The sequence below is a fragment of the Shewanella aestuarii genome, assembly GCF_014647215.1.
GTDB lineage: Bacteria > Pseudomonadota > Gammaproteobacteria > Enterobacterales > Shewanellaceae > Shewanella > Shewanella aestuarii.
The window spans coordinates 173015-230685 of the sequence record NZ_BMOT01000007.1; the positions used below are offsets into that span (position 1 = coordinate 173015).

Sequence of the window (57671 nt, forward strand, 5' to 3'; positions counted from 1 at the left end):
TATAGCCGCTAGATAATAATTGATCTTGGTATTGTCCCGCTACCGTAAAAGGTGCTGAATTGGTTTCAAAAGCCAATGGTTTGTTTTTCATTACCGCAACTGTGCTAGGCATACCGAAGGTTAATGGATGAGATGAGTCTAAAGCGAGATTAACAATAGCACCGCCAATATGCTGTTTAGCTTTAAACGCGGCCTGATCGCTAAAGCGTAAACCATCACTGTTAAACAGTTTATGGTAATAACGTTCTGTTTGTACTTCCTGACTCAACACATTACGTTTATTCAGCCAAGTTAATGCCGCTTTTTGAGCGATAATCACGCCACCATTTTGTACAAACTGTCCCAGTTTGCGGGCGCTAGTATCATTCATGCTGCTAAAGTTACCTTCAGTCATAAATACGTGGGTATAACGACTTAAATCAAGACTATTGATACGCTCTGCATTTACCAAGCTGACGGGGACAGAAAGTTTTTTATCTAAGTAATACCAGATTTCTCCGACTTCAAAAGCATCACTGCCATAGCCGCTAATGATCATCGGAACCACAGGTTTAATGGTGGTAAAATCGTCAGAACCTAAATCGATGCCGGTAAAATTAGCTGAACTTGCGGTAGCGATAACGTCTACCTGCCATTTTGTTGCCGCTTCCCAGGTCAATTGTCTCACTTCGGCTATGCTTTTTCCGGTTTGCTTTACAGGGATTTGTAAGCTGCCAGCGACAAATTTTTGCTTAATTGTCTGCTGGTTTTGTGTTTGCTTAAGACTAAATTCTTGATTAGAAAACTTAACCTGCACACCTTTTGTCAGTAGCTGATTAACAAAACCGCTGGCGGGTGATTGCTGCCAATTGATCAGTAACGCCACACTGTTTTGCGGCCATGGCGGCGTTGCGCTGTTATGCAAATTAAGCTGATGATATTGCATAGGGTGAGTCGTTAGCACATCCACATCAGGAGTGACATTTGGCACCACATTTAAGGCTAAAGCCGATTCAATATCCCAGGTAGAAATATCGTAAAAAGTCGGATCTTTAAAATCGGTTCGTTTATCAAATAGTGCGTTTAATAATGCTTGTTGAGGTTGATTATCGGCAACAAAAATACTGTCGATAGGGCGGTATTCTTGTCCAGAGTGGAATAATGACTTGGTTAAGTAATTAAATTGAATTTGATGTTGGTTGAATAAATGAATCAATTCATCGCGGCGCGCGGTATCGTTTAATGCGCGAATTAAGCGGCCTTTGCTGCGTATTTGCTCTTTGGGTTGTTTGTCGCTAAAGAACTCGGTTTGGTAATTGATAAGCGCTTGTTTAAGTGCCAATGCACCCTGGACGCTGGAAATAGAAGTGGCAAAATGATTCGCAATAGCGGTTTGAAAAGTCACTACGCCATTAGCAGAGGCTTGCGCTTGCCCACGGGCGCTAGCTTGTTCAAACAATACGCCGACCGAGCCATTGATGTCCGGATAAGTTGAGCCTTTACCATAGAAAAAATCATCAAATAATTGACCACTGAAATACACTTGTTTGGCTTCATCTAAGGCTTTGCGGTGAAAATCTGCGAGTCTTTCGGTGAGTTCATGATTCGCTATAGGGGTTAATGGGTAGATGCGATCGATCACTCCAGGTTGAAAAAAGTAAGATTGGCTATGCCACATTTCGTGAAAGTCGCCAACATAGTGAGGTTGCCATTTGTGGAAAAATGCTACACGGCCTTGCGACGCTTTATGACGTAAAAATAACCAATCACGGTTTAAATCCGCAAAATAATGATTACCTCTACCCGTTGGCCAATCTTGCCAATGCTCACGATGGTTTTCATCACTGACGTTGGTTTGGCCTTTATGGTTGTTTGCCCAGGTAGCAAAACGGTCAAATCCATCGGGATTTTGGCTTGGGGTGATTAGCACTACAGCCTGCTCTAAAAGCTGCTTTACCCAAGGCTCTTGGCTTGCGGCTAAGTAATAGCTAAACGCGATGGCGGCATGGGCACCGCTCGCTTCGTCACCATGAATTGAATATGCCAGCCAAATGACCAGAGGCCCTTGTTGGGGACTACCTTGTTTTACAGTACTGCGTTGTTGCAGGATCTGGGCTAAATTACGCTGATTTTTATCTGAAGTAATCACAGCGGTCAGTTGTTCTCGGGCTTCATGACTAAAACCTGCGCTATCTAAAGAGACTCTTGGGCTTTGGTTCGCTAAGGTGTTGAGGTAGAAATTGATTTGATCATGACGTAAATGCCACTCACCAAGCGGATATCCTAAAAATGCAGCAGGAGAGGTGACACTCTTATCTAATTGAACGTTGCTCATTGCCAAATCAAGTTGAGATGGCGCGGGCTGCGCACCCAGCGGAGCGCTCAAAAGTAAGCCGGTGAGAAGTAAGCAAAAGAAGCGCATAAAAGTCATGGTAATCAACATCAATAAATCAAGCCTGAATGGCATAACCTTAATGCCAAATGGCGATTAGTGCCATTAAAAGGGTGTGATTTATCGCATTTTTTCGATAACAAACCACTATGAGGGCTACAAACAAAATGCAACACAGAGTATCATAGCGCTAATTCTTACTAATTTACTCAGGTATACCCTGACGGAGCAGGTTTTATGATTACCATTTCCGAAGCAGCTCAGGCGCATTTCGTTAAATTGTTAGCTGATCAAGCCGAAGGCACTCATATTCGTGTGTTTGTTATCAGCCCTGGTACCGCGCAAGCAGAGTGTGGCGTATCTTATTGCCCACCAGATGCGGTAGAAGATGATGACATGGAATTACCTTTTAATGGTTTCAAGGCAATGGTTGATGAGAAAAGTGTGCCTTTTCTACAAGAAGCCAGCATTGATTATGTTTCTGATCAAATGGGTTCGCAGTTAACCTTAAAAGCGCCAAATGCCAAAATGCGCAAAGTTGCTGATGATGCGCCATTAACCGAGCGTATTGAATATGTTATTCAATCTGAAATTAACCCGCAGCTTGCCAGCCATGGTGGCAACATTATGTTGGTTGAAATTTCGGCTGAAGGTGTTGCCGTACTGCAATTTGGTGGTGGTTGTAATGGTTGCTCACAAGTTGATATCACTTTAAAGGATGGTATCGAGAAGCAACTACTTGATATGTTCCCTGGTGAGTTAACTGGTGTACGTGACGTTACCGATCACCAACATGGCGAGCATTCTTACGCATAATTGTGCCAGTTTGCTTAATGAAAACGCGCCTTTAGGGCGCGTTTTTCGTTTACACAAGGTTGATGTTACAGTATCAATATTGAGCCTAAATAAGGGAAATAGCATTGTTTAGTATAAGTAAAAAACAGGACGGATTTACACTAATAGAGCTAGTTGTGGTGGTGATAGTGTTAGCTATTTTGGCTGTAATCGCATCACAAAAATACCTCGACATTAAGCGTGATGCTGCCATTAGTGACGTTAAAGCAACCGCTGCGGCTTATCAACAGAGTTTAACCTTTGTCCATACTCGTTGGCAGATACTTGGCAATAAGCGAGCGATGAATGATTTACCGGGTTTTGGTAATAACGATCTCGATATCAACTCCTTTGGTTATCCGCTAGGGATTGATAAAGGCAATCCTATGGGCCAACCTAAAAATATTGGTCAAGGCCAACAGGGATGTGTTGATTTATGGAACGGGTTGTTAGTCAATCCACCTTCGGTGGCGATTGCCAATAGCAATAATGACAGTGATTATGAATCATATCGCCATCAAGCTGACGTGAACCCTGATGGTCAAACTCAATGCAGTTATGTGTTGCGAACCTTAGGCGACAGTGGCAATCGAAATCAGGCTGAAATAAAAATTGTTTATGACTCTGTTGCTGGCACAGCACAAGCTGTCATTAAAAATTAAATCATTTTCAGTAAAAATAGCGGCCACTTGACCGCTGTTTTATGGCTGTACCACTGAGTACTAGCGAGTAGCCGTTTTCGATTTAAAGGTTCTTCTATAAAAAGTAACCGTACTGAATAATAAAATAAATATCGCCACAATTGAGATTGAGGTAATTAATACCACATAGCTTAGGGGCATATTTAGTGCATCATGGAGGGGCCTAACAAAACTGGCTATTCTTCCTGATAATGCACGGTCACTGTGCTTTAACGCTGATTGTATTTCACCTGTGTTGTAGTTAATGGTGATATTGTCTGCCTGTCTTAGCCACACATCGCTGTGGCTATCAAAGCGAATGCTATAGATCAAATCTGTGGGTTGGATGTTTTCGTCTGTCGAGATCCTAGGCTTATTAACCGACACCAGTATGGCCTGTGGCCATAAATTTTGTGCAGTTTCGAGTTGGCTGAGCCAGTCATTTGGCCTAGCGCTTGAGTAGTTTACGGTTTCTTCTGTTTGGTGTTGTAAATAGTCGGTCCAAAGTCCTTTATAGGTAATCAAAAAGCCACTAATACATAAGATAAATAATGGTACAGAGATAAATAAACCTAATTGAATATGGCTTTTTAGCAAACTGCTTGAGCGCGTATCAGTTGGAATACTGTGCTTTAATCTAAAAGCTTTACGTACTCGCCACCATAAGTATATGCCGACTAATGTAATTAAGCCGCCAGCCAAAGAGGCCCATGCGTTGGTATATTTACCCACATCGTCCAATAAAAAATTGCGGTGCAACCAAAACATCGTGCTGTAGAGTGCGATATTATGGTTAGCATGTATCGCTAGCTCATTCAGTTGAGTGTCTAATACGATAGATTTACCACGTGTGGCCGCTTCAATATATGGGCTGTATTCAGTTGGAAAACGCACTGAGCTCATTTGTGGGTAGCGTTCAAATATGCTGTGCAATATGTGTGCTTTTTCAGCTGTATTGAGTGCGACAAAGGTTTGTCCGTGATCCTCAATACGTTTAAGTATGTCCATGCCACCCAGATAGACCCCAGTTGTCAGCACAATAAGCATGGTAATGCTGATAAAAAAACCTACCCAGTTATGAAACCATTTTAAAGCCGGTACTACTTTCATGTTTTACTTTCTCAAAGTGTTAAAGTGCGCTGGTTGCTCAACGCATGATATTGCTCAACAAAAAGGCAATATTGGTATACATTAATGTCATTTCGAGAATGATAATCAATATCATTTTGTTCATCAATTAAAGAAGTGTAAAGATGGCAATAAAGGTGAGTAGTTTGGCAGTGAATATCTTGATAAGGGTGCTAATAAGGATATGACATTAGTGCGTTAGCTTGGTTTTTCAAACAAAGCTTTAAGCCTGAATTAATAAGGTGCTACTAATATTGCTTGGCGCTGAGCGGGTTCACCAGTTAGTTATTTTCCGAGTGTTTTCGTTGGCAAACCGGGGAGCTGTCAGTGGGCAATAGATAATTAAGCTATTAAACAACTATATAAAGCTATTTCAGATGCCGTACGCCTCTCTGGTAAGTATTTTGCTAATTTAGCACTAACTCATTCACTTTTAATATTTGCGCGTCATGCTTTTCACATCTACGCTTATACTTCGCTGCTGTTTTAAACAGCGTGTGCAGTATTGTTGGCTAGGTCATCACAGATAAAATGGTGATGACATAAAAAGTGTCAATTAATACCGCAGTTTAATATTGAATGGATTTCTCTACCTTAATCAAGCATCACGGATGAACTTAAAGGTTATTAAATGAAACTTAAACAAAAACTCTTGTTGGCATTTTTGTCAATCGGCTTGATCCCAGCATGTATTATCAGCATCAGCGTACTATTTATCAGCAGTCAAACATTAACCCAGCAAGCTTTTAACCAGCTAGATTCAATTAAGTACATCAAAAAAGAACAAATAGAGTCTTACTTTGCTGAACGGCAAGGGGATTTAAATTTACTGCAATATACCCTTTCTAAGCGTTTAAATTTTAATAATGAGAGGGATCTTAGTGATAGCGCTGAATTGCAACATGATTATTTCGAACATTTTGTATCGGCATATCAATATTACGATTTATTTGTTATTAGTCCTACGGGCAATATTTTATATACGGTTGCTAAAGAATCTGATTATCAAACTAATTTAAATAACGGCACTTATAGAGACTCTAACTTGGGTGAGTTATTTCGGCACACTATGAGTCAACAGAGTTACCAACTCACCGATTTTGCTCCCTACGCGCCCAGTAACCATGAACCTGCCGCCTTTATCGCGCAGCCAATTATTGAAGATAATCAAGTGAAAGCCGTGATTGCGTTACAGCTTTCCCTTGAGTCAATAAACGAAATCATGCAGTTACGTGCAGGTATGGGGGATACTGGTGAAAGTTATCTTGTGGGGCCTGATTTACGGATGCGTTCAGACTCCTTTCTTGATCCTACAGGGCATTCAGTGAAAGCCAGTTTTAGTGGTAATGTCAAAAATAATGGCGTGGACACGGCGGCAGCCCATGCTGCTTTGAAAGGTATATCAGACACGCAAATCATCACTGATTACAATGGCAATCCGGTACTGTCCTCGTACGCTCAAATTAAAATAAATGACTTGTACTGGGCTTTATTGGTTGAAATCGATGAGGCGGAAGCTATGGCCGCGGTACATCATTTACGTTGGATTATTTTACTTATTTCAGTGGTTGCTGTGATTGGTATTTTGATGACTACATATGTGATCACTCAATCAATTTTACGTCCTTTAGGCGGCGAGCCCAAGACGATGCAAGTGATCACCGAGCGCATTGCTAGTGGTGATCTTACAGTTAACTTTGAATCTAACGTTAAGTTAATTGGTGTATATGGCGCCATGCGGACTATGTCGACTTATTTAAAACAAATTATCGGCAGTATCGTTGATGCCACATCCCAATTATCCGCTACAGCAGAGCAAACTAGCTCAACTAGCCATCAATCAAATATCAGTTTACAAGAGCAACAAGCAAATATTCATAATGTGTCGGTAGCCATGCAGGAAATGGCAACTACGATTGCCGATGTGGCTATGAATGCTAGAAACGTAGCGGATTCAACCAGTCATGTATCGGACATTTCAGAGGCCGCCACTACCAGTATCCAGCAAACTATTACCGTTATTGCATCCTTAAGTGATGAAGTCTCTAGGGCCACAAATGTGGTTCAAGAAATTGCTAATCAAAGTCAAAGTATTGGATCTGTGTTAGAGGTGATTCGTTCGATAGCCGAACAAACCAATTTACTGGCGTTAAATGCCGCTATTGAAGCCGCCAGAGCCGGAGAGCAAGGCCGTGGTTTTGCGGTAGTCGCCGATGAAGTTCGACAATTGGCGTCGAAAACCCAGAACTCGACTGCCGATATTGAGTTGATGATCCAAACCCTGCAAACCAAAACTAATCATGCGGTCACAGTGATGCAACACAGTGCAGAACATGCTTTAGATACGGTAGATAAAGCTCGCCATACTCAAAATTCATTTAAAGAAACGACTACGGAAATTGAACGAATCGCCTTAAATGCGCAGCAAATTGCTGCCGCAGCCGTGCAGCAAGCCGATGCTGCCGAAGAAATAAATCAATGCTTAGTGACCATTAATGATGTCGGCAGACAAAATGCCGAAGGGGCACAGCAAATTTCAGAGGCCAGTGCCGATTTAAGTCATTTAGTCAGACAGTTAAATGGCATTACGTTGAAGTTTAAACTGCAATAATATTCACACTCCACACTCTTCTCATAGAGGGGTGTAGAACCCTAATTATTCAGGCTCACGCTGGTAATGGTTAAGGAGTAGGGTAGTTTGCACATATCAATTTATTGGCTATTTTTTGTGTTTATGACTTCTGAAATAACGCGTTTTCGATTAACTTTAAGGCCATCCATTGTGATATTTGGCCAAGCATAAAAATGTCGTGGGCGCTTAAAACTAGCCAGTTGTTGGATCACCAATTGGGTTAGTTGATGTTCAATATTTACGGGTAGCTCTGCCTGTTTATATTCAATAATGGCCGCAGGCAATAATCCAAATATGTTATCGGCAAGGCCAAAGACTAAGGCTTTACTGACCAAAGGATGTTTCAGTAATACGGATTCAATTTCTTCTGGTTGGATATTCTCGCCGCCACAAATAAACATATTATCAACACGGCCGAGTAATATGAGTTGGCCTTTTTCATTGAATTGACCGCGATCCTGTGTACAAAACCAACCTTGATCATCTATGGGTAAATCCAACTGATATTGTTGCTGAGCATTGATATTCAAATAGCCTTGAAACAAACATTCGCCTTTTACCCAGATAACATCATCAACTAACTTTAATTGTCGATTAGGCAAAGGACGACCAAGATGATGCTGCAAGTTGGCTTTTGCTGTGGTGATTTGCGAACTCATTTCTGTCATGCCATAGCTTGTGTAAGTGTTCACCTTTTTTTGAGCCAGCGCCTCAATTAATCCAGCTTCAATCACACCACCACCAAGTAATAAGGCTTTTAAAGCGCTTAATGCCTGTGGCGCTTGCTGTAGAATTTGTAGCGCTTGTGTTGGCACCATAGACACATGGGTAATTGCTTCATCTTTAAGTTGTTGAGCTAATGTCATCTGGTTTGATTTGATCACAATAGCTGCCGCGGCAAGCGCACAACGATTAACTATGGCCAGCCCGCCAATATGAAACAAGGGTAAGGATAATAACCAACGGTCGTTATGTTGCAGTGGGATATAGCGGCTTGAGCCCTGAGCACTGGCAATATGATTGATTAAGGCATGCACGGCCGCTTTGGGTGTGCCGCTTGAGCCTGATGTCAAAATGATATTAACCGGTTTGTGCGGGTTTACTTTTTGCGCGGCACAAACCCGCTGACTTTTGTCGAGTTGACGATTAGCTGTTACCTTGTGCGCTAAATCAATTAATCCAGGGCGGAACTCTCGCGACACAATTTCACTAGGTTGCCAAATAAAATGGATTTGAAAACGCTTAATAAGTTGCTCAATTTGGCTATCGGAAAAGCGGCCATTGATGGGAAAAAATATGGCACCAATTTCAACGCATGCCCAGTAAAGAGTCATGATGGCAAAGGTTTGCTGGGCTAAGTTGTGATTTGAGGTTGTCGTGGCGCTAACAGATGTTGGGATCACCGCCGCAATAATAACACCTGGCGTAACCCCTTGTTGTTGCAAGTTTTCTGACAGCGCAGAAATTTGTGCCGCCCAGCTTGCGTAAGTTATCAACTTACCTTCAAGTAACACCGCGGTATTATTGGGTGATTGCAGTGCAGTTTGTTGCACTGGTGATAACATCATAATGCTGCCTAGTCTTTAATCAGTTTGAGCTTATTAAGGGTTAACTGGCCATTTTCATCTAACAAACGCTGGCTAAATGCACTTAAGGTATCAAGCCCAGGAGGGTTATCTGGGGTGAGTGCTTGGCTGATAAACGCTAGATCAGTAATGCCTACATCTGATTCCAAACTTGAGCTTAAAATACAACGCACGCCTTGATGATCGGCAAGGCTGACAATTTCTTGCATCTTAGTTAATGAACCAAGCAGCATAGGTTTTAAAATGAATGCACCGATACCTGGTTGGTTTTGTAAGAGTTTTTCGAAGTCTAAATCAGCGGTGAGCAAAAATTCATCGAGGGCGTATTTAATCCCAATTTGCTTATATAATTCAATGTTATCGCTAGGTTGGAGACAGGGCTCTTCAACGTACTCAATTTGTTTTTTAGGTAAGCAGGCTAAAAAGTCGACCGCTTGATTGAGGGTAAACCCACGATTGGCATCTAGTCTTAGGGTTAAACTTGGTTTACGCGCCAACACTTGATGTACAAAAGCGATTTCGCTGTCCATATCTGTTTGGGCTACTTTGATTTTTACACTGTGAATATTGGCTAAATCGGCCAATTTATTATCAATCGCTGTGGCAGATAAGCCATGGTAAAGCAGGGGGATATTAGCCTGTGTTTTTACTCTAGCTGGAAATTGTTGTAGGCATTTGGCAAGCAACACACTTAGACCAAATTGAACCGACGGGTAAGCACTGTTAGCGACCGCGGAATTGAGTTCATTCACTTCCTCGCCAATTAATGTGCTCTGTAATTGAGTGAGCTCAACCATAACCTGTTCAATGGTTTCATGGCTAAATCCTTGCAATGGCAAGCCTTCAATATCAATACCTGCTAAGGGTGATATTTCAGCAAAAGCCTGTTGGCCGTTATCTAAAACCACATTCACAATAAAGCCAACACGATGATCAATCCGCTGCTTAGCAACGGGTAATGGCGTATTTAAATCAATTTGATATTGGTAAAGTTCAAGCGATGTGATGTTAGGCATAGGGCACTCTTATTGTATGGGGTCATCGCGAAGTATTGATAGTAACGTATTACTGAAAATATATGGCTGCATTGAATGAATATTGTGACCAACGCCTGTAATGATGACTAACTTTAGCAAAGAGGCAGAGTGAAGCGCTTGCTGCCAATCTTTGGCTAACTGCTGAAATTTGTTATCTTGTTCACCTGTGATGAACACACTTTGACACGATAGTTTATTTAGCACATTGCGACAGTCGTGCTGCAAGCTTAACGAAGTGGCCCGATAGCATGCGTGCAAGTTTTTTGGATGATTACTAAAGCGTTTGCTGATTAAAAATTGCCGTTGCGAATGACTGAGATCGCTAAAAACCGTTTGTTGATACCATAGTTGCAAAAATTGCTCAAAAGGCTGACTGAGCAACTTATCAGCCCAGTTGTTATCATTAATCGCCCTTTGATATTTTTCATCATCACTAAGTAAGCCCGGGTGAGCAGACTCTAAGGTTAAACTTAATAATGCTTGTGGCTGTATGCTGGCAATATGCAGCGCAATACGACCACCTAATGAGTAACCCACCAGGTGAAACCTGCTATAGCCTAAATTATTAACCGTTTGAATAATATGCTCAGCAGCGCTGAATAAACCTGGATGAGGCAAAACCAATGCGTTATCGCCATGACCGGGTAAGTCGATACAGATGCAATGAAAATATTGGCTCATTGTGGCCATCATTGGCTGCCAATCTTCTTTTGCTCCCATAAAACCATGCAATAACACCATGGCCGGTAATTGAGGATCACCGTATTGATTTACCCATGTCATCAGTGTTGCTTCACCCATTGGCTAATTTGGGCAATTTGATCGCTTGCTTGATTGGAGCTGACATTCACTTCAATTACACTGGCACAATCAAATTCAAAGGCTTCGGTATAGGCTTCAATAAAAGATTCTAAATCATCGGCTTGACGGTAAGCTAAACCGAACATGGCCGCACCATAACCAAATTCAAAACCGTGAGATAAGCGGTAAAAATCTTGGCGCAATTGCTCGCTTGGCACAGGTAATAGATTGAATATATTGCCACCGTCGTTATTTAAAATAACCAATACATAGGTTGAGGTGATTTGCTTTAACAGCGCCAACGAATTTAAATCATGTAAGCATGAAATATCGCCAATGATCATGGTCATTTTTTGTTGTTTATCTAGTGCAATACCAGCGCTGGTAGCAATCAGTCCATCAATGCCCGATGCGCCACGATTGGTATATATATACGGCAACGCGGGGCCAATAGGAGCATACATATCGTACAAGCGGATAGGTAAGCTGTTGCCGATAAATAATACTTGTTCAGCGCTTTGTCGCTGCGCAATCCAGCGAATAACCTGTGCTTCACCAAATTGAGTTTGATCGATTTGCTGGCTAAATAATTCAGCTAAGGTTTCGTTGTGATTGATTAACTCAAGCCCCCAATTGGCACTTGATGAGCGTGGCCAGCTCAGTTTGCAAAATGCGCTGACACTGGTTTGCCAAATTTGTTTACTTTGATGGCTGGGATCTAATCGACTTGAGTGAGGTAATACTTGCCAATAGCTATGCCAAGCTTGATTTGCTAAATAGCTGATTAACCGTTTCGAAATAAAGCGTCCACCAAATACCAACACGCGTTCGGCTTGTTCTAAAAGCTTAGTGGCTTTTGGGTTAAGCAGCAGTTGGTCAACATTACCAATGACACCTGAATGTTGTCTTAACTGTGATTGCGCATCTGTCACAATCGGCCATGCGAGCTTTTGGGCTATTTCTACGATTAATTCTGGGTTGTCAGCAGGCGACAAGGTTCCCACCACAATGATGCCTTTGCCATGGGCGAAACGCTTCAAGGAGTCTTCACTCGGCAGTAAAGCGCCCATGCTTTGCTGATACTGACTAAAAGGTTTGTTATGAGTTAACCATTGGGTGAGTGGTTTTAAATATTGCTGTATGACCACAGAAGCATTTTTTGCTTGCCTAGTTAAGGCGCTTAGCTCACTGGGGTAAAACGGTTCACGGTACATGCAGTTGATATGAATTGGCTGACTATGTTGGCTAACCGCTTGATCTAACGTGGTGAGTAATGCGCTTGCTGGAAATGCTAGATCAGGTGTGGGTAAATTCACCTGTGCGGCATAATTGGCAAAAATGGCAGGTTGGATAATGGCCTGATTGGCACCGCACTCAATTAATTCACTTGGGCGATCCCCAGATAGCACAATAAGAGGAACATGGGTTAGCCATGCTTCAACAATCGCAGGATACAAATTAGCGACCGCAGTGCCAGAGGTGGTAATGATCGCTACCGGTGTATTACTGGATTTGGCTAAACCCAGTGCCATAAATCCTAAACCGCGCTCATCAAAATGAATGTGCCTGCGGATCGTATGCTGCGACGCTGCGGCTAAGGTTAATGGCGTTGAGCGCGAACCCGGTGCCATGCAGACGTGTTTAACCCCCAAACGGCTAAGTTCTTCGAGGATTATTTGCCCCCATAAAAGATTTAAATCGGCACTGGGCTGAGGTTGCATATTAAGAATTACCTGCAAAAAAAAGTCTGTTTAAGTGTAACCGTTCACAATCGCTATATCTAAGATTTCGTACTCAATTGTAAATGATGCCTTAAATATTTCATCAAAAACACTTAGTAAAAATCAGTAGGTTATATTTTTGTTGTGCTAATGTTATATATATGATTTATATAAAGCGAGATACCTAAACAATGTCAAACCCTTATATAAGAATATTCGCCATTAGGGCGGCTAAATCACGGTATTAATGAACTAAGTCCTGAGCGCATTAGAGAGCCGTTGCTATCTTTCTAACCTGCTTAAGATACACTATTAACTCACCCGAAAAAGTGAGTCAGTAAATCCATTTATACATAAGTGGAACATAATCTGAACTCATCCCTTATTAAAAGAGGATATGGGTGGATCACAAGGAGAACACATATGCAGTCTGCGGCGTTATTAAAAAGAGTTGATGAGCTTCCTCGTTTACCTAAAGCTATCAGTGAATTACTCGAAGCGGTTAATAATGAAAATAGTTCGGTCAAAAGTATTTCATCGAAGGTCGCTCAAGACACCTTGATCAGTGCTCGTGTATTACGTTTAGCTAACTCAGCTCATTTTGGACGAAGCCGTGAAGTCGGCTCAATTGATGAGGCGGTTATTCGATTAGGAATGCAAACCCTACGAACCCTAGTGATCGCATCGGCCGTGGTTGGCGCGATCCCGAAAGTTGAAGGTGTTGATTTAGCTGACTTTTGGGGAACGACTTTCGAAATATCTTTATATGCGCAAGAGTTAGCAAAACGTTGTAATGTTCCTGCTGATGAAGCTTTCACCTGCGGTATTTTACATAATATTGGCGATTTACTCATTGCTACCGTTGAACCCAGTTTAGCGGCACAAATTCGTGCTGCGGCCGAGCAAGGTGGCGATACCCAAGATCTTGAAATGAAACTATTAGGGTTTGATTCACCTTCAGTGGGCGCGTTACTGGCCAAAAACTGGAAGTTTACTCCAACTTTGGTGGCTGGGATTGAATATCAACGCAACCCTAAAACCGCTGAACCGCAATCAAAATTAGCGATTTTGATGTATTTATCTCACCACATTTATACTCACTGGGATGATGAGCGTGGTGAAGAGCCATTTACGGCCTGGCTAGCTGGATTGATTAACAATGCCGGAATCATCAAAATGGATATGTCGGGTTTAACCGATAAGCTAGTAGAATTGCGCGGTAAAGGCATAGAAATAGGCAAACAATTAGCCTAGTAAACTAGAGCTTGTTGATTTTTGCAGGTTGGATTTTATTCGAGTTAAACGTGTAAATTGAGGCGAATGCGTAGATGCTTAGTTATCTGAGCCACTCCTCATTCACCAAGATGCATTCAACAAAGAGTAAAATGTTTTTAGCCGAACTCCTTAGGTATCGTTTGTTGGCCATGTTTACAGCGTTATCGACTTATTATGTAGAATAACTGCACTACAAAGACTCTGTTTTGTAAGGATTTATAACGATATAAAGTAAAAATAAGTTTGCAAGATTAACAGGCCCGATAGTTAGTAAAAGCCAGTCACAATAAGATGACTGGCTTTTTTGTGTTAATTAATCCGAGTTAAGGTTATTAATCCATTCGCTCATGACGACATGGGTTTTGATTTTGATGATGTCGGTTTGTGCATCAATATATTCACGAATTTCATGTAAGCGCTTCATTGAGTCGGCATGAACGTAAACCAATAAATCCATGTCACCTGTAATGCCTTGGCAGGTGATCACTTCAGGAATACTCTGAAATACATGCACTACATCGGCGCAGCGAGGGCATTTATGTTGTATTTCAAAATAGGCAGAGACTCCTTGTTTTTGTGATTCGCTTAATAATACTTGGTAACCACGGATCACTCCTGAGGTTTCCAGCTTTTTTATTCGCTCAGTAACGGCACTGCGTGACAAACTGACTCTATCTGCGATAGTCGAAATACTTTGGCGGGCATCTTGGCGCAACTCATTTATAATGGCTTTATCAAATTTATCCATAACCACTCCGTCATTTCGTTGGTCTTTTGTCTTCTAGGCGTCATATTGTTGGTTTAATACCGCATTTAGGCGCTTATCGCCGACAAATTGATACTCGATTTGAATTTATAATAACCTAAAAATAGCCTAGTAGAATAACAAATGAATCAAATAGCAGGAACAATAGGACGCTGGCAAGGAGCCGGGTTAATGGCCACCACTTTGTTGGGTACAGGAGTATTTATTTTACCGCAAATGACCATCGCGGTGGCGGACTCAGGGGCATTACTTGGGTGGCTGATACTTACCTTGGCAATTATTCCGGTGGCACTGGTATTTGGGTTATTAGCCAGCCGGTTTCCCCATGCAGCAGGGCCTGCTTATTTTGTCGAAAAAGCCTTTGGCCGAACCGCAGGCAGAACCATAGGGCTAATCTTTTTGTTAGTTATCCCCATTGGCGCGCCAGCCGCTATTCTTATGACCTTCCAATTTATGGATGCGTTAGTGCCACTTAAAGGAGGCTGGCAACTGGTGGCTGAGTTATTTGTAGTGTTAGTTTTATTGGGGTTAAACATTCGCGGTATTCAGGTGTCTGCCAAATTGCAATTTGGTTTAACCTTAGCCATTGTGAGTGTGGTGGCAATATTGTTTGCTGCAAGTGGCTTGAATTCAGAGCAGCTTGAATCATTTAATCAGGCCAGTCATCCGCAAGTTAGCACCGTCATGTTGGCTATGGGTATCGGATTTTGGAGTTTTTTAGGTATTGAGGCCATGACCCATCTTGCCAGCGATTTTCGTCGTCCCGATAAAGACATGCTGCCAGCCATTTTGATGGGCACTGTGCTGGTGGGGGTGATTTACTTAGCCTGTACATTTTTATTGTTGATGGTGCCAGCAGATAAAAGCGGCGTAGCAATGATCAGCGCATTTGATTATTTACTCAGTGAAAGCTTTTTACACGGGTATGGTGCAAACATTATTGGTGTACTCGGTATTGCTAGTGGACTGGCTACCGTAAACGTCTATGCCGGAAGTGCAGCAAGGCTGCTGTGGAGCTTTAGCAAAGAAGGTATTTTACCTAAATATTTTGTGGTGTTGAATCGCCATGGTGTGCCATTTAGAGCCTTATTTACCATCTTAGGGACGATGGCCTTGGTTATTGTCGCCACTTTTTATTCTCAGCATGATTTAGAAGAACTGATTGCCTGGAGCAACGGGGTATTTGTGATTATCTACCTATTAGCCATGTTGTCGGCGGTGAAGTTGTTAAGTAAACGCTATTTACCGTTAATCATTGCCAGTTGTGTATTTTGTGTTGGGATAGGAGTCGCGCTTGCTGACAATATGTTGTACGCGATATTGTTAGTGGCAATCATAGCCCCCTTTATGTGGTGGCAAAAAACACACTTGCAGCGTAAGCATGCCACTATAGCGACACCTGAGTAATCTGTACTTTTGGGTGCGACTGTGAAAATGGCGTATTTTAATGTGCTTGCTGTGTTTGAGGGGCAACTCATTTACAGGGTAAAATGCCGGCAGCGTGATGTGAGCTTATCTTTGTTCCATCGCGATATTACGCATTTGAATCAGCTCGCTGTGCTTGAGGTAAAGTAAATCAGCACAGCGACGAATAATTTGATCTTCATAGCGTGATAGCTCACCGTCAGCATAAGCTAAACGCCACATGGCAAGTAGCAATTGCTGCTTTTCTTCGAGACTAAATTGTTGGTTAATTTCAGCGGTAAATTCAAATAAAGAGGTGGCATTGCCTCTGATTAAAGTGGCTTGTTTAATCAGATCTTGTGCTTCTTCGATACTGATATCTAACGTGTTTTTTAACATGTCTGGTAACAGTGAAACTTCAGATTCATTTAGGGTTTCGTCGGCATACACTACTTCAAGTAATAGGGTTGCCGCCGCTAAACTTAATTGGTGTGCTTTATCCTCAGGGCTTATTGCATGAGTACGTGCCTGAATAAATTGTTTGAGCTTTGCAATCATAATGACTCCTCGTTGAACACTTATCCTAGCAAAGACAATAATGCCGAGCACTGTGCTCGGCATTAATTAATGTTTAGGTTGACCACTTTAACCCTGTGGCAGGAGTGTAATTTACAATAAAGAGCCTAAACCTTTCATCAATAAATCCACTGAACCGTCACCCGATTGCTGTTGTAAATACTGCTTAGCAATATCGACCATAGGGGCGACATATTCTCTTGAAATACCCAATTTTTCAAAAGAGTCATATACCATAGCAGCTCCTTGGAATGACGAGCCTAAATCACCAGCTTTAGACAGTAACCCTGACATACCAGAATCGCTACCTAGTGCTGGTGCAGCACCTAATATCGAATCGATACCTGGAATGCTTTTACTTAAGGCGCTAAAGTCGCTATCACCTAAGTTGGATTGGGCTAAGCCAAGTAAAGACCCTAATCCACCTGCGGCTTGTTGCTCATTTAACCCTAACTGAGACATAACATTGCCAACTAATGCATTGTCAGCTAAACCTGTTGCTACTTTAGCTTGGGTTGCAACTGGTGCCACTTCACTCTTAGTCACATTGTCTAACCAGCCTGCACTAGCTGGCGTTGTCAATAAAACGGCCGATAATACTGAGTTAGCAATAATAAAACGCTTCATATAATCCATCCTTTGGTAAATATTGTGCTTTAATTGCCGTCATCTTAACGTTTTTTGGTGATTTACGACATATGCAGATTTTGTATTGTGCAAAATCAGTCATTTTTGGGTATCCTTAGCCCCATATACATCCTAAGTTGATTTTTGGAATCTCATTTATGTCACTTTCAGCTACTTTGACTGAAGCTTATTATTTTTTTCGTAATCATATTAGCCAGCTCGCGGCGATGACCTTGCCGTTGTTGTTGGTGCAGGTGATGATCCAGCTTTGGCTGGGAAATGAAATGATCCAAGCTGATGTTGAGAATCCGCAATTCGGCGGGATCCATGCCGCTGCAATGATGGCGCTATTATTACTATTTTCTACGTTAATCGCTGCGCTTACTGTGTATCTTGAAGTCCGCTCTCGGGGTCATGATGTCACCACCGCAATGGTGTTTAAGCAAAGTATCCAGTTTGTGCCGCCATTATTATTAGCAGGCGTGTTTTCGGGCTTAGCGATTTTAACCCCAGTGATGCTATTTGCTGTTTTTGGGCCAATGTGGTTAGTGGGGCTAGTGATCAGTTTTTACCTATTTGCCCGCTTGGCTTATGTGAATTTTATGGTGATTGTTGAGCAGCTCACGCCTTTAGAAGCCATCAAAGCCAGCTTTGTATTTACTGGGCCAATTACAACTAAAACCATTGCGATTTTAATGCTATATATTCCATTATCTTTAGTGGGTGGCACCTTGTCACAAATAGCAGCGCAAGTAGGGTTCCCGCTGCAGTTAATCACAGATACCTTATTTGCATTTTTAGGCTTATTTATTAACGTTGCATTATTTCGCTTATATATGGTTAACCGTAAAACGGATACCCCGCAAAGCGATGACACTCACACAGAGGTGTAATTTACCCCCTCAACTTGGGTTAGCGAATAAACCAGATTGATGCAGCAAGCATTCATGTGGGTACAATCAATCTTGCACGCCACACTGATAACAAGGCGAGTTCATTTGCGATAGCAGTCTATTGCTATGAATTCAGGAGAGTTAGCGGCGAAAAGGAGTGTTTGATATGGGTTTATTATCCCTCGTTGAGGTGATTCAGTTTACAGGGGTGAGTATTGATAACTGATATTGAGTTAGTTAACCAATTCTCCACCAAGCTGGGTGAGGATTATGCCAGCGCCAAGAGCTATGTCCGTGACATACCAACTCAGGCGTTGGTATTTGTGCGAAGTTTTACCCACAAACTGGCAATACTCATTGCCGAACAACACCATCTAGAGTTCAGTAGCCCAAACCTATACGACCGGATTGAGCAATTAAATCAACGGCGTTTGCTAGACGTAACAGCTATTCGAGCTATGCATAAGTTGCGTAGCGACGGTAATCGTGGTGCGCACCCTGAAAAATATCATCTAACTCAAACTCAGCTAGTGGCTTTGGCAGAGAAGTCGATTAAGCAAATTCTTAACTTAGTCGCACAGCTTTATCCAGTACTACATTCCGCTCAAGTACTCGCTTACCAATTTGTCGCATTCGATTCGCTCGCGGGCAGAGATCTATGCTATCGGGCGATGATGCAAAATGATCACCATGCGCAGTATTTAGTGGCCATGTCATTAAAGGCACAAGCGCTTATGGCACAAGAGCAAGCCAGTGCCACGGCATTAGATGCTAAAACCGCCTCTGCGCTTGCAACGACTCAGGATGAAGTACAGCGCTTATTTGCTCAGGCTGCTTACTGGTTTGCTCAAGCTGCACCCTTTGAAGATGTGGCCTTGTATGAGCATGGCGTTAGTTTGTTGCATGGCTATGCCGAAAGTGGCCAAGTAAAGCAGGGTGAGTTGCTCATAGCGCAAGCGGCCAAAGCGGGTATAACAGAGGCGCAAGCGTTATTGGGTTATTTTTATTTGGTGGGTAGCACTGTGTTTGCTGTTGATGTTGAACAAGCCAAAGTATTACTTCAGCAGGCAGCTGAAGCAGAAAATATCGAGGCAATGTCTAATCTTGGTGTGCTGTTTTATCAAGAAAATGACCATCAGCAAGCGTTAGCCTGGATGAGCAAAGCGGCGGAATCGGGTTATCCACAATCTCAATACCATTTGGCATTATTATTGGCAGAAGGCGCAAATGCCGACTCTGAACAAAGCCGTTTATGGATGCAAGAAGCCGCAAGTCAGGGACAGCTTGATGCCATGTTGCATTGTGCTACCGAAATTCTTCACAATGATGATGCTCAGAGCATCGAGCTTGAACTGGCAGAACGTTATTTACATGATGTGATTAAGTATGGTCATAACGTTACCGCGATGATTGAGTTGAGTGTGGCTTTAGCTGACGGAATGCTTAGCCGAATCGACGTGGTGCAATCCGCATACTTATTGCAGCAAGCCAAACATTTTGGCAATGATATTCAGCAACAAGTGATTGAGCCATTGTGGCAATCACTATTGATGCAGATTGACAGTGTTATTGCGTTGAATCCCAGCAAAGAAGAGTTGGTCAGTTTACAACAGGCTAGACAATTTCTTGAATAAACCGTGTATCGGTTCAAGCCCGTTCATTTATATTTGCCGCTATTTTTAGCCTTAGATTGTCTATTTTTAAAGCCATTGATACGTGAGTGTATGCATTATATTCATGTAAGCTATTTTGATGATTTACACGCCTTTACATGATAATGATTCTTATTTAGAATTCGCGCACTCTTAATAGATGCCGGAAAGAGTAACGTAAGTTACTTTAGGTTAAATATGATGCATGAAGACAGTTTAAACCCTAAATGTTTAATTGATTTAATTGAGCGAAAACGATTTGGTGTTGAGTATCAGCCAATTATTGATTGCAGAAACAATGACATTTTTGCTTATGAGGCACTAGCGCGTTTTTACAATGCCGATAACACGACCATTAGACCAGATTTGGTTTATGCCTCTTTACACAGCAGCCCATTAAGTTTGTTCCAAGTGGAATACCAACAAAAAAGACTACAATTATCTTATGCCGTTAACGGCTCAAATCTTTTTGTGAACTTAGATCAAGACTCGTACTTTTCGAGTGGGGTGATTGATGAAAACAATCCTTTTTTGAAGCTATTTAAAGAGTGTCATAAAGCCGAGATTATTGTCGAGTTGATTGAGAATTCAGAAATTAATGATGCGATAATGAGTTTGGCGATGATTAAAAACTTATCTAAAAACAAAATACTTACCGCTATTGATGATGTGTGTAATCCGCAATCTATGATATCGACATCCGTTATCCAGTTAGTTAAATACATCAAACTTGATAAATACGTATTACAAAATCGGGCCAATGAAAATTTTATGTTATTGGTTAAATCGATTATCAATTATGCCCACAATGCAGATAAACAAGTTATTTTAGAAGGTGTTGAAACTGAGGATGACTTAGCGTTGGCACATAAACTTGGCATCGATTTTGTGCAGGGTTTTTACTATAAAAAACAATTTAAAATGGTGAAGTAATATACCGTGCGTAAAGTGTGATGCGAAGTCATGCAGATGTTGATGGTTTTATTATGATTTTTAACTAAATCACCCGCGATTTAAGACGGATGTCGATGACCCATGTTGGGTCATCTGCAAAACGGGTTGTGAATTATCTTCTACTGGCCACATTTGGGCGAAAAAGAACGCCGAGTCAGTCTTACTAACGGCAATTTTGATTAAACAATATAATGTTTTAGTTCACTTGCTCATCGGCATTATGTTCAAAGGTACGCCCTTGTGGATGAGCGTTTTTAGGTTGTTTAAACATGTTGGCATAAGGTGCGGGTTTTTCACGTTGAACATCGGCATAGCCTCGGTATATGTCACCCTGATTACGTTGCGATGATGCGTAGGCTTGTTTCATTTTCGGGGATAAAAATGTACGACCTAACACCTGAAAAGTAATGAAACTGAGTAAGCCTAACAAGAGCAAAAAAGGCAGCAATATCAACGCTAGCACAACGATACTGATAAGTGCGAGCAGTACAATAATAGGATTCATGGTTGCGAATCTATGTTTTAAATGCGCTGAATTAAATGACGAGTTGAATCTCATAATGGCTCCTAAATGCGATTAGCCTAAACAGTTTCTCTATGATTTACAGCAAGTGTGCAGCAATAAGACATAATATGTCACGTTAAATGTGGTTAATGTGCTGAGCGCATTAAGGCTTTAGGAATACTATTAGAAATCATTTCTCTGACCCATTTATGTCCAGGTTCTTGATTATTACGCTCATGCCAAAGTAACACGTAAGCCATAGGCATAAACTCAAATGGCAGCGGAATTTGCACTAACGAATAGAGATTTTGTGCATGATGAGCAAAGCTGGATGGCAAAGTAAAAATCAGATCTGTGTGGGCACAGATACTTGCCGCGCCGTAAAAGTCAGGCACAGTCGTCGATATTTGGCGATGATGGTTGGTGGTTGCCAAGTGATAATCTAATGCCCACCAATCGTTACCTTCACAGCGCACTTGAACATGACTTAGGGCTAAATAGGCTTCTTTATTCCAATCACCACGGCTGATGGCGTGTAAAATCGGGTGGTTTTGGCGTACTAGGCAAACTTGTTTATCGTTGAATAAGGTTTGGTATTCAAGGCCATCAGCAAGATCATCTGCTTTAAATTGTGACTGCGGGTGTACATCGCGGCCCGCGATACCAAAATCAATTTGTCCATGTTGTAAATCGTAAATCGACTTTTCATTCCAGCCATAAGAGTCTAACTTTAATTTAGGCGCTTGTTGCAGCAGTGGCCCAATAAAATACGGGATCAGGGTTTCATAGGCACTTTCTACCATGGCTAAGGCAAAATGACGTTGGCTAGTGGCGGGCTCAAAACTCGGGGGCTGGGTAAGTTGATACAGATTTTGTAATGCTTGTGGTAACACCTTTCCTAATGCTAATGCATGCGCTGTAGGCTTTAATCCGTGAGCCGTGCGTTGAAACAGTGGGTCGTCTAAAGTGTCACGAAGACGGTTTAAACTTTTGCTTAAAGCGGACTGACTTAGGTGTAAACGATTGGCAGCACGCGTCACGCTTTGTTCTTCAAGTAAAACTTGCAGTGTCACTAACAGATTTAAATCGATTCTTGCAAGGTTGTCTAAATTCATTACAGATATTCCTTTGGGGAAATTCATTGTGGAGTTTATATCATTTCTTGTCATACCTCTAATGCGATAAAATTTCACCATACCCAAATCGGTATCCATAGCTTAAACATGAGTGAGAAGTCTGATGCAACGTAATTTATTGCCACTATTAATGTTAATGGTGTTGTTAAGCCCACTGGCCATTGATATTTATTTACCTTCCATGCCGACCATGGCGTTAGAGTACGGCGTATCAGACAGCCAGGTGCAATCCACCTTAGTTTTATTCTTATTTGCTATGGGATTAGGGCAAATTCTGATTGGTCCACTAGCGGATCGTTTTGGGCGCAGACCCATCGCCTTGTTTGGTATTGTGCTGTATGGCATTAGCAGTTTACTAGGTGCTTATGCTGTTGAGTTTGAATGGCTACAGTTTGCCAGAGTCTTTCAAGGATTAGCGGCGTGTTCTACTTCGATTGTGGTATTCAGCGCGGTTCGCGATTGTTATAACAGCAAGCAAAGTGTATCTATGTATAGCTATCTTAATGGGGCGATTTGCGTGGTACCTGCCCTTGCACCTACACTTGGTGGCTTACTCGCATTGCAATTTGGTTGGCGATCTACCTTTATCTTTATGGCGCTATACGCCATCGTGGTGTTGTTTTTAGTTGGCTTTAAGTTCCCTGAAACACGTCCATTGAATACCGATATCTCTGGCAAACTTTACCGTTGGGGACGATATAAGCCGGTACTGAGCGATGGCCATTTTATGTTTTATGCCTCAACATGCATGGTAGCCATGGCTTCAATTCTTTGTTATGTATCCTATTCTCCGGTATGGCTTATTGGTCGTTTGGGGATGTCTGAACTAACCTTTAGCGCCTTATTTGGATTAAACGCGGCTGTTAATATTGCAGCATGCTTTGCAGCACCTGTGTTAGTTAGACGTATTGGCAATCGCGCTGGCGTACTAGTGGCACTTAACCTTATGATTGCAGCGGCAGCCCTTGAAGTGGTGATGCAATTAGTTGGGCCACAAACAGGATTAGCTGCGGGATTTGCGTTTATGCTACCAATGATGTTGCTCTGCGTAGGCTTTGCAATTTTGTTAGGCCCTGCTACGAGTATGGCCTTGTCAGGTTTTGGTGAGCGGGCAGGTACGGCAACAGCGATGTTAGGTTGTATTCAAATGAGCGGCGCATCAATCTTGACTGCGTTAATTCAATTAACGGATATTTCAGCACCGTTTGCCATCGCACTATTAATGGGCGGTATGTCTAGCATTTTACTTGCAGTAATGGGAATGCAACGCTTTAACCATTGGCATCAAGAGCAGCATGCATAAGTTTTAAATGAAAACGCGCATTATTAATAATGCGCGTTATTGAGAAGCTACTTACAATTAAAATCGAGCGTTGATCGCAACACCCAAGCTAGTTTCTGAGTCACTATCAACAAACACTTGTTGTGCCACAAATTTAGCAGAGAAAATATCAGAAAAGTGCCAATAGTATTGAGTATTGATATTGCTGATATTTTGATTGTCGTTATATCTGCCTTCATTCTGAGAATATTCATTATCATAGTAATAATCCTCCTTTGATTGAAGATAACTCGTTGCAACCCCAACCGACCAAGCGTTATTAATGTACCAATCAGCTTCTACACCCAATGTTAATGTGGAGTTATCCACAATAACATGCGTATCAAACGGGTCTGGTTGTAGGTCTCCGTCAAGCGTATATCCGGAGGCGTAACGATTATTAGCGGTTATCTGGTAATTAATCCCAGCCGTTAAAAAAGCCCAGAAGTGGATTCAAATGGAAGAAAATGCTCGTAGCTGAGGCTATATAAATCGAAATCTCGGCTTTGCTGCTCGTCTACCTCAAAGTAGCAGCCTTTTAAATATTGAGATTCACTTTGTGAGGATGTGGTATATCCTAAAGTTAACTTTGAACTTTCGGAGAAATAATAACCGGTATTGATATGATAGGTATCAATATCATCGAATAAGTTTAAAAATGATGTTTCATTAGCAATTTTTAAATATTCAGCACCAATAAACCACTTTGAATCGAAAACATATTCTCCAGATAACGCATAGAGGTCTTGATATTCTGTCGTTGCATATCGCGCTGAAATAATCGCGCCTTGGTTCAAGAATGCCGCTAATTGATAAGGCCTTTCGGTTTGTTCTACTGCGGTAAAATAATAGCTGTATTTTGCATTGACTAGTCCATCACTATCCTCGGAAGAGTCCATAAAACCAATTTCGGCTTCATGATGAAATGGTAAGTTTTCTGCAGCAAAAGTGGAAAATGATAAAAATGAGGCCAATAAAGCGAGTGAAACCTTTGAAAGTGTCATTGATCGTCCTTGAAGTGTTAAAATGTCTGACGCGAGAGCATAAAGTTCTTTTAACAAAGGTGCAACAGTAGTATGGCTCGATCTTACTGTATTTATTGTACATATCCTATTTCTGCTTGTTTGTGCCATGCAGTTAGCCCAATTCAAATTAGTACTGAAGTGATTGTGATGCAACACCATTCAGAAGTACATCATGCTAAAAATACCGTCAGGCTAATGCAGTTGGTTATCCCTGAAATCAAAGTGGTAGTGGGTGAAAGTCAAACTGATTTTAGTCAGTTAAAAGCCTATTTAGACACACAATCAAAACCTATTTATGTAGTGTACCCGAGTGACAACAGCGTATCTGTTAGTCAAGCGAACCCCGCGAACAACGCTATCATTATTTTAATCGATGGTACCTGGCGTAAAGCGTATAAAATTTTGCAATCAAACCCGTGGTTACTTGAATATACCGCGCTACATTTAGATGTTGAACACGCATCCAATTACATTATTCGTAAAGCCAAACGCCCAGATAGTTTATCCACCCTCGAGGCCACGGCGCTATTATTATCAGCAATGGATTCTGCAGTAGACACCACACCTTTATTTGCAGCATTTGATGCAATGGTGCAACATAGATTGAGCGCCATGCCCGAAGGCATCAAAGCCCGTTATCAATTGCATAACAAGGAAGTAAAATGAAATACACTCTGTTAAGTCTCTGTCTTGCACTCGCATCACCGTCAATGGTGTTTGCCAGCGATACCATTACATCTATTGACCCTGAAAAACCGCGTAAAAAGTTGTCCTTAGAAAAACAGGCCGAACAAGGGCGCATTGACTCCAAAAAATTAGAGCAAACTCAACTTGATAAAGCGCGTGCTGCCGCAAAAGAAACCGCTGAGCGTGAGCAAGATGTGTTATCACATCAAGAGTCCGGAGAGTGGCAAGACGAGCAGCGAGATAAAGCAAAAGCGCAATTTGATGAGCGTGCTGAGCGTGAGAATAAGTATCTAAAACAAGCTCAAGAAGCCGCCGCTAAAGAAAGACAGATTAGCGAAGAAAAGTAGCCTGATTGATTTTTTAAGAGTCCGTTAACATGAATGACACTTTATCCGATGCACCTAGTCATTGCCCGCTTTGTCATCATGATCAGTTGGCCTTTTTTCATCAAGATAAAAGGCGTGCTTATTTTCAGTGCCAGCAATGTCAGCTTGTCACTGTACCAGCGGCATTTTATCTTGATGAAGTTGCAGAAAAAGCGTTTTATGATTTGCACGATAATACCGTGGCAGATGAAGGCTATCAGCGCTTTTTATCGCGTACACTCACTCCGGTATTAGATGCCATTCAGCCTGATGCTAAAGGACTTGATTTTGGCTGCGGAGAAGGTGCGGTATTGAGCAAAATGGCCGCTAAACAAGGTGTGTCAGTTAATAATTACGACTTATTTTATTTCCCTGAGCAGGGACAGCTTCAGCAGCAATATGATTTTGTTACTATGACAGAGGTGCTGGAGCACATTGCCGATGCTCAGCAGGTGTTTAAGCAGCTACAAGGTTTGTTAAAACCTTCTGGTTTATTAGCAATAATGACTAAACGTGTTCGTGACCATGCGGGTTTTATTAATTGGCATTATAAGCATGACCCTACACATATTAATTTCTACAGCGAGGCTACCTTTGAGTGGATCGCGCAAGCCTACCAATGGCAATTAGAGATCATCGATAACGATGTGGTGTTTTTTAGGGTCCCTTAAATCACATACATTAACTAGCGCGTTTTAAACCGAGAGCCTTAAACCTCAGCTAGGGATAGTGGTTTCAATCTTGAAAATAAAGATTTGCAAATAAATCGATACAATTGTTTTTCTCTCGCCATGTCAAAAAAATTAACAATTTTGCAAAATAAAGGTAAGTTAGCCAGTATTGCTGCTCATGCAATAAAGAACGCTGGGCGCCATTGCTGAAACCATCATTGACTCTGGTTACCCTGTTAGGGTGAAGTATCCCGAATTAGTTGCCCAAATGAGTCCTTTAATTGAAGTGCTTGTCGGCCCTTATATGTTAATTGGGCCTGGCACTTGGTGCAGCACAATAGTTATTAGATAGCTCAAAGGAGCGAGATATGAAACGTACGTTAAGCGCATTAATGTTACTGGCAGGATTGCTAAGTACATCGAATGCAAATGCAACAACAGCCAAAGATATTAATAGTTTTACGCTTGATAATGGCATGAAAATTATGGTGTTAGAGGATGGGTCAATTCCTAATGCCAACATGTACTTATTCTGGAAGGTAGGCTCGCGCAACGAAGTCCCTGGCATAACCGGTATTTCGCATTTTTTTGAACACATGATGTTCAATGGCTCAAAAAAGTTTGGTCCAAAAATGTTTGACCGCACAATGGAAGCTGCTGGCGGGGCGAACAATGCCTACACCACAGAAGATATGACAGTGTATACCGATTGGTTTCCAGCTAACGCATTAGAAACGATTTTTGATTTAGAAGCTGACCGCATCGCATATTTAGATATTAACGCTGAAATGGTTGAAAGTGAGCGTGGCGTGGTGCAATCAGAGCGCACAACGGGCTTAGAAAACTCAAATTGGCGTACGATTCAAGAAGCGTTAAAAGGTGTGGCATTTTCAGCCCACCCATACAGCTGGTCAGTGATCGGTTATGAATCTGATATCGCAGCATGGTCATTAGAAGACTTACAGCAATATCATAAAACCTATTATGCTCCGAATAATGCAGTGGTTGTGATTGTTGGTGATGTGAAATTAGCTGAAGTTAAAAAGTTAGCTAACCAATATTTTGCACCTATCCCCGCCCAAACACCGCCTAAAGCTGTGCGCACCTTAGAGCCAGTACAGCAGGGCGAGCGTAGGGTATTTGTGAAAAAAGAGTCTGCTAGCACCCCGAATGTGATGCTGGCCTACCATATTCCAGCGACTAGCCATGCTGATTACTATGCACTGGATTTATTAAGTTCTATTTTAAGTCAAGGTAATAGCTCTCGCTTTTATCAAGGTTTAGTTGATAAACAAATTGCTACCGCTGCTGAAACATATATGCCAATGTCGTTCGACCCTAACTTGTTTTACATTTTAGGTGTTGCGAATTCGGGTGTTGAAGCCAACACGCTTGAATTAGCATTACTTGAACAAATTAACTTAATTGCCAGTCAAGGTGTGACGGCAGAAGAGTTAGAAAAAGTGAAAAACATCAAATTAATTAATTTTTATCGCGACATGGAAACCATTAATGGCAAAGCCAATACGCTAGGGACTTATGAGATGTATTTTGGTAGTTTCGAAAAGTTGTTTGATGCGCCTGAGCGCTATAACACAGTCACTCCTGCGGATATCCAACGGGTGGCACAAACCTATTTAATTCGAGCTAATCGTACAGTAGGGGTGTTAGCTGCCACAGAGGAGAGCGACAAATGAGACTAATAAAACAATCCATTAAATTGTCGCTATCGGCTTTAGCTATTGCCAGTGCCTTGTCGTTAACTGGGTGCGCAACCACGGTTAAAAACACTGCGGTTACTGTCGTCGAAACGGGCAGTTTTAGCTTGCCACAATACCAAACCGTTAGCTTATCTAATGGCCTTAAGGTGAATTTAATGGTGCAAAAAGAAGTGCCGTTAATTACTTTAAGCGCCGTGGTGCGAGCAGGGGCGGTTAATGACACCACCTCAGGCTTGGCTAGCATAACGGCTCAGGGTTTAATGCTAGGTGCTGGTGGCCAATCTAAGGCGGAAATTGAACAAACGCTTGATTTTATGGGGGCAAGTTTGAATACTGCCGCTGATCAAGAAGGCAGTTATATTAATGCCAGTTTTATGACAAAAGATATCGATAAAGTACTGCCTATCTTCAGTCATGTGGTAATGGCTCCTGATTTCGATACGACTGAATTTGCCAAACTACAGCAACGTGAAATAATGGGGTTGTCGCAGCAAAAAGAAAGTCCTCGAGCTGTTATTGGACGTTACTTTAACAAATTGGTATTTGGTGAGCATCCTTATGCCAACCCAAGTTCAGGTAACAGCGAATCCATTGCTACGTTAACAATTGAACAGTTGCGCGCTTTCCATAAGGGGTACTACCAGCCAAGTAATATGACCATCAGTGTCGTAGGAGATTTTGACCCACAGCAAATACAAGCTAAGTTAGAACAGACTTTTGGCGCGTGGCAAAATACTGAAGTCGTTGCTCAGGCTGATTTAAGCCAAGGTTTGCCACAAATGAGCCAAAGCAAAGTGCTTTTAGTGGATAAATCCGATGCGATTGAAACCACCTTTGTGATTGGCGGTATGGGGATCAGTTATGATAATCCTGATTATGTAGGTTTAACTGTGGTGAATACCATTTTAGGCGGCCGCTTTACCTCGTGGTTGAATGATGAGCTAAGGGTTAATGCGGGTTTAACCTATGGAGCACGTTCAGGGTTTGTGCCTTATTCAAAAGCCGGCGTTTTCCAAATCAGCACATTTACTAAGGCGGAAACCACTAAAGAGGCAATGGACTTAGCGTTAAAAACCTATTCTAGACTTTGGCAAACGGGCATAGACCAAGCGACGCTAGACTCAGCAAAAGCTTATGTCAAAGGACAATTTCCACCCAAGTTTGAAACGGCCAGTCAACTGGCAGGGTTAATGTCAGATATGTACCTATATGGTTTTGATGATAATTTCATTAATCAATTCCAAGCTAAAGTTGATGGCTTAACCTTAGAGGAAACACAACGTTTGGTGAAGCAGTACTTCCCACAACAGCATTTACAGTATGTGTTGATTGGTAATGCCAGCAAAATTGCCGATATTGCCAAACAGTATGGCGAAGTGACTCAGGTTGATATTAAAGACAGTGGTTTTGGTCAGTAATTATCATTGACGCGGAAAAAGACCCACTAATCAGTGGGTCTTTTGTTTTATAGCGTGTATATTTTTAAATAGCATTTTTTAAAGAGTTTGATTAAATGGCGAAAATATCCGCAGATGTTTCATTGATAGAAAATTCCAGTGACGAAATAAATGCACGCTCATCCCTTTACCCGCCGACCACAACCACGGATGCAGACACGCCTTGGTGTCATGTTCAAGAAACCATGAATCTGTTGATTTTGGCCATGGCGCAAATTGAATTAGGTTTAGAGGATGGCGATCAAAAAGTGGCAAGTTTAGGTGATCTCTTTACTGATATGGCGACTCATCAGCAGCAAGTTAATCAATATCTAGCTGCACAAAAAGATACTCCGCAAGCCATTACTGAGCACGGTCTGCAATTGGCTGCAAAGGTGAATCAAGGTGTGATGGCTTTTCAATTTTACGACAGGCTATCACAACGTTTACAGCATGTTGTAAACGGTTTGGGATTAACCAAAGAAGTACTAGGCGACCAACATGCTAGGCATACCCGTGCGGCTTGGCAGCAGGTCAATCAACAAATAAAAAATGGTTATTCATTAGAGGAAGAGCGTGCACTGTTTGATTGTATTCTGCAAGGAGGCACGCTGGCACAGGCTTTAGATCTTTATCAACAGCACAAGAAAAAGCCTCAAGAAGATGACATTGAATTGTTTTAAACTCAGTTGGTGGGTCATCATTACTCTCTTAGGTGCTTCGCCGATATCGGCATTTGCGACCAAGGTATCGCTAGATGCTATTTGTCCTAGTTTAAGTGGTGAGTGGCAAGGTAGTGCCGCTAACCCTAATGGGGCATCAAAACGAGTGACTAGCTCCATTATGTGTTCTGCTGATGGGCGCAATATGTATATTAGTGTTAGCCAAGGTGCGCGGTTTGTGAATAGCGAAACCTGGTGGTTTCGTCAGCGCGGCAGTGATATTGAATTAGTGTATTCTGATGGTATCAATGCGGATATTTATCAAACGTTAACTTTATATCAGCAAGCGGGTGGATTTGCCTTTTTAGGTGCAGGCGAGATTAAGCAGCGACCCGCATTGATCCGCCTTTCATTTGACGCTCAATCAGTAGATGCCCAAACTCAGTGGTTATGGCAGCAAAGTGCCCATTTTTTGGATGATGATAGTGATCATTATCAGGTAGTAAGAGGCATCAGTTTGATGCCCGTAGAGTGAGCATTGCTATTTGACTCAGTCATTCGCTTTATTAAGCAAAAAGTGCTCTGCTTAAGTGATCCTTTTAAATGAAAAACTTAGGTAGGACTATATGGTTAGCCCCAAATATACCAAGCAAAACATAACCAGCTTAAACCCAACAAACAAATCAACCCCCACGCTAGCGGGGTCATCTGGGATGATTCATTAAACTCTAACTCTAACTCGGGTTCATCATGCTGAGCTCGTTGTTTTTGTTTAACTTGTTGTTTACGTGCTTTATCGCTTTGTCTGGCCTTAGCCTTTTGCTGCTTTTTGTATTCAGCAATACCTTTTTCAATGCCACTGGCAATCAGCTTAGTTTGCTCTTTAGTCTGCCCCTCTTTTTGGGTCGACTTGGCAATCATCACCGCTTGTTGCTGAGTTTCGCTTGAAATGGGTTGCTTCATTGAGCACCCACAAAATCAAGTTGTCGCCAAGCTTCATAGCTAATAATGGCAACAGAATTTGATAAGTTAAGACTGCGACTGTTAGCTGTCATAGGTATACGCAGCCTTTGTTCTAAAGGGGTAGCGTTAATAATATCCATAGGTAAGCCACGGGTTTCAGGGCCAAATAACAGCACATCATCTTCGGCGAAAGCGATTTGGGTATGTGGACGACTGCCCTTGGTGGTGCAAGCCATGATACGTTTTCCCGCCATAGCAACCAGAAAATCATCATAATTCTTATGGCGTGTCACGCGAGCTAAATCCGCATAATCTAAACCCGCACGTCGCAATTTTTTTTCTTCTAAATCAAAACCAAGAGGCTCGATAAGGTGTAAATGTGAACCATTATTGGCACATAAACGAATAATGTTTCCCGTGTTTGGGGCGATTTCTGGCTCGTAAAGGGCGATATGAAACATGCTGACCTACCTCAAAAAATAACGGTGCATTATAGCTGAACTTGTCACAAGCTCCATGATTAACTGTGTTTATTCATGGCGAGTATCAAGATTTTGGCATCAATGCGTTTAGATCTGATAAAGGGCGGTACCCTTGACGCTTTAATTGTGCCAGCACAAAGTTGCTGTCTTTACATTGTTTATTTACCCAAACCCCGATAGGAAAACGCCTAAATACCAGAGCAGAATCTTGAATTAATGCCGTTGGAAAGCCTATTTTTTCAGTAGCATAGTAAATGGCATTCATGTCACCATAAACATAGTCGACGCGGTTTTTTAGTAAAAGGTTAACTCCTTGCTCTAAGGTGTCGACTAACAAAAGTGTGGCACCCGCATCGACAAATTCTTTGACCACCCCTTTAGGCATTTGCATTCGTAATTGAGCGACAACTTTGCCAGATAATTCATTACCTAGGAAAACCTCAGGTTCGGCTAATCGAAACAGCTTAAGTTCAATTGTTTCTTTAAATAGTGGCACCAAGACATGATCTTTATTCGGTGAAATTGGTGGAAAAAAACTTAAACACCATTGACCTTTATCTACCCGATTATGGGCTCTTGCTGGCGACAAAAACTGCGCATTAATACTGACAGGGGAGTGTGTGAAGGCTTGGGCTAATTTGTCATATGCTATGCCGTATTCGGGCTCTTTTTCTGTAAGGTATGGCGGATATTCAAGAGCAATAACACTAATCGATTGGGCATAGGAACACGGCGCAAAAAAAAGAGCGGCAAAAAGATATAGAAGGATATGATTAGAAAAGTTCTGAACAGCCTGAGAATGCATGAATATCCTTATTCGTTAAATGCGCTGAGTTTTATCGGGGTGGACGCAATAATGATAGCAGTTTTTGCCCTGTAGTAGAGATTATAATGTATTTTGGTGTCATGGTGCTTAGAAGGTATTAAGCGGTAAAACTATTTTAATCAGCAAGCCATGTGGTGAGGTGTTTACTGCTTTAATACTGCCTTGGTGTATATGAATAGCCGCTTGAGTAATGGCTAATCCTAATCCCCATCCACCGCTATCTCTGTCGCGGGCATCATCAGGTCGATAAAAGGGTCTAAAAATCGCGTTAAGCTCTTTTTCATCTATCCCTTTACCGTCATCCTGAATTTCAATTATTACCTGTGTACCTTGCAGTACTGCGGTTATGCTGACGTGTTTATTGGCGTAGCGAATGGCATTACGTAATACGTTTTCGATGGCGCGGCACAAAGGTTTTGGGTAGTGCTCAAAGGCAAGGTGGTCATCGATAGCAATATGCAGCAGCTTGTGTTGCTGTTCAGCTTCAAACTCAGCATCATCTAACACTTGGCTGAGGGTTTCATTCAGCTCGGTGTGGATCCGAACTTCGCTAGCATTGAGTGTGACCCTTGAAAGCGTTAACAGCTCACCAATTAAGTCATCTAATTGGGTGGCTTCATATTCAATACGAGATAATTCTGTGGTGTCCTGACCTTTTTTACGCGCCAAGGCCAGTGACAGTTTTAAGCGGGTTAGCGGGGTTCTTAGCTCGTGAGAGATATCACCCATCAGCCTTTGTTGGTTTTGCATCATGGTTTCAATTGAGTCTGCCATACTGTTAAAGGCTTGAGCCAACTGGCCAATTTCATCGCTTCGGCTGATGGTCGATTTATCTGCACGATGCGATAAATCCCCTTTAGCAAGCGCATTCGCACTGTGTTTTAAGCTATTCAGAGGTTTGCTGAGATGCCAGGCAAGTAGCCCGCATAACAAGCCGGAGAATAAAATCGCGATAGTGGCGGTGAGTAATTTGTTTTCCGAAAAATACAAAAACCAAGGCCGAGGATGGTTGGCGGGTATTCTGCCATACACCTGAAAGGTTTGTTGATTAGCGCTGAAAGATAACGGCCCAAATATTAGCTCATTTCTAAACTGGTGACTCATTGGTTGTTTGGCATCTTCTGCCATCAATAAAAATTGTCTTAATGAACGGGGGACTTTACGACTATTAATCACTTGGCCATCGCTATTGGTTACATAAATGCGTAATGGTCTGTCGCGCTTTGAATACTGTCGTTGAAGTTGATTTAGCCTGTTTGAGTTAAGAATATCGGGTGACAGCTGAATATCTTCGACTACTTTATGCAGAGCTTGCTGTAATCGAGCATCTAATGGTGCACGGTCATGGCTTTGCAGCAACATGGGCAGCATTAACACTAATGCAATAGTAAGAGAGCTGCATAGCCAGAAGCCAATCAGTAACTTAAAAAATAATCTATTTAATGGGGCAGTAGTTCGCATTAGGGGATCCAAATGTAACCTCTGCCTCGCAACGTTTTTACCCGAGCGCGGCCATCGGTTCGTTCGGGCAGCTTTTTGCGCAAGTTAGATAAATGCATATCTAAGCTGCGGTCAAATGGCATCAATTTTTTACCTAATACATTTTCGCTTAACGTCTCTTTGGTGACTAACTCTCCCGCACTGGAGATCAGATTAAGCAACAGGCTAAATTCAGTGGAGGTTAAGATGATTAATTGATCGTTGCAAAAGGCTTCTTGTCGAGTAGGGTCTAGGCATAAATCACCCAGTGTGACGGAGTTACTCGCTGCTTGCTCTTGTCCGCTAGCGTTTGAACGGCGCAGAATAGCCCGAATTCGCGCGATTAATTCACGATCATTGAAGGGCTTTGGTAGGTAATCATCAGCGCCAATTTCTAAGCCGATAACTCGGTCAATTTCATCACCGCGAGCGGTTAACATTAGTACGGGGGTTTGCTTACGTTTACGTATGCCTTTTAAAACTTCAAACCCACCCAGTTTGGGCAGCATGACATCTAATAAGATAAGGTCGCAGTCAGAGTCTAATGCTAACGCTAACCCCGCTTGACCATCATAAGCTTGGCTGACGACAAAACCTTCCATTTCTAGAAGTTGAGTTAATAATTCTGATAATCCGACATCATCATCAATAAGTAAAATTCGATTCATTTCAGCCCTCAATATGCATATAAACACTTTAGCTTAAGGCGGGCTGAGATGACATCATCATTGCACAGTTTTACATTAGTCGGTTATTTGAGTTTTAACACTTGAGCCAATTTAACGATAACAAAGGTTAAGATAATTGAACCGATAATTAGCCCTATAGACAACACGGGGTTTTGCAGTGACATAGGATCAATGACTAGCATTCCGCCAAGACCTAGCATCATGATCCCTGACATCAGCTTAAGCTTTTCACCTTCTTTTTCAGTGAGTTTACGCTTACCTAACGTCATAGAAAATACGATAACAATCGTTGCTAACGGAATAACATACACGACGTTATACGCAACGAGGTACAGGTAGCGCTCCATCACATCTAAGTTCGAAATTGATAGCACTGAGGTATAAATCATAGGGAAACCCGCAGTACACAATAATTCATAGGCATTGGCTAAAATGGCTAGGATGGATGAACCGATAATCATAGTGGGTAATGAACTGGCCTTAGATAATTTACCCATGCGTTTAATCAGGCTACCTCGGTTTTCGACCGACATGGATAAACTGACATCACCTCGGCCAAAAAAGTAGTCTTTAATATTTACCGTGGCAGCCACTAATGCCAGTATGCCTGCGCAGGTAATAATGATGCCGCCATCACCGCCGCCAAGCAGTTGGAATAAGTTGAGCCATGCGCTCATGAAAATGAAGTAAATAAAGCCTGAGAAGAACACAAAAATCCCCCCGACCAATAACATACGTTTTTTACTGCCGGCATTAACCATAATGCTGAGTAAGAAAAGTAATACGAAAAATGCACAAGGGTTAAAAGCGTCGACACCCGCTAGCACAATCGTTAACAAGGGGAGTGACATTTTTTCAGGATGCACCGCGCCGATTAACGGAATATCCACGGGTTGCACATGAGGTTCCGCTACCTGTGTGGTGTTGCTGTCGCCAGGGTATTGTGACATTCCACAGGTGCTTGCTGCACCATCATCTGCACTGCTGGTTTCGGCGCAGGTGCCAAATAGTGGCTCATCTTCAGGGGTATTTAGGGTGAGAAAGTCTGCAAGTGTATTGCCTATGTCAGGCTGTCCGCCTTGTTTTTTATAGCAATCTATTAGTCGCTCAACAATGTATTGCCCTGTCACTTGGTGGCTGTTGTAGCCAATGATGGCTTCGCCGCAAACGGCAAAGTAGGGTACGGATTTTGGCTCACTGCCAGTCAGTTTACCCATTTCCATGAGTTTATCGACATTCCCTGGCTTACTTATGAGGTAATCTTCTACCGCTATCCAATCAAATCGCTCCCCTAAAGCGTCTATAAAGGGGTGGGCTTTTCGGCAATGTGGGCAGGTTTCTGACCAGAAAAAATGTAGCTTGATAATCGTTTGGTCAGCTTGTTGAGTCATCCAAATCGAATCGTTTTGAGATGACGCCTGTGCCGCAGGTGAGGTAAAGGCTGCTGAAAATAATAAGATGGCTAACAATGCCCAAGTGCGCGTGAAAGTAAGATTCATGATAGACCTTAATAAGAAATACAATCTTTAGCTAATTTTATGCTTAAGGCGTTGCTATGTAAGTATCAGGTTGTCGTTACGTTAACTTGCTCTCATTAAATCACAACATTTACAGTATTTTGTTAGCTTGATCACTGACTCATTTTAACGGCTTTACATAGCTTTACGCTACTAGCACCCTCATTGACATTGCGATCGGTAAACTAGGTTCCATGTTGTGAACTTTGCCAACATTCAATTAGGCTTAATTAATAAGTCATCATCAACGAGGTAATAGCTATGAAAACATGTCTTCCTATTAAAGCGGCTCTTGTTGCACTGATTGCAAGTTCGGCTCTATTAACAGGCCAGCTTTATGCTCAATCAGCCGAAGAGCCAGCAGGCAGCGCTCAGGTTGAGCGACCAGCAGCAGGTAAATATTCCCATGGTCACGCAAGAAGTGGCATGCATAAAATGCTACGTAAGTTAGAGCTTACTGAGGCACAAAAAGCGGATGTAAAAGCGATTGTTGAAAAATACAAAACACAAGGTTCAGATAAGCCGTCGGCAGAAGCGAGAGCGGCTCATAAAGCTGAGATGTTGAGTTTAATCACCCATGCTAATTTTGATGAAACCAAGGCACAAGAGCTCATTGCTACCAAGCAAGAGTATAAGGCTGTTCAAATGCTACAGCATTTGAAAATGCAAAATGAAATCTACCAGTTATTGACCCCTGAACAACAAACTAAGTTTACTCAACGCCTAGAAAAACAGGGTAAAAAGCGTTAACTGTTATTCGCAGCATTTCGATGGCAACCGTTAAGTTAATTATTAACTTAACGGTTTGTCGCTTTCATCACACTTTCACCGCGTGATCTTGTTAAAAAAGGTAAACATTGTCGAAGCCATGCCCAGATAATTGCTATGATAAAGCCAAATAACCATTAATGATTGGGTGAATTCGGAAATGAAAACCAACCAAAATTATGATTTTTGGGTCAAACTAGCGAGTAGAGCCTCAGTGGCCGTTGCGTTAGGCTTAATCGTCATAAAGATGATTGCGTGGTTATACTCAGGTTCGGCAAGTATGTTGGCTTCGCTGACAGACTCATTCGCTGACGCGATGGCATCTATCATCAACTTCATTGCCATTCGCTATGCAATTGTCCCAGCTGATAAAGACCATCGATATGGTCATGGTAAAGCTGAGCCATTGGCATCGTTAGCACAATCTGGTTTTATTTTAGGTTCAGCTTGTATATTGCTGTTCTATGGTGGTGAAAAGCTAATAAACCCCGTACCTGTTACCCATGCAACCTTAGGTGTTGTGGTATCGATTATTGCAATTATTGTGACTCTGGGATTAGTTTTACTGCAGAGAAAAGCCCTAGAGCAAACCAGCAGTTCGGTTGTTGAAGCGGACTCATTGCATTATAAATCTGACTTGTTTTTAAACTCGGCAGTATTACTGGCATTGGTGTTAGCCAACTATGGCTGGTGGTGGGCCGATGGTTTGTTTGCCGTGCTGATTGCACTCTTTATTGGTCAACAGGCCATAGATTTAGGCTACCGTTCAATACAAAGTTTACTCGATAGAGAGCTTGATCCCGAAACCCGAGATCAAATTAAAACCTTAGCCTTAGCGGATAGCCATGTAAAAGGCATTCACGATTTACGTACGCGTCAGTCAGGGAAAACCATTTTTATTCAATTGCATTTAGAGTTAGACGGCAGTCAACCTCTGTTTGATGCCCATCGAATTGCCGATGCGACAGGTTTACGGATTCAAAATGCTTTTGAAGAAGCTGAGGTGATTATCCACCAAGATCCGGTTTAGGTGACACCAACTGCAGAGAAGCCTAGAGCCAATTCTAGGCTTCATTCTATGTTATCTAAGCTAACCTCAACTCGGACTAAGCTACTCCATTGATAACTCTTTGAGTTTACGTGTTAGCGTATTACGCCCCCAACCTAAACGTTTTGCCGCTTCTTGCTTATGACCTTGAGTATGCTTTAATGCGGTTTCAAGTAATATGCGTTCAAAAGCGGGCTGTATTTCGGTCAATAAATCATTTTCGCCGGCAGCGAGTTTTTCATCTATCCAACTTTTCAACGCAGACTGCCAATCACCATGGGCTACTTGATTTTGATGGTTTGATACCGGATCTTTGAGTAATTCCGGCGGTAAATCCTGCGGCAAAATTTCCTGGCCCGATGCCATGACGGTTAACCAACGGCAGGTGTTTTCTAGCTGACGTACGTTACCTGGCCAAGGCAATTGAGACAATTTAGCCGCAGTATCTTTGGTTAATATTTTGGGTTCAACACCAATTTCTTTGGCTGCTGAGTTGAGGAAGTGAGTGGCTAATTGAGGTATATCCTCACGGCGTTGTGATAACGGGGGTAAGTGCACTCGTATCACATTGAGACGATGGAATAAGTCTTCGCGAAAAGTCCCTTTTTGAACCAGTAATTCAAGATTTTGGTGGGTTGCAGCAATAATTCGCACATCCACTTGTACCGCTTGATGTCCGCCTACGCGATAAAATTGGCCATCAGACAATACCCGCAATAATCGAGTTTGCACATCAATCGGCATATCGCCAATTTCATCTAAAAATAATGTGCCGCCGTTGGCTTGCTCAAAACGCCCCTGGCGCACATTTGCTGCCCCTGTAAACGCGCCTTTTTCATGGCCAAAAAGTTCCGATTCAATCAAGTCTTTAGGGATCGCCGCCATGTTAAGTGCAATAAATGATTTATCTTTACGTGGGCTGTGTTTGTGCAGTGCGCCAGCGACTAATTCTTTACCCGTTCCAGATTGTCCATTAATTAATACACTAATAGATGAACGTGACAGACGTCCAATGGCACGAAACACCTCTTGCATCGAAGGGGCTTCGCCAATAATTTCAGGGGTTTTCACGGCGGTTTCAGCCGGAGTAGAAGGTACTTGCTCAGTTGCATGGGTGAGTGCGCGCTCTACTAACGCTATGGCTTCATCAATATCAAAAGGCTTTGGCAGGTACTCAAAAGCCCCTGCCTGATAAGCACTCACGGCACTGTCTAAATCCGAATGAGCCGTCATAATAATCACCGGTATATGCGGATAATGTAGCTGTAAACGGTCTAGGAGAGTGAGTCCATCCGTGCCCGGCATGCGGATATCAGACACTATGACTTGTGGCTGTGAATGTTCTAATGCTTGCCATAATGACTCGGCAGCCGCAAAGCTTGCACTGCTAAGTTTGGCGCCGGATAACGCTTTTTCTAGCACCCAGCGAATAGAGCTATCATCATCTAAAACCCATACTTGTTCGCTTATTGTCATCTTGCTACCTCGTTCTGCCTTTAGGTCTAAAATTATTGTAATGGCAGCGTAATGATAAATTCGGTATGGCCAGGCGCAGAGACACAGTCTATGCGGCCGCCATGAAGTCTTGCAATGTTGTGAGCTATTGATAAACCAAGGCCCGAGCCGTCTTCTCTACCTGTGACCATTGGGTAAAATAAGGTATCCATTAGTTCGGGTGGTATACCAGGGCCGTTATCGATAATTGATAAGGCCAAAACTAGTCGATATCTCTGGGTGCCTATGGTCACTTGGTGTTGTGTACGGGTCTTGATCAGAATTTCGCCACCACTATTGTCGAGTGCCTGAATGGCATTTTGAACTATGTTGAGGACAGCTTGTTGAAGTTGATCTGGATCCATCTGAATGTCGGGGATAGAAGGATCATAATCACGCTTTAACTTGATGTTTTCAGGCAATGCCATTTCAACGAGTTTTAATACTTTTTGTACCACCTGATGGATATTATGCTCGGTGTGCTGCGTTGGGCGTTGTGGGCCTAATAATCGGTCAACCAAGCTACGTAAACGGTCGGCTTGCTCAATAATTAAATGGGTGAATTCTTTTAATTCAGGAGAGTGAAGCTCTCTTGATAACAGTTGCGCAGCACCTCTTAAGCCCCCGAGTGGATTTTTAATCTCGTGGGCTAAATTGCGAACTAAATATTGGGCTGCTTGTTGTTGTGCATCCATATTAAGTTGCTGGTGGATACGACGTTGCTGATCGACTTGGCGTAGCTCTAAAATGCTTAGGTTTTGCTCATTTTCAATAGGAATTAACGTGAGATCTATCGTGTGATGTTGGCCATCTAAGGTGATCAACGCTGCGGTGTTAACAGTAATACCTTGGTTTGACGAGACGGCATCGCGCAAAATATGTTCATCAACACCCAAAAATTGGTATAAATCCGGTAAACGCAATTCAAGAAGTTTATGGTTAGCGACAGCCAATAGTTGTTCAGCCGCAGCGTTTGCAAAACGAGGCTTTAGGTTAGTGTCGATGACTAACACAGCGGTGACTAAATGATTTAGTAGGTTATTGGTGTCCATTTGCCGTCCTGGGTATTGGGTTGCACTATTATGGTGCACCAATATGGTGCATGCTGCAAGCCAGTTTCATCAAGCAAATGTTTCGGTTGGTAAAGAGGTGGTTAAATTAATACATTGTTTTTAATGAAATTAATAATTAACCCCCTCGCGGGGTAGGCCGTGTTACCAAAGTTGCTTGATGAAGATAGATGGTTCTAGGAGAACTAGATGCAAGGACTTTGCCGTTTTGATCCAATGCTTTCACTACAATGGCATGTTCACCACGATAAATGCCTTCAAGGCTAAAGGTGGTTGATGTTTGAGGTTGAGCTTTTATTTCACCATCAATGAATAATGCCAACAGCATGCCGCGTAATAGTTTAGGCGCGACACTTACAGTAACATCGAATTTGCCTTCATTACTGCGAATGGTTTCTTCATGGGTAGGCGAGACAATCGTGATTGTGGTGTTAACCGCGGTATCAAGCTCTGATTCTTTGGGGGAGTTAAGTTTGGTTTCGCGAAGCGCAATGGTATTTTGGGTATTTTGCTTCACTTCTACAAGCTCAGCATTCTGCTGAGGCTCATCGGCATAATGAACCTTGCCATTTTCATCAACCCATCGATAAACCGCAGCGCTGCTGCATAAGCTAATACTGAGTAGGCCGAATAATAATATAAGTCGCATCTTGATCCCTTTCTCACCGAGTGACAACTGCTATAGTAGACTTTTTTGAATCAAAAACTAGCATAGTTTATTTAGGCTAATTTACCCAAATACCCAACCGATATTGGATTAACTCTATTTCAGCATCATGACATGGTATTAGCTTACTCTTTGTCGCTAATCATTTAAGACAATACGGCCAAAAATAAGTGAGTATGGTATTAGCGGTTTTGAATTAACAAGCCGCCTTAAGATGAAAACTCAATTCATTTAAGTGAGCTTACTTTCTTAGCGTTGTGATTTTTTATTGAGATAATGACACTCTGCTAGTGCGAGAAATAATGCGTTGCGGGGTCAGCCTGAGGAAATGCTTTCGATGAGAGTGTAATAGCCCTGAAATGACCTTCAAGGCTTAGTCTGGCATGAAGAATGTAGCAATTAAAGTCCGATTGTTTATCAATAATGGCTTACAGGTAACTACAACAATATTCCGCTACCGCACTGGTACGAATGCTAAAACTCACGCCTGCAGCTAATTTAAAATGAGCGCCGGCTGGATAGTTAGCCCATTCAGATGCATTAGGGAGTAGCACGTCAAAATCACCTGAAGTCACTTTCATTATTTCTGCTTGAGACGTTGAAAATGTATATTCCCCCGGCAATACCACGCCTAAGGTTTGTTTTGAACCATCGGCAAAAAATACCACTCGACTAGTTACTTTACCATCAAAATACACGTTTGCTTGCAGCGCCACATTGACATTTTCTAACATATTCACCCACTCCATAAAATAAGTTGGTGTGAATTTATATCTATTTATTGTGAATATCTAGTTATTTTTTAATGTGGTGATTCTTAATTGAAAACAAGCAGACACAAAAAAGCCCAGAATAATCTGGGCTTTTAATTCAACTCAAATAAGCTGACTGATTACGCACCAGCGCGGTTATGGCGCTTACGTTCGTTTTCAGTTAAGTGTCTCTTACGAACACGGATGTTCTTAGGCGTTACTTCTACTAATTCGTCATCATCGATGAACTCAAGCGCTTGCTCTAAAGTCATGTTGATTGGCGGAGTTAGTACTTGTGCTTCATCAGTACCAGAAGCACGCATGTTAGTAAGCTGCTTACCTTTCAAACAGTTAACTGTTAGATCGTTTGAGCGAGCGTGAATACCAACAACTTGACCTTCATACACTTCAGCTGCGTGGCCAATAAACAAACGACCACGGTCTTGTAAACCGAATAGTGCGAATGTTAGTGCTTTACCCGTTGCGTTTGAAATCAATACACCGTTAGCACGTTGACCAATGTCACCGCCTTTATGAGGGGCATAGTGATCAAATGAATGATAAATCAAACCAGTACCAGACGTGGCGGTTAAGAATTCAGTTTGGAAACCGATTAAGCCACGGCTTGGGATAATAAAGTCGATACGTACACGACCCTTACCGTCAAGTTGCATGTCTTTCATTTCAGCTTTACGGGTACCTAATTTTTCAATTACAGTGCCTTGGTGCTCTTCTTCAACGTCAACCGTTACGGTTTCGAATGGCTCACATAATTCACCATCAATCGTCTTAAGAATAACTTCTGGGCGTGATACGGCTAACTCGTAACCTTCACGACGCATGTTTTCAATCAGGATTGATAAGTGTAATTCACCACGGCCAGAAACACGGAAACGGTCTGGACTGTCAGTTTCTTCAACACGTAATGCAACGTTATGAACCAATTCTTGTTGTAAACGCTCAAGAATATTACGTGAAGTAACATACTTACCTTCTTTACCCGCGAACGGAGAAGTGTTTACTTGGAAAGTCATGGTTAATGTAGGTTCATCAACAGATAACGGTGGTAATGCTTCAACTTCAGTTACGGCACAAACCGTATCAGAAATTTTTAGCTCGCCAAGACCGGTAATTGCAACGATGTCACCAGCGTTAGCAATTTCAACTTCAGTACGGTCTAGACCCATGTAACCTAATACTTGGCCCATTTTACCGTTACGTTTCTTACCGTCAGCGCCGATCACAGTAACCTGTTGACCAGTTTTTACGCTACCACGCTTGATACGACCAACACCGATTACACCCACGTATGAGTTATAATCAAGTTGTGAAATTTGCATCTGGAAAGCACCTTCAGCGTCAGCGTCAGGGAAAGATACTTTTTCAACGATTGTTTGGAACAAAGGCGTCATGTCTTCGCTTGTATCTTCAGGATCTAAGGTTGCGAAACCATTTAATGCTGAAGCGTAAACGATAGGGAAGTCTAACTGCTCGTCAGTTGCACCTAAGTTGTCGAATAAATCGAAAACTTGGTCAATAACCCAATCAGGACGTGCACCAGGACGGTCAATCTTGTTGATCACAACGATTGGCTTAAGACCTTGAGCAAATGCTTTTTTAGTTACGAAGCGAGTTTGTGGCATTGGGCCATCAACTGCATCTACTAGTAATAAAACTGAGTCAACCATAGACAGAACACGTTCAACTTCACCACCGAAATCGGCGTGACCTGGTGTGTCTACGATGTTAATACGGTAGTCGTTCCACTTGATGGCAGTGTTTTTTGCCAGAATGGTGATCCCACGTTCTTTTTCAAGATCGTTTGAATCCATCACCCGCTCAGTAGCTTCTCCTCGAGATGCAAGGGTTCCTGACTGCGCCAGCAACTTGTCTACCAGGGTTGTTTTGCCATGGTCAACGTGTGCAATAATGGCGATGTTACGTAAATTCTCTAGCACGGATAAAACCTCTATACCATCAAACAAAAAAGGGATTATTTACAGTTGCTATTAAGTATAGCCACCATAAAAAAGCGTGCCATTCTACTCCAGCAAGGCCTCAGTAGATAGGATTTTTTTTGAACACCACGTATTTTCACACGTTTGGACAGATATATGTCGACTGAACTGGCTTAAAAGGTTGTTGTGATGACTCGATGACTGATAAACATTAAGAACACAGTTTTCTGAATTAGGTTGGGTAAATTGTTATCTCAGTACACTTTTTGTTGATGAGTCTCTATATACTCGGCATGTTCATTTACGGTGCAGCCCAGCTTAACTGTTGCACCAAATTAGTGCTTTTGTGGATCTTTTTGGTGCAATTTGATGGTCACTTTATAATGCTAAAAAATCAAATTCATATAATTCAATGTGTTATATATTTGGCATAAAAATAGCTTAGTAAGTGACATCATGTGAACATCACTGTTTTACATTGGTTTAACTAAGTAAAGTGTACTTGGTAAACAGTTAGATTAAATTAAGAAGGGAATACCCTTGACCCTACCGGAGGCTTGAGAATGTCAGTTGAATCAGTATTAAAGCAACTTGAAGAATTAGAAGTTAAGTTTGTTGACTTACGTTTTACCGATACTAAAGGTAAAGAGCAGCACGTATCTATTCCAACTCATCAAGTTGACGCGGATTTTTTTGAAGACGGCAAAATGTTTGACGGTTCTTCTATTGCAGGCTGGAAAGGCATTAACGAATCAGACATGGTATTAATGCCTGATGCATCAACTTTCTTACTTGATCCTTTCACAGAAGAAACAACTGCGCTTATCCGTTGTGATATTTTAGAGCCAGGCACTATGACTGGTTATGACCGTGACCCACGTTCTATCGCTAAAAAAGCTGAAGAATATTTAAAGTCTACCGGTATTGCTGACACGGTTCTTATTGGTCCTGAGCCAGAGTTCTTCTTATTTGACGACGTACGTTTTGGTACTGACATGTCAGGTTGTTTCGTGAAAATTGATGCTAAAGAAGCTGCATGGAACTCTGCAAAAAGTTATGAAGAAGGTAACACGGGTCACCGTCCAATGGTGAAAGGCGGTTACTTCCCAGTAGCACCTGTTGACTCTTCACAAGATCTACGTAGCGCTATGTGTTTAGTACTTGAAGAAATGGGTCAAGTTGTTGAAGCGCATCACCATGAAGTGGCTACAGCGGGTCAAAACGAAATTGCTACACGTTTTAACACCTTGACTAAGAAAGCGGATGAAATCCAAATTCTAAAGTATGTTGTTCACAACATGGCACACGCTTATGGCAAAACAGCCACCTTTATGCCTAAGCCAATCGTGGGTGACAACGGTAGTGGTATGCATGTGCATCAGTCATTATCTAAAGATGGTGTAAACTTATTTGCTGGTGACAAGTATGCAGGCTTAAGTGACATCGCACTTTATTATATTGGCGGTATCATCAAGCACGCTCGTGCATTGAATGCTTTCACTAACCCAAGCACTAACTCTTACAAGCGTTTAGTGCCACACTTTGAAGCGCCAGTTATGTTAGCTTATTCAGCGCGTAACCGTAGTGCATCAATCCGTATTCCTGTAGTGCCAAGCCCTAAAGGTCGTCGTATTGAAGCGCGTTTCCCAGATCCACATGCAAACCCATATTTAGGTTTTGCGGCATTGTTAATGGCTGGTCTTGACGGTATCCAAAACAAGATCCACCCTGGTGATGCAATGGACAAAGACTTGTATGACCTACCAGCTGAAGAAGCGGCAGAGATCCCACAAGTTGCAACGTCTTTAGAGAATGCACTTGAAAACTTACAAGCTGACCATGAGTTCTTAACTAAAGGCGGCGTATTCAGTGAAGACTTTATTCAGTCTTATATCAAACTGAAAACAGCTGAAGCTGAGCGTGTAGCACGTACAACTCATCCATTAGAGTTCGAAATGTACTACAGCTTATAATCTTATCAGCTAATTTTTTAGCGAATAAGTAAAACAAACCCTGCTAACGCAGGGTTTTTTATTTGTCATTTTTACAATTAGTTACAAGCTAATGTGCCAATAAATTAACTCTCCTTGCTTTAATTTGTTAATTTTTCAGCTTACTGCTGTACCATAAATAATGCTTTATATAACGACTTAGTTGTTGATAATTATAGTTAATTATAAGTTGTCTACTCTTGTGCTTTTTATTCAGTTAACAGCGCTTTAAAAACCCCGGTGTTTTTCGCACGCTTTGTGAGCCAGTTATCGGTATTTAAGCGGCAGATATGATGCGAGATTTATAAGTTGACGGTTGCAATAAGGCTTTTTATCCGTAAACTTGCTGCGCATAAATGTCGAGCTTTTACTCTATAAAGGTGTGTTTGTTGCATTAAATCGACATAAAAACAACGAATAAGAGAATATAATGAAAAAAACAATACTTACTTTGGCTATATCAGCAATCGTCTTTGGAACCACTTCACAAACTCAAGCCGCTGGTTTTCAATTAGCAGAATTTTCATCGACCGGTTTAGGCCGCGCATTCGCAGGTGAAGCTGCTATGGCTGATAATGCTTCTGCACAGTCCCGTAACCCAGCTATGCTGAGCTATTTAGAAGGCCGTCAGCTTTCTGCAGGTGGTGTGTATGTCATGCCAAATATTGATGTAACAGGTGATATTGCCATCGATTCGCCTTTGTTTGGTGGACAATCATTGCATGTTCCTGCCAGTGCTCATGATGTTGCCGGTGACGCTTTTATTCCTAACTTTTACTATTCTAATCAATTAAACTCGCAATGGACTTGGGGATTAACCGTTAACTCTAATTACGGATTAGCGACTGAAATTGAACCCACCCATGCCGCAGCCATTTTCGGTAGTAAAACAGCCATCACTACAGTGGAGTTTAACCCTAACCTAGCGTACAAAGTGGATGATACATTCAGTGTCGGTGCTGGTTTACGTGTGGTTTATGGTGAAGGCGAAATTGGTGCAACAACCCCTGCTTGGGTTGGTGCGATTAAAGCCAATCCTGCATTACCTGCCCAAATTGCTGGTCGTTTACCTGATCCTGGCACAAGCCTTAAATCAATGAAAGGTGATGATATTAGTGTGGGGTGGAAAGCAGGTGCTAGCTGGCAGATAAACCCTGATCATCGTTTAGGCTTGGCTTATCATAGTGGTGTTGAATTAGAGCTAGACGGTCATGCTTCTGGTTTGCTTTATGATGGTGGCCAAAATGTGTCAATTGAAGGCTATTTACCTATTGAGCTGCCTGCTTTTGCTGAGTTAGCTTCGCATCATCAGTTGACTGATAAATTTGCCATGCATGCCAGCGTAAATTGGACTCAATGGAGTGTATTTGATCAGTTAGTGGCTTACTTTCCTGGCGAGCAAAAACCGATTGGCGATATCGAATCTGATTTAGTTAAAAATGAAAACTTTAAAGATAATTGGCGCTATGCAGTTGGCGGCACGTATTCATTAACTCATGATTGGACGTTAAGAGCTGGTTTGGCATTAGACCAAACCGCGGTAGAAGATGAATACCGTACAACAACTATTCCAGATACCGACCGTTTATGGTTTAGTATGGGAGCGGGTTATCAAGCGACTAAAAATCTTAGCCTAGACTTTGCCGTCACCTATATCAAAATGTATGGTGATGCGCCTATCAGCGAAGAGCAAGATTTAGCAGGCTTAGCAGTAGTCACCTTTAATGGCGAAGCCACAGGTAACGTTTTGCTTGCTGGCGTGCAATTGAGCTATAAAATGTAAGTTTAGTGCTTGTCATTCTTCATCAGCCTCGCATAGCGGGGCTTTTTTATATTGACTATATTTAAGGACAGTAATGGCTAAATTGATGTGGGTCGTGTTGATTTTGGGATTCAGCTTTGCAGCTGATGCTAATGAGAAATCACAAGTGGTGACGCAATTTGTAGAGGCATTTAATGAGCGCGATCCCGAGTTAATGGGGCAAATGGTCACAAAAGAAGCCTATTGGTTTGATGTTACCCGCGCGGGAATGACCAGCCAAACAACCTCTAGGGATGAGCTTGTTAAATCAATGAAAGGTTATTTCGCTGATGCAAATAGAGCACATTCTCGGGTAATCAAGTCTGTTACCTCTGGTGATTTTGTCAGTACAGTAGAGCAGGTTTCTTGGCAACAAGAGGGGGAGTGGTTGTCCCGTTGCAGTATTGGGGTGTACCTTTTTGAAAATCAAAAAATTGCCGCTGTGTGGTATTATAAAGCCCATCAATGTGACCTAAATAATTAAATTTGTTTGGTTTTTAAAAATTAATCATCTTCAAGCTTTAGGTGTTCTCATTTTACGTTAACCTAAACTTAGGCTTTCCTCCGATAAAGAGAGTGTCATATGACAGCGAATAAATACATTGTTGCTTTAGATCAGGGAACCACGAGTTCAAGAGCGATTGTGTTCAATCATAAGGCTGACATAGTGGCAATTTCGCAACGGGAATTTCGACAACATTATCCCCATGCGGGTTGGGTTGAGCATGATCCGATGGAAATTTGGTCCTCGCAAAGCTCTTCATTAGTTGAGGTGTTAACACGAGCAGGCATTAATCGTCATGAAGTGGCCGCTATTGGCATTACTAATCAGCGTGAAACAACCATTGTTTGGAACAAGCATACCGGGAAGCCTATTTATAATGCGATTGTGTGGCAATGCCGACGCAGTCAGGGAATTTGCCAACAGTTAAAAGCACAAAATATTGAAACCCTGATCCGGCAAAAAACCGGTTTAGTGCTGGACCCGTATTTTTCAGCCTCAAAGATTCAATGGATCTTAGACAATGTTGCGGGCGCGCGCGAGCAGGCTGATGCCGGAGAGCTTTTATTTGGCACAGTAGATACCTGGTTAGTATGGAAACTTACCCAAGGTAAAGTGCATGTTACTGAACCAACCAATGCGTCGCGTACCATGTTATTTAATATCCATACTCAGCAGTGGGATGACGACTTACTCAAATTGTTCAATATTCCGCGGCAAATGTTACCTGAAGTGAAATCTTCCTGCGAAGTTTACGGTTATACCGAGCTTGCCGGCGGGCTAGGCATTCCGGTTGCGGGCATGGCCGGTGATCAGCAGTCCGCTTTATTTGGTCAACTGTGTCTGCAGCCTGGCATGGTAAAAAATACTTACGGGACTGGCTGCTTTTTACTGATGAATACCGGTGATAAAGCCGTTGAGTCAACCCACGGTTTGTTAACCACAGTGGCGATTGGTGACAAGGGACAAGCATGTTATGCCCTTGAAGGTTCGGTGTTTATGGGCGGTGCTATTATTCAATGGTTACGGGATGAGTTAGGCATAATTCAAGATGCCTATGATACTCAATATTATGCTAATAAAGTGAGCGATACTAATGGTGTTTATGTGGTTCCTGCCTTTGTAGGACTTGGAGCGCCTTATTGGGATGCCGATGCTAGAGGAGCCATTGTTGGTTTAACCCGTGGTGCAAATCGAAACCATATTATTCGCGCTGCATTAGAATCCATTGCCTATCAATCTCGTGATTTACTTGATGCGATGAGTAAAGATTCAGGTGTCGCATTAACCCAAATTCGTGTCGATGGCGGAGCAGTGGCAAATGACTTCTTAATGCAATTTCAAGCGGATATAACTGATGTGCATGTGTTAAGGCCTAAAGTGAGTGAGACGACAGCAATGGGCGCGGCGTTTCTGGCTGGATTGGCCGTCGGGGTATGGAAGTCAACACAGGAGTTACAATCCATTTTAGCTACAGATCGCATTTTTACTGCCACTATGGATAACGATTTACGACAAACCTTGTATCAAGGTTGGCTTAAAGCCGTTAAACAAGTTAGTACCCAATAATGCCGTTAACGCCAAGCTTAAGCTTCAACATCAATGTGCTTAATGGGCACTTTTAACTCTTTCAGAGGCGCTTCATCATCGGTGATGTATTCATGAGGCTCATCTTCCCTGATGGGATCCACTTTATTTTCGGCTATCGAGTTGTGTTTACCTCGTGTTGGGGGCAACTGAGACTGGGGGGCTTCATGGCTGTCAGCGGCAATTTCACTGGTAACATCCACACGGTCAACAATACGTTTACGATTACTGATTAAACGAACCGGTGTGGCAAGCATGCTATAAATGCTATCTAAATTCATCAGATACTCCTTTCATTATCATCGCTCAGATCCTTTAGCGAGCAAATTGTAATTGTTATCTTTATATCGGCCAGTGTCGATTAAAAATTAGTCGAGTGGTTTTTTTGCCCGTTTATTATCAGTTAATGGGTCACCACCAAGGATTCATTCATACTAAAGCGCTATTTTTTGCCAGTTTAAAGATTAAGTTTCATTAAAGAAAACGGCTAAAAATAAAACTAATTGCGATTAAATTGTGATCTATAGCCGCCAAGAACTGCTGTATGTGATTGTTTCTTTCTCCCACCTAAGATCAAAATTGCTGAAATAACCGCCTATATGTGTCTGGTTTTGCTCATTAACTCTGTTATTTCTGTATATTTTTGCGCTTTCTATTTGATATTTTTTCGTTGATTGAGAATTCCCTGCTAACCCGCTTGGCGTCTGGATTTAATATATGTTCACATCCCTTGACAACCCTTGTGTTGTATCCCTAAACTTAGCATTTGTGGGAAAAAGTGGATCATTGTGGATCAAATTAAAAAAACAAGGACTTTATAAACGTGTTTCGAGGCGCAAGTGCAATCAATATGGACGCAAAAGGACGGATCGCTATGCCAGCGAGATTCCGTGATGCGTTACGTAATGGGCACGATGGCACTCTCATTCTTACCGTTGATATCAATTCTCCTTGTTTATTGATTTATCCGTTACATGAGTGGGAGCTCATGGAAACTAAGTTGCTGCTGTTATCAGATATTGATCCCACAGAGCGTTCGCTTAAGCGCAAACTATTGGGCTATGCCCAAGAGTGTGAGCTTGACAGCCATGGCCGCATCGTTGTGCCGCCAATACTCAGAAGTTTTGCCAATTTGGAAAAGAAAACCATGTTGGTAGGCTTATTAAATAAATTTGAATTATGGGAAGAAGGTGCTTGGCAGCTGCAAATGGAGCAAAACCATGAGCTGATCAGCAACCAGAATTTAGCCAATCATGAAAGATTGAGCCACTTCACCCTGTAATGGAATAAAAAGAAGACCCTAATGAGTCAAGAGTTTGCCCACTTAAGCGTGTTATTAAAAGAGACCGTAGATGGTCTTAATATCGATCCAAATGGCATCTATATTGATGGCACATTTGGCCGCGGTGGACATTCACGCCATGTGCTTAGCCACCTAGGCCCTGAGGGACGCTTAATTGCCATAGATAGAGACCCGCAAGCGATAGCAGCGGCAAAACAATTTGCTGATGATCCACGCTTTCAAATTGTTCACGGTGGTTTTGGCCAGTTAGCGGATTATGTAGAAGAATTAGGGCTAGTTGGCAAGATTAATGGGGTGTTGTTGGATTTAGGTGTTTCTTCACCGCAACTTGATGATGCCGATAGAGGTTTTAGTTTTTTGCGCGATGGCCCATTAGACATGCGTATGGACAATAGCCAAGGCGAAACCGCAGCACAATGGTTAGCAAGAGCAGAAATAGAAGATATGGCATGGGTGTTCAAAACCTATGGTGAAGAAAAAAATTCTCGTCATATTGCTCGCTGCATCGCCGCAGATAGAGATGAAAACCCCTTTTTACGCACTAAAGATTTAGCGGATTTGATTGCCCGAATTACCAAAAACAAAGAACGTAACAAGCATCCAGCAACACGGGTATTTCAAGCGATACGTATTTATATCAATAGTGAGCTGGAGCAAATTGATCAAGCATTAGAAGGCGCGTTAAAAGTCCTTGCGCCTGAAGGTCGTTTATCGGTGATTAGCTTCCATTCATTAGAAGATCGCATGGTAAAACGCTTTATTCGTCGCAATAGCCAGGGCGAAAGCGTGCCGCATGGCTTACCTATTACCGAAGCTGAAATTAATAAATCGCGTAAGCTGAAGTCAATGGGCAAGGCAATGAAGCCATCGGATGAAGAGATTGAACAAAACCCTCGCTCACGCAGCTCAGTGCTGCGTGTTGCAGAGCGCTTAGCGTACTGAGGTTAGCATTGTGAATCAGTCTGCACTGAATCTGCCTCGGCTTGTTTTGCAAGATATCTGGCACCACAAATGGGTGGTGTTGTTAAGCATTGTGGTGATGATTAATGCGGTAGCTGTGGTGTACACCAGCCATGTTAGCCGTAAATTAACCTCGCAATGGGATCAGCTTTTACAGCAGCAAGACCATTTAGATATTGAATGGCGCAATTTATTGTTAGAAGAACAGTCGCAGTCGGAACATAGCCGCGTGACCCGAATAGCGACTAAAGATTTGAATATGTCCAGACCGCTTCCTAAAGAGGAAGTGGTGATTAGGGCCAATTGAGCATAGGGAATATGTCAAGACAAGCCAAGCGTAAGCAAAATCCCGAACTGATCCCATGGCGTTTATACGTTGTGGTGGGATTTGTCTTGCTGTTATTTGTCAGTTTGATTGCTCGCGCAGCCTATATACAAATTATTGAACCAGATAAGTTACGCCATGAAAGTGATATGCGTACCTTACGTACTACAAGTAATCAGGTGCAGCGTGGCCTGATTACCGATCGCAATGGTGATATGTTAGCCGTGAGTGTGCCTGTTCGTGCTGTCTGGGCAGATCCTAAACATGCTCATGATCAAAAAGCGTTCGTTGATATGCGTCGTTGGCAAGCGTTAGCCGATGTGTTGCAAGAACCCGTTGATAAGCTGGTGAACAAAGTAAAACGCGATCCTAAAAAGCGATTTGTCTACTTAAAACGCCAAGTTACTCCTGCGGTTGCTGATTATATTGAGCAATTAAAAATTGGTGGCATATACCTTAAATCAGAATCTCGTCGTTATTATCCAGCGGGTGAAATTGCCGCTCAGTTGATTGGTATTACCAATATTGATGACGTGGGTATTGAAGGCATTGAAAATACTTACAATACCTGGCTTACAGGTACGCCATCAAAACAAAAAGTGAGAAAGTCGCGCGACGGCAGTGTAGTTGAACGTTTAGACATAGTACAAGAGGGTGAAAGCTCTAACGATATTGTGTTGAGTATCGATCAACGCATCCAGCAATTGGCCTACCGGGAACTTAAACGTGCTACCGAAACCTTTCAGGCCACCTCAGGCTCGGTTGTGGTTATTGATGTGCTAACTGGCGAAGTACTGGCGATGGCGAACACGCCCTCATACAATCCTAATGCGCGCGATAATTTACAATCACATCGTATGCGAAATCGTGCATTAACTGACACCTTTGAACCCGGTTCTACGGTAAAACCCTTTGTGGTCGCGGCGGCATTAGAGGCCGGAACCGTAAAGTCTGATGAACTGATCCCAACATCACCAGGCTGGATGCGGATTGGTGGTCGTCAGGTGCGTGATTCAAATAATTACGGCGACATGTCGCTGGCAAAAATTCTGGTTAAATCATCAAACGTAGGTATCAGTAAACTGGCTTTATCTATGCCCGTTCAGCAATTGCTTGGTACCTATCAATCAATGGGGTTAGGCAATTATTCAGGTATTAATTTAACCGGTGAAAGTGCTGGTTTAATTCACGACCGCCGTCGCTGGTCTGACTTTGAACGCGCCACATTATCGTTTGGTTATGGCTTCACCGCAACGCCGCTTCAATTGGCACGCATGTATGCCACGTTAGGCAGTGGTGGCGTGTTGTATCCTGTATCGATTTTAAAGTTAAAAGAAGCGCCTAAAGGGCAACAGGTTTTATCAGAACAAGTGGCTAATGATGTCATGCAGATGCTGGTTGGGGTAACTGAAGCGGGTGGTACTGCCACGAAAGCACACATTGATGGTTATCCTATAGCAGGTAAAACCGGTACCAGCCGTAAGGCAGTTGCTGGGGGCTATGGCGATGATTACGTAGCGATTTTTGCTGGTGTTGCCCCTGTACATAATCCAAGGTTAGCTATTTCAGTCGTGATTAATGAGCCTAAAGGCGATAAGTACTATGGTGGCGATGTGGCCGGTCCTGCTTTTGCAAAAGTGATGTCGGGTGCGTTACAAATGTTAAACGTTGAGCCTATTTCAAAACGTGAGGCCATACAGATGGCGTCTGCGCCAAGGAGCGCAGAATGATGTTACTAAAAGATTTACTTGCGCCCTGGTTTTATTATGCCGGGGCTGAAACGATTTGTGGTTTAACGCTTGATAGTCGCTTGACTGCAACGGGTAAAGTGTTTGTGGCTTTGCCTGGGCATAAAGTGGATGGCCGAGAATATATTGCGGCTGCGATTGAAAAAGGCGCAACGGCTGTGCTGGCTCACACCGACTTCCCTGAAAAACATGAAAAGGTCGATTGGGTTGGTGCAGTTCCAGTGATCCACTTTTGCCAACTGAGCAGACAGCTTTCTGCAGTAGCGGCACAATATTACGCAGTCTCAAACAAGCTTAACGTGATTGGCGTGACTGGTACTAACGGTAAAACGTCAGTCAGCCAGATTATTGCCCAGTTGGTGACGTTATTGGGGCAAAAAGCTGCAGTCATGGGCACGCTAGGTAATGGTTTATGGGGTGAGCTGATAGACAGTGGTAACACTACCGCTGATGCCATCACCGTCATGCAACAATTGTCAGCATTTGAACAGCAAGGCGCAACAGTCTGTGCAATGGAAGTATCAAGTCATGGTTTAGTGCAAGGCCGCATTGAAGCCGTACCTTTTAATACTGCTGTGTTCACTAATTTAAGCCGAGACCACCTTGATTATCACGGTGATATGGCTTCCTATGCTGCGGCTAAAAAACGTTTATTTAAATTTGCCTCGTTAAAAAATGGCATTATTAATCTTGATGATACCGTTGGTGCAAATTGGCTTGATGAATTTACCACTACCCCTGCGCCAGCCAAAGCTCAGTTGTTTTCTTTTAGTGTCGCGAACACACAAGCAGACTTTTATTGCCAAAATACGCAATTTGATGATCAAGGGGTAAGCGCTACCTTGATATATCCAGCCAACAATGGCTCAGAAAAGCTAAGGGCTAATCTGGTTTCGCCATTATTAGGGGAATTTAATTTATCCAATGTGCTAGCAGCAATATCTGCCTTATCGTTACAAGGCATAGATATGGCTGAAATTCTTCGGGTTCTTCCTCAAATTAAACCCGTAGCAGGACGCATGGAGCGTTTTTCTGGTCATAATAAAGCAACCTTAGTGGTTGATTACGCACATACGCCAGATGCAATCGAACAAGCATTGAAAGCACTACGAGTACATTGCCATGGACAATTATGGTGTGTATTTGGTTGTGGTGGCGACCGAGATAAAGGCAAGCGCCCTCTGATGGCACAAGCCGCCGAAGCCTTTGCTGACCGTGTCATGGTCACCAGTGATAATGCTCGAAGTGAAGACCCACAAGCCATTATTGATGATGTCTTAGCTGGACTGTCTTTGCCAGAACAAGCCCTGTCAAATATCGACCGGATCAGCGCAATCAAGCAAGTTGTAGCGCAAGCAAAACCGCACGATATTATTTTATTGGCGGGTAAAGGTCATGAAACCTATCAAGAAGTGGCAGGAAAAAGATTGGATTACGATGAACGCGCATTGGCCAAGCAGTTAATGGAGGCCTCAGTATGATTTCACTTTCATTAGATCAAATCGCACAGGCTATACATGGTCAGTTGATTGGCAACAATATCACCATCAATGCAGTGAGTACTGACAGCCGTAAATTTGATAACGACAGCCTGTTTATTGCCTTAAAAGGTGAGCGGTTTGACGCCCATCAATTTGCAAATAAAGCGATTGAAAATGGCGCTAAAGCCCTTTTAGTATCAACACAATTGCCATTTAACGTACCACAGATTGTGGTTGGCGACACCCATGACGCACTAGGCCAATTAGGCCAGTTTGTGCGTCAACAAGTGGCCCCAATAGCCGTTGCTCTGACGGGTTCTAATGGCAAAACCAGTGTGAAAGAAATGGTTGCCACTATATTGTCGCAACAATTTCAGGTGCTATTTACCGCGGGCAATTTTAATAATGATATTGGTGTGCCACTGACATTATTACGTTTGTCTTCGGGCGACCAATACGGTGTGTTTGAGCTTGGTGCAAACCATAAAGGTGAGATTGATTACACTAGCGCGCTTGTGCAGCCTCAAGTGGCATTAGTAAATAACATTGGCAGTGCACACCTTGAAGGCTTTGGTTCTGTTGAAGGTATTGCTGAGGCAAAATCAGAGATCTTCAATCATCTTAAACAAGATGGTGTGGCGGTGATTAATGCCGATGATGCCTTTGCTGAGTTTATGTCGACAAAAGCCGCTGGATTTAAACAGCTACATTTTTCGCGCGTTCAGGGTGTAAAAGCGGATATCCGTGCAACCGATTTAAAAGCCGATACTCATGGATGTTATGAATTTAATCTTGAATATTTAACTCAATCAATTGTGGTGCATTTGCCCTTGGCGGGTATCCACCAAGTCAGCAATGCATTAGCCGCAGCTTGCATGTGTATTGCATTAGGGCTCGATTTAACAAAAGTAGCCAGCGGGTTAAGCCTGTTACAACCAGTAAAAGGCAGAATGATGCCTAAAGTACTCGGGCGCTTCTTAATCGTTGATGACAGTTACAATGCCAACCCTAGTTCAGTACAGGCTGCGATATCCTGGTTGCAACAACGTGATAATTATCGGTGTTTAGTGCTGGGAGATTTGGGCGAATTAGGTGACAATGCTGCCCCTTTGCATGAACAGCTCGGGCAACAAGCAAAATTGGCTAATATTGATGCACTTTATTGTTGTGGCAGCTTATCTGCCAATACCAGTAAAGCATTTGGTAGCCCACATTTTCAAGATGTCACAGCGCTGGCTCAGGCATTAATAGCACAATTAAATCAGTTGCCAGGCGAGGCGACCATATTAGTTAAAGGTTCTCGAAGCGCGGCAATGGAACGCGTGGTCGATTTGTTAGTAGATGCCTTCGGGTGTGGGGAGTTAGTGTAGATGCTGGTTTATCTGGCCGAATATTTAACCCAATTTTACAGTGGGTTTAACGTATTTTCATATGTGACATTTAGAGCTATTTTGGGCCTACTGACTGCATTAGTGTTTAGTCTCTGGTGGGGGCCTAAGCTCATAGAACGTTTGCAGTTATTGCAAATTGGTCAAGTCGTTCGCAATGATGGACCTGAGTCGCACTTTAGTAAGCGCGGAACGCCAACAATGGGTGGACTGCTTATTCTTGCTGGCATTTTTATCAGTGTTTTATTGTGGGGCGATTTATCTAGCCGCTACGTGTTAGTTATGTTGTTTGTATTAGGCGCTTTTGGTGCGATTGGATTTTTAGATGATTACTTAAAAGTCGTTAAGAAAAACTCTAAAGGACTGATTGCTCGCTGGAAATATGCCAGTCAGTCGATTGCAGCCT

54 protein-coding genes (2 of these 54 running past the window's edge) are annotated in these 57671 nt (G+C 42.4%); 29 read left to right on the top strand and 25 right to left on the bottom strand.

Annotation, left to right across the window (positions count from 1 at the left end):
- A protein-coding gene (locus tag IEY03_RS11855) for a M14 family zinc carboxypeptidase (RefSeq protein WP_229778300.1) crosses the window boundary here: on the bottom strand, positions 1-2446 show its 5' portion. Its footprint begins 170 nt before the window's first position; the window shows 2446 of its 2616 coding nt (coding positions 1-2446); the start codon lies at positions 2444-2446; the stop codon falls past the left edge of the window.
- Positions 2447-2608: 162 nt separating this feature from the next.
- Here IEY03_RS11855 and nfuA point away from each other — a divergent pair, with 162 nt between their 5' ends.
- Positions 2609-3187: a Fe-S biogenesis protein NfuA gene (gene nfuA / locus IEY03_RS11860; protein WP_188841914.1), complete on the top strand. Its 579-nt coding sequence runs from the start codon at positions 2609-2611 to the stop codon at positions 3185-3187.
- A gap of 104 nt (positions 3188-3291) precedes the next feature.
- A complete protein-coding gene (locus tag IEY03_RS11865) occupies positions 3292-3867 on the top strand; it encodes a prepilin-type N-terminal cleavage/methylation domain-containing protein (protein ID WP_188841916.1) in 576 nt (191 codons plus the stop codon).
- A gap of 60 nt (positions 3868-3927) precedes the next feature.
- Here the strand turns inward: IEY03_RS11865 and IEY03_RS11870 are convergent, their stop codons facing one another.
- A complete protein-coding gene (locus IEY03_RS11870; protein ID WP_188841918.1) occupies positions 3928-4995 on the bottom strand; it encodes a PepSY-associated TM helix domain-containing protein in 1068 nt (355 codons plus the stop codon).
- Between the two features lie 649 nt (positions 4996-5644).
- Between IEY03_RS11870 and IEY03_RS11875 the strand changes: the two genes are divergently transcribed.
- Positions 5645-7624 carry a methyl-accepting chemotaxis protein gene (locus IEY03_RS11875; RefSeq protein WP_188841920.1) on the top strand — a complete coding sequence of 660 codons (1980 nt, stop codon included), beginning with the start codon at positions 5645-5647 and terminating at the stop codon, positions 7622-7624.
- A 101-nt stretch (positions 7625-7725) separates the two neighbouring features.
- On the opposite strand, the gene menE is transcribed toward IEY03_RS11875, so the two are convergent.
- The 4 genes from menE to menD are packed head-to-tail and all read right to left on the bottom strand — an operon-like array spanning position 7726 to position 12790.
- Positions 7726-9213 carry an o-succinylbenzoate--CoA ligase gene (menE, locus tag IEY03_RS11880; RefSeq protein ID WP_188841922.1) on the bottom strand — a complete coding sequence of 496 codons (1488 nt, stop codon included), beginning with the start codon at positions 9211-9213 and terminating at the stop codon, positions 7726-7728.
- An 8-nt stretch (positions 9214-9221) separates the two neighbouring features.
- Positions 9222-10247: an o-succinylbenzoate synthase gene (menC, locus tag IEY03_RS11885; RefSeq protein ID WP_188841924.1), complete on the bottom strand. Its 1026-nt coding sequence runs from the start codon at positions 10245-10247 to the stop codon at positions 9222-9224.
- A 9-nt stretch (positions 10248-10256) separates the two neighbouring features.
- Positions 10257-11051 (bottom strand): 2-succinyl-6-hydroxy-2,4-cyclohexadiene-1-carboxylate synthase, encoded by a 795-nt coding sequence (menH, locus tag IEY03_RS11890; RefSeq protein WP_188841926.1) that lies wholly within the window; start codon positions 11049-11051, stop codon positions 10257-10259.
- Positions 11051-12790 carry a 2-succinyl-5-enolpyruvyl-6-hydroxy-3-cyclohexene-1-carboxylic-acid synthase gene (gene menD / locus IEY03_RS11895; protein ID WP_188841928.1) on the bottom strand — a complete coding sequence of 580 codons (1740 nt, stop codon included), beginning with the start codon at positions 12788-12790 and terminating at the stop codon, positions 11051-11053. Before menD ends, menH begins: the two co-directional genes overlap by 1 nt.
- 423 nt (positions 12791-13213) lie before the next feature.
- Between menD and IEY03_RS11900 the strand changes: the two genes are divergently transcribed.
- Positions 13214-14044 carry an HDOD domain-containing protein gene (locus tag IEY03_RS11900; RefSeq protein ID WP_188841930.1) on the top strand — a complete coding sequence of 277 codons (831 nt, stop codon included), beginning with the start codon at positions 13214-13216 and terminating at the stop codon, positions 14042-14044.
- Positions 14045-14378: 334 nt separating this feature from the next.
- On the opposite strand, the gene IEY03_RS11905 is transcribed toward IEY03_RS11900, so the two are convergent.
- A complete protein-coding gene (locus tag IEY03_RS11905; RefSeq protein ID WP_188841932.1) occupies positions 14379-14813 on the bottom strand; it encodes an Lrp/AsnC family transcriptional regulator in 435 nt (144 codons plus the stop codon).
- Positions 14814-14954: 141 nt separating this feature from the next.
- Between IEY03_RS11905 and yjeH the strand changes: the two genes are divergently transcribed.
- The gene (gene yjeH, locus IEY03_RS11910) at positions 14955-16238 is read left to right on the top strand and encodes an L-methionine/branched-chain amino acid transporter (protein WP_188841934.1); all 1284 of its coding nucleotides are present in this window, start codon (positions 14955-14957) and stop codon (positions 16236-16238) included.
- 105 nt (positions 16239-16343) lie between these two features.
- On the opposite strand, the gene IEY03_RS11915 is transcribed toward yjeH, so the two are convergent.
- Together IEY03_RS11915 and IEY03_RS11920 are read right to left on the bottom strand one after the other, a co-directional pair.
- Positions 16344-16793 (bottom strand): tellurite resistance TerB family protein, encoded by a 450-nt coding sequence (locus IEY03_RS11915; RefSeq protein ID WP_188841936.1) that lies wholly within the window; start codon positions 16791-16793, stop codon positions 16344-16346.
- A gap of 111 nt (positions 16794-16904) precedes the next feature.
- Positions 16905-17438, bottom strand: a complete 534-nt coding sequence (locus tag IEY03_RS11920) for a DUF2780 domain-containing protein (RefSeq protein ID WP_188841938.1) — start codon at positions 17436-17438, stop codon at positions 16905-16907.
- A gap of 158 nt (positions 17439-17596) precedes the next feature.
- Between IEY03_RS11920 and IEY03_RS11925 the strand changes: the two genes are divergently transcribed.
- From IEY03_RS11925 to IEY03_RS11935, 3 genes are all read left to right on the top strand, one after another.
- Positions 17597-18331: a hypothetical protein gene (locus IEY03_RS11925; RefSeq protein WP_188841940.1), complete on the top strand. Its 735-nt coding sequence runs from the start codon at positions 17597-17599 to the stop codon at positions 18329-18331.
- A 215-nt stretch (positions 18332-18546) separates the two neighbouring features.
- Positions 18547-19965: a tetratricopeptide repeat protein gene (locus IEY03_RS11930; protein ID WP_188841942.1), complete on the top strand. Its 1419-nt coding sequence runs from the start codon at positions 18547-18549 to the stop codon at positions 19963-19965.
- A gap of 216 nt (positions 19966-20181) precedes the next feature.
- A complete protein-coding gene (locus IEY03_RS11935) occupies positions 20182-20916 on the top strand; it encodes an EAL domain-containing protein (protein ID WP_188841944.1) in 735 nt (244 codons plus the stop codon).
- Between the two features lie 217 nt (positions 20917-21133).
- Here IEY03_RS11935 and IEY03_RS11940 read toward each other — a convergent pair whose 3' ends face one another.
- Both IEY03_RS11940 and IEY03_RS11945 read right to left on the bottom strand, forming a co-directional pair.
- Positions 21134-21496, bottom strand: coding sequence for a hypothetical protein (locus IEY03_RS11940; protein WP_188841946.1), 363 nt, complete (start codon positions 21494-21496; stop codon positions 21134-21136).
- 92 nt (positions 21497-21588) lie between these two features.
- Entirely contained in the window at positions 21589-22557 is a 969-nt protein-coding gene (locus IEY03_RS11945) for a LysR substrate-binding domain-containing protein (protein WP_188841948.1), read from the bottom strand.
- A gap of 124 nt (positions 22558-22681) precedes the next feature.
- Between IEY03_RS11945 and IEY03_RS11950 the strand changes: the two genes are divergently transcribed.
- On the top strand, positions 22682-23881 hold the full coding sequence (locus IEY03_RS11950) for a multidrug effflux MFS transporter (RefSeq protein ID WP_188841950.1): 1200 nt from the start codon (positions 22682-22684) through the stop codon (positions 23879-23881).
- Between the two features lie 57 nt (positions 23882-23938).
- On the opposite strand, the gene IEY03_RS11955 is transcribed toward IEY03_RS11950, so the two are convergent.
- Together IEY03_RS11955 and IEY03_RS11960 are read right to left on the bottom strand one after the other, a co-directional pair.
- Positions 23939-24229: a hypothetical protein gene (locus IEY03_RS11955; protein WP_188841952.1), complete on the bottom strand. Its 291-nt coding sequence runs from the start codon at positions 24227-24229 to the stop codon at positions 23939-23941.
- A 101-nt stretch (positions 24230-24330) separates the two neighbouring features.
- Entirely contained in the window at positions 24331-24903 is a 573-nt protein-coding gene (locus tag IEY03_RS11960) for a putative porin (RefSeq protein WP_188841954.1), read from the bottom strand.
- 72 nt (positions 24904-24975) lie between these two features.
- On the opposite strand from IEY03_RS11960, the gene IEY03_RS11965 reads away from it, so the two are divergent.
- From IEY03_RS11965 to IEY03_RS11995, 7 genes are all read left to right on the top strand, one after another.
- On the top strand, positions 24976-25590 hold the full coding sequence (locus IEY03_RS11965) for a tRNA-uridine aminocarboxypropyltransferase (protein WP_188841956.1): 615 nt from the start codon (positions 24976-24978) through the stop codon (positions 25588-25590).
- A complete protein-coding gene (locus IEY03_RS11970) occupies positions 25587-25958 on the top strand; it encodes a hypothetical protein (RefSeq protein WP_229778301.1) in 372 nt (123 codons plus the stop codon). The genes IEY03_RS11965 and IEY03_RS11970 overlap by 4 nt, the downstream gene beginning before the upstream one ends.
- 29 nt (positions 25959-25987) lie before the next feature.
- The gene (locus IEY03_RS11975) at positions 25988-26647 is read left to right on the top strand and encodes a class I SAM-dependent methyltransferase (protein WP_188841959.1); all 660 of its coding nucleotides are present in this window, start codon (positions 25988-25990) and stop codon (positions 26645-26647) included.
- 368 nt (positions 26648-27015) lie between these two features.
- A complete protein-coding gene (locus IEY03_RS11980; protein WP_188841961.1) occupies positions 27016-28344 on the top strand; it encodes a M16 family metallopeptidase in 1329 nt (442 codons plus the stop codon).
- The gene (locus IEY03_RS11985; RefSeq protein ID WP_188841962.1) at positions 28341-29786 is read left to right on the top strand and encodes a M16 family metallopeptidase; all 1446 of its coding nucleotides are present in this window, start codon (positions 28341-28343) and stop codon (positions 29784-29786) included. Before IEY03_RS11980 ends, IEY03_RS11985 begins: the two co-directional genes overlap by 4 nt.
- Positions 29787-29881: 95 nt before the next feature.
- A complete protein-coding gene (locus IEY03_RS11990; RefSeq protein ID WP_188841972.1) occupies positions 29882-30487 on the top strand; it encodes a hypothetical protein in 606 nt (201 codons plus the stop codon).
- On the top strand, positions 30474-31001 hold the full coding sequence (locus tag IEY03_RS11995; RefSeq protein WP_188841974.1) for a hypothetical protein: 528 nt from the start codon (positions 30474-30476) through the stop codon (positions 30999-31001). Before IEY03_RS11990 ends, IEY03_RS11995 begins: the two co-directional genes overlap by 14 nt.
- Positions 31002-31096: 95 nt before the next feature.
- Here the strand turns inward: IEY03_RS11995 and IEY03_RS12000 are convergent, their stop codons facing one another.
- From IEY03_RS12000 to IEY03_RS12025, 6 genes are all read right to left on the bottom strand, one after another.
- On the bottom strand, positions 31097-31429 hold the full coding sequence (locus IEY03_RS12000) for a DUF2956 domain-containing protein (protein ID WP_188841976.1): 333 nt from the start codon (positions 31427-31429) through the stop codon (positions 31097-31099).
- Positions 31426-31890 (bottom strand): tRNA (uridine(34)/cytosine(34)/5-carboxymethylaminomethyluridine(34)-2'-O)-methyltransferase TrmL, encoded by a 465-nt coding sequence (trmL, locus tag IEY03_RS12005; protein ID WP_188841977.1) that lies wholly within the window; start codon positions 31888-31890, stop codon positions 31426-31428. Before trmL ends, IEY03_RS12000 begins: the two co-directional genes overlap by 4 nt.
- A gap of 85 nt (positions 31891-31975) precedes the next feature.
- Entirely contained in the window at positions 31976-32716 is a 741-nt protein-coding gene (locus tag IEY03_RS12010) for a transporter substrate-binding domain-containing protein (RefSeq protein WP_188841979.1), read from the bottom strand.
- 108 nt (positions 32717-32824) lie between these two features.
- Entirely contained in the window at positions 32825-34198 is a 1374-nt protein-coding gene (locus tag IEY03_RS12015; protein ID WP_188841981.1) for an ATP-binding protein, read from the bottom strand.
- Complete coding sequence (locus IEY03_RS12020) at positions 34198-34884, bottom strand: response regulator (protein WP_188841983.1); 687 nt, start codon at positions 34882-34884, stop codon at positions 34198-34200. Before IEY03_RS12020 ends, IEY03_RS12015 begins: the two co-directional genes overlap by 1 nt.
- Positions 34885-34967: 83 nt before the next feature.
- Positions 34968-36404, bottom strand: a complete 1437-nt coding sequence (locus IEY03_RS12025; RefSeq protein WP_188841985.1) for a thioredoxin domain-containing protein — start codon at positions 36402-36404, stop codon at positions 34968-34970.
- Between the two features lie 279 nt (positions 36405-36683).
- On the opposite strand from IEY03_RS12025, the gene IEY03_RS12030 reads away from it, so the two are divergent.
- Positions 36684-37172: a Spy/CpxP family protein refolding chaperone gene (locus IEY03_RS12030; protein ID WP_188841986.1), complete on the top strand. Its 489-nt coding sequence runs from the start codon at positions 36684-36686 to the stop codon at positions 37170-37172.
- A gap of 178 nt (positions 37173-37350) precedes the next feature.
- Positions 37351-38220, top strand: coding sequence for a cation efflux pump FieF (gene fieF / locus IEY03_RS12035; RefSeq protein WP_188841988.1), 870 nt, complete (start codon positions 37351-37353; stop codon positions 38218-38220).
- Positions 38221-38301: 81 nt separating this feature from the next.
- Here the strand turns inward: fieF and glnG are convergent, their stop codons facing one another.
- From glnG to typA, 5 genes are all read right to left on the bottom strand, one after another.
- Positions 38302-39714: a nitrogen regulation protein NR(I) gene (gene glnG, locus IEY03_RS12040; RefSeq protein ID WP_188841990.1), complete on the bottom strand. Its 1413-nt coding sequence runs from the start codon at positions 39712-39714 to the stop codon at positions 38302-38304.
- 32 nt (positions 39715-39746) lie between these two features.
- Positions 39747-40784, bottom strand: a complete 1038-nt coding sequence (gene glnL / locus IEY03_RS12045) for a nitrogen regulation protein NR(II) (RefSeq protein ID WP_188841992.1) — start codon at positions 40782-40784, stop codon at positions 39747-39749.
- A gap of 136 nt (positions 40785-40920) precedes the next feature.
- Complete coding sequence (locus IEY03_RS12050; RefSeq protein WP_188841994.1) at positions 40921-41451, bottom strand: DUF4124 domain-containing protein; 531 nt, start codon at positions 41449-41451, stop codon at positions 40921-40923.
- A 446-nt stretch (positions 41452-41897) separates the two neighbouring features.
- The gene (gene ppnP, locus IEY03_RS12055) at positions 41898-42209 is read right to left on the bottom strand and encodes a pyrimidine/purine nucleoside phosphorylase (RefSeq protein WP_188841996.1); all 312 of its coding nucleotides are present in this window, start codon (positions 42207-42209) and stop codon (positions 41898-41900) included.
- A gap of 152 nt (positions 42210-42361) precedes the next feature.
- Positions 42362-44179 carry a translational GTPase TypA gene (gene typA / locus IEY03_RS12060; RefSeq protein ID WP_188841998.1) on the bottom strand — a complete coding sequence of 606 codons (1818 nt, stop codon included), beginning with the start codon at positions 44177-44179 and terminating at the stop codon, positions 42362-42364.
- Between the two features lie 563 nt (positions 44180-44742).
- Here typA and glnA point away from each other — a divergent pair.
- From glnA to glpK, 4 genes are all read left to right on the top strand, one after another.
- Positions 44743-46152: a glutamate--ammonia ligase gene (gene glnA, locus IEY03_RS12065; protein ID WP_188842000.1), complete on the top strand. Its 1410-nt coding sequence runs from the start codon at positions 44743-44745 to the stop codon at positions 46150-46152.
- Between the two features lie 448 nt (positions 46153-46600).
- Positions 46601-47953 carry an outer membrane protein transport protein gene (locus IEY03_RS12070; RefSeq protein ID WP_188842002.1) on the top strand — a complete coding sequence of 451 codons (1353 nt, stop codon included), beginning with the start codon at positions 46601-46603 and terminating at the stop codon, positions 47951-47953.
- A 73-nt stretch (positions 47954-48026) separates the two neighbouring features.
- Entirely contained in the window at positions 48027-48455 is a 429-nt protein-coding gene (locus tag IEY03_RS12075; protein ID WP_188842004.1) for a nuclear transport factor 2 family protein, read from the top strand.
- A 99-nt stretch (positions 48456-48554) separates the two neighbouring features.
- Entirely contained in the window at positions 48555-50042 is a 1488-nt protein-coding gene (glpK, locus tag IEY03_RS12080) for a glycerol kinase GlpK (protein ID WP_188842006.1), read from the top strand.
- Positions 50043-50059: 17 nt separating this feature from the next.
- Here the strand turns inward: glpK and IEY03_RS12085 are convergent, their stop codons facing one another.
- Positions 50060-50341, bottom strand: a complete 282-nt coding sequence (locus IEY03_RS12085; protein WP_229778302.1) for a hypothetical protein — start codon at positions 50339-50341, stop codon at positions 50060-50062.
- A gap of 542 nt (positions 50342-50883) precedes the next feature.
- On the opposite strand from IEY03_RS12085, the gene mraZ reads away from it, so the two are divergent.
- The 7 genes in view from mraZ to mraY are tightly spaced (at most 21 nt apart) and all read left to right on the top strand, a layout consistent with a single transcriptional unit that may run on beyond the window.
- Positions 50884-51342: a division/cell wall cluster transcriptional repressor MraZ gene (mraZ, locus tag IEY03_RS12090; protein ID WP_188842008.1), complete on the top strand. Its 459-nt coding sequence runs from the start codon at positions 50884-50886 to the stop codon at positions 51340-51342.
- Between the two features lie 21 nt (positions 51343-51363).
- Entirely contained in the window at positions 51364-52305 is a 942-nt protein-coding gene (rsmH, locus tag IEY03_RS12095) for a 16S rRNA (cytosine(1402)-N(4))-methyltransferase RsmH (RefSeq protein ID WP_188842010.1), read from the top strand.
- Positions 52306-52315: 10 nt separating this feature from the next.
- Complete coding sequence (ftsL, locus tag IEY03_RS12100; RefSeq protein ID WP_188842012.1) at positions 52316-52630, top strand: cell division protein FtsL; 315 nt, start codon at positions 52316-52318, stop codon at positions 52628-52630.
- Between the two features lie 11 nt (positions 52631-52641).
- Entirely contained in the window at positions 52642-54378 is a 1737-nt protein-coding gene (locus tag IEY03_RS12105) for a peptidoglycan D,D-transpeptidase FtsI family protein (protein ID WP_188842014.1), read from the top strand.
- Entirely contained in the window at positions 54375-55877 is a 1503-nt protein-coding gene (gene murE, locus IEY03_RS12110) for a UDP-N-acetylmuramoyl-L-alanyl-D-glutamate--2,6-diaminopimelate ligase (protein WP_188842016.1), read from the top strand. Before IEY03_RS12105 ends, murE begins: the two co-directional genes overlap by 4 nt.
- Complete coding sequence (locus IEY03_RS12115; protein WP_188842017.1) at positions 55874-57247, top strand: UDP-N-acetylmuramoyl-tripeptide--D-alanyl-D-alanine ligase; 1374 nt, start codon at positions 55874-55876, stop codon at positions 57245-57247. Before murE ends, IEY03_RS12115 begins: the two co-directional genes overlap by 4 nt.
- Positions 57248-57671, top strand: the beginning of a protein-coding gene (gene mraY, locus IEY03_RS12120; RefSeq protein WP_188842019.1) for a phospho-N-acetylmuramoyl-pentapeptide-transferase. Its footprint extends 659 nt past the window's final position; 424 of the gene's 1083 nt are visible here — the first part of the coding sequence; it begins with the start codon at positions 57248-57250; its stop codon lies off the right edge, out of view.

Excerpts from the sequence above, each read along its gene's own strand:
- nfuA (WP_188841914.1), top strand. The coding sequence starts at position 2,609 with ATGATTACCATTTCCGAAGCAGCTCAGGCGCATTTCGTTAAATTGTTA.
- IEY03_RS11870 (WP_188841918.1), bottom strand. The coding sequence starts at position 4,995 with ATGAAAGTAGTACCGGCTTTAAAATGGTTTCATAACTGGGTAGGTTTT.
- IEY03_RS11875 (WP_188841920.1), top strand. The coding sequence starts at position 5,645 with ATGAAACTTAAACAAAAACTCTTGTTGGCATTTTTGTCAATCGGCTTG.
- menE (WP_188841922.1), bottom strand. The coding sequence starts at position 9,213 with ATGATGTTATCACCAGTGCAACAAACTGCACTGCAATCACCCAATAAT.
- menC (WP_188841924.1), bottom strand. The coding sequence starts at position 10,247 with ATGCCTAACATCACATCGCTTGAACTTTACCAATATCAAATTGATTTA.
- menH (WP_188841926.1), bottom strand. The coding sequence starts at position 11,051 with ATGACATGGGTAAATCAATACGGTGATCCTCAATTACCGGCCATGGTG.
- menD (WP_188841928.1), bottom strand. The coding sequence starts at position 12,790 with ATGCAACCTCAGCCCAGTGCCGATTTAAATCTTTTATGGGGGCAAATA.
- IEY03_RS11900 (WP_188841930.1), top strand. The coding sequence starts at position 13,214 with ATGCAGTCTGCGGCGTTATTAAAAAGAGTTGATGAGCTTCCTCGTTTA.
- IEY03_RS11905 (WP_188841932.1), bottom strand. The coding sequence starts at position 14,813 with ATGGATAAATTTGATAAAGCCATTATAAATGAGTTGCGCCAAGATGCC.
- yjeH (WP_188841934.1), top strand. The coding sequence starts at position 14,955 with ATGAATCAAATAGCAGGAACAATAGGACGCTGGCAAGGAGCCGGGTTA.
- IEY03_RS11915 (WP_188841936.1), bottom strand. The coding sequence starts at position 16,793 with ATGATTGCAAAGCTCAAACAATTTATTCAGGCACGTACTCATGCAATA.
- IEY03_RS11920 (WP_188841938.1), bottom strand. The coding sequence starts at position 17,438 with ATGAAGCGTTTTATTATTGCTAACTCAGTATTATCGGCCGTTTTATTG.
- IEY03_RS11925 (WP_188841940.1), top strand. The coding sequence starts at position 17,597 with ATGTCACTTTCAGCTACTTTGACTGAAGCTTATTATTTTTTTCGTAAT.
- IEY03_RS11935 (WP_188841944.1), top strand. The coding sequence starts at position 20,182 with ATGATGCATGAAGACAGTTTAAACCCTAAATGTTTAATTGATTTAATT.
- IEY03_RS11940 (WP_188841946.1), bottom strand. The coding sequence starts at position 21,496 with ATGAGATTCAACTCGTCATTTAATTCAGCGCATTTAAAACATAGATTC.
- IEY03_RS11945 (WP_188841948.1), bottom strand. The coding sequence starts at position 22,557 with ATGAATTTAGACAACCTTGCAAGAATCGATTTAAATCTGTTAGTGACA.
- IEY03_RS11950 (WP_188841950.1), top strand. The coding sequence starts at position 22,682 with ATGCAACGTAATTTATTGCCACTATTAATGTTAATGGTGTTGTTAAGC.
- IEY03_RS11960 (WP_188841954.1), bottom strand. The coding sequence starts at position 24,903 with ATGACACTTTCAAAGGTTTCACTCGCTTTATTGGCCTCATTTTTATCA.
- IEY03_RS11965 (WP_188841956.1), top strand. The coding sequence starts at position 24,976 with ATGGCTCGATCTTACTGTATTTATTGTACATATCCTATTTCTGCTTGT.
- IEY03_RS11970 (WP_229778301.1), top strand. The coding sequence starts at position 25,587 with ATGAAATACACTCTGTTAAGTCTCTGTCTTGCACTCGCATCACCGTCA.
- IEY03_RS11975 (WP_188841959.1), top strand. The coding sequence starts at position 25,988 with ATGAATGACACTTTATCCGATGCACCTAGTCATTGCCCGCTTTGTCAT.
- IEY03_RS11980 (WP_188841961.1), top strand. The coding sequence starts at position 27,016 with ATGAAACGTACGTTAAGCGCATTAATGTTACTGGCAGGATTGCTAAGT.
- IEY03_RS11985 (WP_188841962.1), top strand. The coding sequence starts at position 28,341 with ATGAGACTAATAAAACAATCCATTAAATTGTCGCTATCGGCTTTAGCT.
- IEY03_RS11990 (WP_188841972.1), top strand. The coding sequence starts at position 29,882 with ATGGCGAAAATATCCGCAGATGTTTCATTGATAGAAAATTCCAGTGAC.
- IEY03_RS12000 (WP_188841976.1), bottom strand. The coding sequence starts at position 31,429 with ATGAAGCAACCCATTTCAAGCGAAACTCAGCAACAAGCGGTGATGATT.
- trmL (WP_188841977.1), bottom strand. The coding sequence starts at position 31,890 with ATGTTTCATATCGCCCTTTACGAGCCAGAAATCGCCCCAAACACGGGA.
- IEY03_RS12010 (WP_188841979.1), bottom strand. The coding sequence starts at position 32,716 with ATGCATTCTCAGGCTGTTCAGAACTTTTCTAATCATATCCTTCTATAT.
- IEY03_RS12015 (WP_188841981.1), bottom strand. The coding sequence starts at position 34,198 with ATGCGAACTACTGCCCCATTAAATAGATTATTTTTTAAGTTACTGATT.
- IEY03_RS12020 (WP_188841983.1), bottom strand. The coding sequence starts at position 34,884 with ATGAATCGAATTTTACTTATTGATGATGATGTCGGATTATCAGAATTA.
- IEY03_RS12025 (WP_188841985.1), bottom strand. The coding sequence starts at position 36,404 with ATGAATCTTACTTTCACGCGCACTTGGGCATTGTTAGCCATCTTATTA.
- IEY03_RS12030 (WP_188841986.1), top strand. The coding sequence starts at position 36,684 with ATGAAAACATGTCTTCCTATTAAAGCGGCTCTTGTTGCACTGATTGCA.
- fieF (WP_188841988.1), top strand. The coding sequence starts at position 37,351 with ATGAAAACCAACCAAAATTATGATTTTTGGGTCAAACTAGCGAGTAGA.
- glnG (WP_188841990.1), bottom strand. The coding sequence starts at position 39,714 with ATGACAATAAGCGAACAAGTATGGGTTTTAGATGATGATAGCTCTATT.
- glnL (WP_188841992.1), bottom strand. The coding sequence starts at position 40,784 with ATGGACACCAATAACCTACTAAATCATTTAGTCACCGCTGTGTTAGTC.
- IEY03_RS12050 (WP_188841994.1), bottom strand. The coding sequence starts at position 41,451 with ATGCGACTTATATTATTATTCGGCCTACTCAGTATTAGCTTATGCAGC.
- glnA (WP_188842000.1), top strand. The coding sequence starts at position 44,743 with ATGTCAGTTGAATCAGTATTAAAGCAACTTGAAGAATTAGAAGTTAAG.
- IEY03_RS12070 (WP_188842002.1), top strand. The coding sequence starts at position 46,601 with ATGAAAAAAACAATACTTACTTTGGCTATATCAGCAATCGTCTTTGGA.
- IEY03_RS12075 (WP_188842004.1), top strand. The coding sequence starts at position 48,027 with ATGGCTAAATTGATGTGGGTCGTGTTGATTTTGGGATTCAGCTTTGCA.
- glpK (WP_188842006.1), top strand. The coding sequence starts at position 48,555 with ATGACAGCGAATAAATACATTGTTGCTTTAGATCAGGGAACCACGAGT.
- IEY03_RS12085 (WP_229778302.1), bottom strand. The coding sequence starts at position 50,341 with ATGAATTTAGATAGCATTTATAGCATGCTTGCCACACCGGTTCGTTTA.
- rsmH (WP_188842010.1), top strand. The coding sequence starts at position 51,364 with ATGAGTCAAGAGTTTGCCCACTTAAGCGTGTTATTAAAAGAGACCGTA.
- IEY03_RS12105 (WP_188842014.1), top strand. The coding sequence starts at position 52,642 with ATGTCAAGACAAGCCAAGCGTAAGCAAAATCCCGAACTGATCCCATGG.
- murE (WP_188842016.1), top strand. The coding sequence starts at position 54,375 with ATGATGTTACTAAAAGATTTACTTGCGCCCTGGTTTTATTATGCCGGG.
- IEY03_RS12115 (WP_188842017.1), top strand. The coding sequence starts at position 55,874 with ATGATTTCACTTTCATTAGATCAAATCGCACAGGCTATACATGGTCAG.